52 protein-coding genes and 3 tRNA genes (2 of these 55 only partly in view) are annotated in these 57,671 nt (G+C 39.8%); 29 read left to right on the top strand and 26 right to left on the bottom strand.

Features of this window, described 5'->3' with window-relative positions:
• The 7 genes from CLV81_RS18690 to CLV81_RS18660 all read left to right on the top strand — a co-directional run.
• Positions 1 to 466 carry the 3' end of a BamG family beta-barrel-assembly machinery protein gene (locus CLV81_RS18690; RefSeq protein ID WP_146129944.1) on the top strand. 776 nt of this gene lie to the left of the window's left edge, so only the last 466 of its 1,242 coding nucleotides appear in the window; its start codon lies off the left edge, out of view; it ends in the stop codon at positions 464 to 466.
• Positions 467 to 627: 161 nt separating this feature from the next.
• On the top strand, positions 628 to 1,548 hold the full coding sequence (locus CLV81_RS18685; protein ID WP_146129943.1) for a DUF6268 family outer membrane beta-barrel protein: 921 nt from the start codon (positions 628 to 630) through the stop codon (positions 1,546 to 1,548).
• Positions 1,545 to 1,922, top strand: a complete 378-nt coding sequence (locus CLV81_RS18680; protein ID WP_146129942.1) for a hypothetical protein — start codon at positions 1,545 to 1,547, stop codon at positions 1,920 to 1,922. The genes CLV81_RS18685 and CLV81_RS18680 overlap by 4 nt, the downstream gene beginning before the upstream one ends.
• Positions 1,919 to 3,019: an efflux RND transporter periplasmic adaptor subunit gene (locus CLV81_RS18675; RefSeq protein ID WP_106147219.1), complete on the top strand. Its 1,101-nt coding sequence runs from the start codon at positions 1,919 to 1,921 to the stop codon at positions 3,017 to 3,019. The genes CLV81_RS18680 and CLV81_RS18675 overlap by 4 nt, the downstream gene beginning before the upstream one ends.
• A 9-nt stretch (positions 3,020 to 3,028) precedes the next feature.
• The gene (locus tag CLV81_RS18670; protein WP_106147217.1) at positions 3,029 to 6,175 is read left to right on the top strand and encodes an efflux RND transporter permease subunit; all 3,147 of its coding nucleotides are present in this window, start codon (positions 3,029 to 3,031) and stop codon (positions 6,173 to 6,175) included.
• Positions 6,162 to 7,466, top strand: a complete 1,305-nt coding sequence (locus CLV81_RS18665; RefSeq protein WP_106147215.1) for a TolC family protein — start codon at positions 6,162 to 6,164, stop codon at positions 7,464 to 7,466. The genes CLV81_RS18670 and CLV81_RS18665 overlap by 14 nt, the downstream gene beginning before the upstream one ends.
• 118 nt (positions 7,467 to 7,584) lie before the next feature.
• Positions 7,585 to 8,463, top strand: coding sequence for a hypothetical protein (locus tag CLV81_RS18660; protein ID WP_146129941.1), 879 nt, complete (start codon positions 7,585 to 7,587; stop codon positions 8,461 to 8,463).
• Between the two features lie 223 nt (positions 8,464 to 8,686).
• Here CLV81_RS18660 and CLV81_RS18655 read toward each other — a convergent pair whose 3' ends face one another.
• The 6 genes from CLV81_RS18655 to thrA form a co-directional block, all read right to left on the bottom strand.
• Positions 8,687 to 9,508, bottom strand: a complete 822-nt coding sequence (locus CLV81_RS18655; RefSeq protein ID WP_106147211.1) for a sugar nucleotide-binding protein — start codon at positions 9,506 to 9,508, stop codon at positions 8,687 to 8,689.
• 3 nt (positions 9,509 to 9,511) lie between these two features.
• A complete protein-coding gene (locus CLV81_RS18650) occupies positions 9,512 to 10,426 on the bottom strand; it encodes a glutaminase (RefSeq protein WP_106147209.1) in 915 nt (304 codons plus the stop codon).
• Positions 10,426 to 11,511, bottom strand: a complete 1,086-nt coding sequence (gene gcvT, locus CLV81_RS18645; protein WP_106147207.1) for a glycine cleavage system aminomethyltransferase GcvT — start codon at positions 11,509 to 11,511, stop codon at positions 10,426 to 10,428. Before gcvT ends, CLV81_RS18650 begins: the two co-directional genes overlap by 1 nt.
• Before the next feature lie 105 nt (positions 11,512 to 11,616).
• Complete coding sequence (gene thrC / locus CLV81_RS18640; RefSeq protein WP_106147205.1) at positions 11,617 to 12,912, bottom strand: threonine synthase; 1,296 nt, start codon at positions 12,910 to 12,912, stop codon at positions 11,617 to 11,619.
• Between the two features lie 2 nt (positions 12,913 to 12,914).
• Entirely contained in the window at positions 12,915 to 13,838 is a 924-nt protein-coding gene (locus tag CLV81_RS18635) for a homoserine kinase (protein WP_106147203.1), read from the bottom strand.
• Between the two features lies 1 nt (position 13,839).
• Complete coding sequence (thrA, locus tag CLV81_RS18630) at positions 13,840 to 16,284, bottom strand: bifunctional aspartate kinase/homoserine dehydrogenase I (protein WP_106147201.1); 2,445 nt, start codon at positions 16,282 to 16,284, stop codon at positions 13,840 to 13,842.
• 246 nt (positions 16,285 to 16,530) lie between these two features.
• On the opposite strand from thrA, the gene CLV81_RS18625 reads away from it, so the two are divergent.
• Complete coding sequence (locus tag CLV81_RS18625) at positions 16,531 to 18,072, top strand: NAD(P)H-hydrate dehydratase (RefSeq protein WP_106147199.1); 1,542 nt, start codon at positions 16,531 to 16,533, stop codon at positions 18,070 to 18,072.
• 15 nt (positions 18,073 to 18,087) lie between these two features.
• Here the strand turns inward: CLV81_RS18625 and CLV81_RS20480 are convergent, their stop codons facing one another.
• The 3 genes from CLV81_RS20480 to CLV81_RS18615 form a co-directional block, all read right to left on the bottom strand.
• The gene (locus CLV81_RS20480) at positions 18,088 to 18,285 is read right to left on the bottom strand and encodes a hypothetical protein (RefSeq protein ID WP_146129940.1); all 198 of its coding nucleotides are present in this window, start codon (positions 18,283 to 18,285) and stop codon (positions 18,088 to 18,090) included.
• A gap of 340 nt (positions 18,286 to 18,625) precedes the next feature.
• Positions 18,626 to 19,039: an STAS/SEC14 domain-containing protein gene (locus CLV81_RS18620; protein ID WP_106147197.1), complete on the bottom strand. Its 414-nt coding sequence runs from the start codon at positions 19,037 to 19,039 to the stop codon at positions 18,626 to 18,628.
• A 164-nt stretch (positions 19,040 to 19,203) separates the two neighbouring features.
• Positions 19,204 to 21,756 carry an ATP-dependent Clp protease ATP-binding subunit gene (locus CLV81_RS18615; protein ID WP_106147195.1) on the bottom strand — a complete coding sequence of 851 codons (2,553 nt, stop codon included), beginning with the start codon at positions 21,754 to 21,756 and terminating at the stop codon, positions 19,204 to 19,206.
• Between the two features lie 261 nt (positions 21,757 to 22,017).
• Between CLV81_RS18615 and gyrA the strand changes: the two genes are divergently transcribed.
• Together gyrA and CLV81_RS18605 are read left to right on the top strand one after the other, a co-directional pair.
• A complete protein-coding gene (gene gyrA / locus CLV81_RS18610) occupies positions 22,018 to 24,504 on the top strand; it encodes a DNA gyrase subunit A (protein WP_106147193.1) in 2,487 nt (828 codons plus the stop codon).
• Positions 24,505 to 24,572: 68 nt separating this feature from the next.
• The gene (locus tag CLV81_RS18605) at positions 24,573 to 25,835 is read left to right on the top strand and encodes a tetratricopeptide repeat protein (RefSeq protein ID WP_106147191.1); all 1,263 of its coding nucleotides are present in this window, start codon (positions 24,573 to 24,575) and stop codon (positions 25,833 to 25,835) included.
• A gap of 50 nt (positions 25,836 to 25,885) precedes the next feature.
• On the opposite strand, the gene CLV81_RS18600 is transcribed toward CLV81_RS18605, so the two are convergent.
• Both CLV81_RS18600 and CLV81_RS18595 read right to left on the bottom strand, forming a co-directional pair.
• The gene (locus CLV81_RS18600) at positions 25,886 to 26,641 is read right to left on the bottom strand and encodes a C40 family peptidase (protein WP_106147189.1); all 756 of its coding nucleotides are present in this window, start codon (positions 26,639 to 26,641) and stop codon (positions 25,886 to 25,888) included.
• A 19-nt stretch (positions 26,642 to 26,660) separates the two neighbouring features.
• Positions 26,661 to 27,836, bottom strand: coding sequence for an acetyl-CoA C-acyltransferase (locus CLV81_RS18595; protein ID WP_106147187.1), 1,176 nt, complete (start codon positions 27,834 to 27,836; stop codon positions 26,661 to 26,663).
• Between the two features lie 106 nt (positions 27,837 to 27,942).
• Between CLV81_RS18595 and CLV81_RS18590 the strand changes: the two genes are divergently transcribed.
• From CLV81_RS18590 to CLV81_RS18575, 4 genes are all read left to right on the top strand, one after another.
• On the top strand, positions 27,943 to 29,976 hold the full coding sequence (locus tag CLV81_RS18590) for an HD family phosphohydrolase (RefSeq protein ID WP_106147185.1): 2,034 nt from the start codon (positions 27,943 to 27,945) through the stop codon (positions 29,974 to 29,976).
• A 95-nt stretch (positions 29,977 to 30,071) separates the two neighbouring features.
• Positions 30,072 to 30,155: transfer RNA gene (locus CLV81_RS18585), tRNA-Ser, on the top strand.
• A gap of 17 nt (positions 30,156 to 30,172) precedes the next feature.
• A tRNA-Pro gene (locus tag CLV81_RS18580) sits at positions 30,173 to 30,247 on the top strand.
• A 40-nt stretch (positions 30,248 to 30,287) separates the two neighbouring features.
• Positions 30,288 to 30,364, top strand: a tRNA-Arg gene (locus tag CLV81_RS18575).
• A 249-nt stretch (positions 30,365 to 30,613) separates the two neighbouring features.
• Here the strand turns inward: CLV81_RS18575 and CLV81_RS18570 are convergent.
• From CLV81_RS18570 to mbpA, 3 genes are read right to left on the bottom strand one after another with little or no spacing between them, the layout of a single operon-like run.
• Complete coding sequence (locus tag CLV81_RS18570; protein WP_106147183.1) at positions 30,614 to 30,991, bottom strand: DUF6730 family protein; 378 nt, start codon at positions 30,989 to 30,991, stop codon at positions 30,614 to 30,616.
• 12 nt (positions 30,992 to 31,003) lie between these two features.
• The gene (locus tag CLV81_RS18565) at positions 31,004 to 31,873 is read right to left on the bottom strand and encodes a relaxase/mobilization nuclease domain-containing protein (protein WP_106147181.1); all 870 of its coding nucleotides are present in this window, start codon (positions 31,871 to 31,873) and stop codon (positions 31,004 to 31,006) included.
• Positions 31,870 to 32,166 (bottom strand): mobilization protein MbpA, encoded by a 297-nt coding sequence (gene mbpA, locus CLV81_RS18560; protein ID WP_106147719.1) that lies wholly within the window; start codon positions 32,164 to 32,166, stop codon positions 31,870 to 31,872. Before mbpA ends, CLV81_RS18565 begins: the two co-directional genes overlap by 4 nt.
• Positions 32,167 to 32,894: 728 nt before the next feature.
• On the opposite strand from mbpA, the gene CLV81_RS18555 reads away from it, so the two are divergent.
• The 9 genes from CLV81_RS18555 to CLV81_RS18515 all read left to right on the top strand — a co-directional run bounded on the left by CLV81_RS18555 (position 32,895) and on the right by CLV81_RS18515 (position 40,581).
• Positions 32,895 to 35,309 carry an ABC transporter permease gene (locus tag CLV81_RS18555; RefSeq protein WP_106147179.1) on the top strand — a complete coding sequence of 805 codons (2,415 nt, stop codon included), beginning with the start codon at positions 32,895 to 32,897 and terminating at the stop codon, positions 35,307 to 35,309.
• A gap of 123 nt (positions 35,310 to 35,432) precedes the next feature.
• Positions 35,433 to 36,335, top strand: a complete 903-nt coding sequence (locus CLV81_RS18550; RefSeq protein WP_106147178.1) for a helix-turn-helix domain-containing protein — start codon at positions 35,433 to 35,435, stop codon at positions 36,333 to 36,335.
• A gap of 125 nt (positions 36,336 to 36,460) precedes the next feature.
• Positions 36,461 to 36,970 (top strand): VOC family protein, encoded by a 510-nt coding sequence (locus CLV81_RS18545; protein ID WP_106147176.1) that lies wholly within the window; start codon positions 36,461 to 36,463, stop codon positions 36,968 to 36,970.
• Position 36,971: 1 nt separating this feature from the next.
• Entirely contained in the window at positions 36,972 to 37,310 is a 339-nt protein-coding gene (locus tag CLV81_RS18540; protein ID WP_158259157.1) for a putative quinol monooxygenase, read from the top strand.
• A gap of 15 nt (positions 37,311 to 37,325) precedes the next feature.
• Positions 37,326 to 37,844 carry a VOC family protein gene (locus CLV81_RS18535; protein WP_106147172.1) on the top strand — a complete coding sequence of 173 codons (519 nt, stop codon included), beginning with the start codon at positions 37,326 to 37,328 and terminating at the stop codon, positions 37,842 to 37,844.
• A gap of 3 nt (positions 37,845 to 37,847) precedes the next feature.
• A complete protein-coding gene (locus CLV81_RS18530; RefSeq protein ID WP_106147170.1) occupies positions 37,848 to 38,354 on the top strand; it encodes a YybH family protein in 507 nt (168 codons plus the stop codon).
• A 148-nt stretch (positions 38,355 to 38,502) separates the two neighbouring features.
• The gene (locus CLV81_RS18525; RefSeq protein ID WP_106147168.1) at positions 38,503 to 39,018 is read left to right on the top strand and encodes a VOC family protein; all 516 of its coding nucleotides are present in this window, start codon (positions 38,503 to 38,505) and stop codon (positions 39,016 to 39,018) included.
• Positions 39,018 to 39,443, top strand: a complete 426-nt coding sequence (locus CLV81_RS18520; RefSeq protein ID WP_106147166.1) for a putative antibiotic biosynthesis monooxygenase — start codon at positions 39,018 to 39,020, stop codon at positions 39,441 to 39,443. The genes CLV81_RS18525 and CLV81_RS18520 overlap by 1 nt, the downstream gene beginning before the upstream one ends.
• A 49-nt stretch (positions 39,444 to 39,492) precedes the next feature.
• On the top strand, positions 39,493 to 40,581 hold the full coding sequence (locus CLV81_RS18515) for an alkene reductase (RefSeq protein ID WP_106147164.1): 1,089 nt from the start codon (positions 39,493 to 39,495) through the stop codon (positions 40,579 to 40,581).
• Between the two features lie 178 nt (positions 40,582 to 40,759).
• On the opposite strand, the gene CLV81_RS18510 is transcribed toward CLV81_RS18515, so the two are convergent.
• From CLV81_RS18510 to CLV81_RS18495, 4 genes are all read right to left on the bottom strand, one after another.
• Positions 40,760 to 41,554, bottom strand: coding sequence for a hypothetical protein (locus CLV81_RS18510; RefSeq protein WP_106147162.1), 795 nt, complete (start codon positions 41,552 to 41,554; stop codon positions 40,760 to 40,762).
• Between the two features lie 15 nt (positions 41,555 to 41,569).
• Positions 41,570 to 41,962: a VOC family protein gene (locus tag CLV81_RS18505; RefSeq protein ID WP_106147160.1), complete on the bottom strand. Its 393-nt coding sequence runs from the start codon at positions 41,960 to 41,962 to the stop codon at positions 41,570 to 41,572.
• Between the two features lie 62 nt (positions 41,963 to 42,024).
• The gene (locus tag CLV81_RS18500; RefSeq protein ID WP_106147158.1) at positions 42,025 to 43,191 is read right to left on the bottom strand and encodes an acyltransferase family protein; all 1,167 of its coding nucleotides are present in this window, start codon (positions 43,189 to 43,191) and stop codon (positions 42,025 to 42,027) included.
• Between the two features lie 481 nt (positions 43,192 to 43,672).
• Positions 43,673 to 44,893, bottom strand: a complete 1,221-nt coding sequence (locus CLV81_RS18495) for a site-specific integrase (RefSeq protein ID WP_106147156.1) — start codon at positions 44,891 to 44,893, stop codon at positions 43,673 to 43,675.
• Between the two features lie 364 nt (positions 44,894 to 45,257).
• On the opposite strand from CLV81_RS18495, the gene CLV81_RS18490 reads away from it, so the two are divergent.
• Positions 45,258 to 46,364, top strand: a complete 1,107-nt coding sequence (locus CLV81_RS18490) for a hypothetical protein (protein WP_106147154.1) — start codon at positions 45,258 to 45,260, stop codon at positions 46,362 to 46,364.
• A 103-nt stretch (positions 46,365 to 46,467) separates the two neighbouring features.
• The gene (locus CLV81_RS18485; protein ID WP_106147152.1) at positions 46,468 to 48,087 is read left to right on the top strand and encodes an alanine/glycine:cation symporter family protein; all 1,620 of its coding nucleotides are present in this window, start codon (positions 46,468 to 46,470) and stop codon (positions 48,085 to 48,087) included.
• Positions 48,088 to 48,174: 87 nt separating this feature from the next.
• On the opposite strand, the gene CLV81_RS18480 is transcribed toward CLV81_RS18485, so the two are convergent.
• The 3 genes from CLV81_RS18480 to CLV81_RS18475 all read right to left on the bottom strand — a co-directional run bounded on the left by CLV81_RS18480 (position 48,175) and on the right by CLV81_RS18475 (position 49,401).
• Positions 48,175 to 48,732, bottom strand: a complete 558-nt coding sequence (locus CLV81_RS18480) for a hypothetical protein (RefSeq protein WP_106147150.1) — start codon at positions 48,730 to 48,732, stop codon at positions 48,175 to 48,177.
• A gap of 11 nt (positions 48,733 to 48,743) precedes the next feature.
• Positions 48,744 to 48,842, bottom strand: coding sequence for a hypothetical protein (locus CLV81_RS20830; RefSeq protein ID WP_245912086.1), 99 nt, complete (start codon positions 48,840 to 48,842; stop codon positions 48,744 to 48,746).
• Positions 48,843 to 48,945: 103 nt separating this feature from the next.
• Positions 48,946 to 49,401, bottom strand: coding sequence for a GNAT family N-acetyltransferase (locus CLV81_RS18475; protein WP_106147148.1), 456 nt, complete (start codon positions 49,399 to 49,401; stop codon positions 48,946 to 48,948).
• Positions 49,402 to 49,496: 95 nt separating this feature from the next.
• Here CLV81_RS18475 and CLV81_RS18470 point away from each other — a divergent pair, with 95 nt between their 5' ends.
• The gene (locus CLV81_RS18470) at positions 49,497 to 50,375 is read left to right on the top strand and encodes a dienelactone hydrolase family protein (protein ID WP_106147146.1); all 879 of its coding nucleotides are present in this window, start codon (positions 49,497 to 49,499) and stop codon (positions 50,373 to 50,375) included.
• Positions 50,376 to 50,405: 30 nt separating this feature from the next.
• On the opposite strand, the gene CLV81_RS18465 is transcribed toward CLV81_RS18470, so the two are convergent.
• From CLV81_RS18465 to CLV81_RS18445, 5 genes are all read right to left on the bottom strand, one after another.
• Positions 50,406 to 50,984 (bottom strand): YdeI/OmpD-associated family protein, encoded by a 579-nt coding sequence (locus tag CLV81_RS18465; protein WP_106147144.1) that lies wholly within the window; start codon positions 50,982 to 50,984, stop codon positions 50,406 to 50,408.
• Between the two features lie 64 nt (positions 50,985 to 51,048).
• The gene (locus tag CLV81_RS18460; RefSeq protein WP_106147142.1) at positions 51,049 to 51,705 is read right to left on the bottom strand and encodes a porin family protein; all 657 of its coding nucleotides are present in this window, start codon (positions 51,703 to 51,705) and stop codon (positions 51,049 to 51,051) included.
• 29 nt (positions 51,706 to 51,734) lie between these two features.
• Complete coding sequence (locus CLV81_RS18455) at positions 51,735 to 52,550, bottom strand: tetratricopeptide repeat protein (RefSeq protein WP_106147140.1); 816 nt, start codon at positions 52,548 to 52,550, stop codon at positions 51,735 to 51,737.
• Positions 52,547 to 53,077, bottom strand: coding sequence for an energy transducer TonB (locus tag CLV81_RS18450; protein WP_106147138.1), 531 nt, complete (start codon positions 53,075 to 53,077; stop codon positions 52,547 to 52,549). Before CLV81_RS18450 ends, CLV81_RS18455 begins: the two co-directional genes overlap by 4 nt.
• Before the next feature lie 143 nt (positions 53,078 to 53,220).
• Positions 53,221 to 53,907, bottom strand: coding sequence for an arylesterase (locus CLV81_RS18445; protein ID WP_106147136.1), 687 nt, complete (start codon positions 53,905 to 53,907; stop codon positions 53,221 to 53,223).
• Between the two features lie 70 nt (positions 53,908 to 53,977).
• Here CLV81_RS18445 and CLV81_RS18440 point away from each other — a divergent pair, with 70 nt between their 5' ends.
• The 3 genes from CLV81_RS18440 to CLV81_RS18430 form a co-directional block, all read left to right on the top strand.
• The gene (locus CLV81_RS18440; protein WP_106147134.1) at positions 53,978 to 54,667 is read left to right on the top strand and encodes an ABC transporter ATP-binding protein; all 690 of its coding nucleotides are present in this window, start codon (positions 53,978 to 53,980) and stop codon (positions 54,665 to 54,667) included.
• 50 nt (positions 54,668 to 54,717) lie between these two features.
• A complete protein-coding gene (locus CLV81_RS18435) occupies positions 54,718 to 57,219 on the top strand; it encodes an ABC transporter permease (protein WP_106147718.1) in 2,502 nt (833 codons plus the stop codon).
• A gap of 328 nt (positions 57,220 to 57,547) precedes the next feature.
• Positions 57,548 to 57,671, top strand: partial view of a solute:sodium symporter family transporter gene (locus CLV81_RS18430; RefSeq protein WP_106147132.1) — the 5' end (the start) only. The gene runs 1,529 nt beyond the window's last position; the window shows 124 of its 1,653 coding nt (coding positions 1–124); its start codon is at positions 57,548 to 57,550; the stop codon falls past the right edge of the window.

Below are 57,671 nucleotides of genomic sequence, written 5' to 3'. Positions count from 1 at the left end.
TATCTCTCTTGATAGGTTTGAGTTACCCTTGGAGTTCAACAATGGTATCCTAATTAGTCCTTTGAAACACCTTCATCTTAACTTTGATCATAGTTTTAAGGCTTGGTCCGTTACTGGACAACAAGATAACATTGGTGATTTTGTAGACCAAAACATCTTCTCCGGAGGAGCGGAGTACAGTATAAATCCTGCTGGCTTTAAATATATCCAAAGGATACAGTTCAGAACGGGGTATTATTACGACTCAGGTTATCTGTCCGTTCGCGGAGAAAACATTTCAAGTAGTGGCTTTTCCTTGGGACTGGGTTTCCCCTTTGGCAGGAGAAGCGGTTCCATGATTAACATTTCTTATACCAATACAAACCGCGGTAGCACCAACACCATATTGGTTCAGGAGAACATTCACTCGGTAAACATCAATATTAACTTGAAAGATATCTGGTTTCTCAAAAGAAAAATCAACTAGAAGGTTGTTTTTTTCTATGAACTCCCTAAAATCCCATACAAATTCCTTCACTGGTTTTATCGACACATTATTGGTATTGGTCTTTTCATTATCTGCATAAGTATATTTTATTCTTCTTTGGAAAATCCACTGTATAGCTTCGCTCTCAACAATTATCAACTATGAAAAAGTGGATGTTACTTGTTGGAATGATGACCATTGGCTCTCTTAAGGCACAATTGCCCATATTTATTGGTAATTCCAATGAACCCGAACCGATAAGCATTAATTATGGACTTTTACCCGATTTAGGAGGGACTGAAATTCAGAACTACGGTTTGAACCTGAGCTTTGCGAAACCCATTAAAAAAGGAGTTTTGGGTGCACGTTTGGGATACCAGCTTTTTTCTTTTGATTTCAATTCGTCCACTAATCTTGTAAACCTGTCTACGTTTGAGGATATTCATTCCATAAACACGGGTGTTTTTTACTTAAGGCCCCTGAAGAACAATTGGAGGATGGTTGTTTCGGTAGGAACTACGTTAACATCCAATTTTGGAGACGGTATCAGCGAAGAAGATTTTGTTTTCAACGCTATACTGGGATTTACCAAAAGATGGGGTGAAGATAACAGATTCTCGAATTTACTTGTTGGAGCATTTTATGGAACCCAATTTGGTGAACCTATTGTTTTTCCGGCCGTATCCTTCAGTCAACAACTGAATGAACATTGGAGCTATTCTTTGGGAATTCCAGTTACAGGTCTGACTTACCGAGTAAACGCCAAACATAGCGTTGCGATTTTGGCATCTCCTCAAGGTATCTTCGGAAACAATTCCAACGAGATAGCGGTTGAGGGAAATGCAACTTTAAAGAATACAAAACTTCAGTTCAACGGAATAAATACAAGACTTTCCTATAGATACTTATTTACAAAAAACTTAGCGTTTGTGGGCGAAGTCGGTTTTGTACCCAACCCCACCTTGCAGATTTTGGATGATGAAAATGAAGAAATCTTTGATTTTGACCCGGAAAGTGGGGCATACTTCAACTTGGGACTACGATTCGTGCTCCAAAGACCAAAGCAAAATAATTCAAAATGATGATACAAATGATATCTAAAACACTACTACCAGCAATAGCTTTATTGATATCCATATCCGCTTTTGGGCAAAAAAAGATGGATGCGACAAAAATGGCCGAATATCAAACCAACTTGATGAAATCCGAATTGAATCTTGATGAGGAACAACTCACAAAAGTTGAAGAGGTGAATGTCCGTTATTCCAAAAAGACGGCCGATTTGATGAATAAGGAAGGTTCGATGTTTGGAAAAATGGGGGATATGAAAAAAATAAAGAAGGCAAAAAACCAAGAGCTAGAGAGGATTTTATCCGAAGAGCAAATGGAAAAGTTTGAAGATGAGTTAGAGCCTCAAATGCGAAAAACCATGCGCAAAAAAATGTCTGAAGAATGAAAATATGGATAAAGGCCTTAATTGGGTTGGGCATTATAGTTTTGGGGGTACTCCTGGTTGGTTTGATGAAGAATAGCAACCAGGAAACCGTCGATGAAGTTAAAAAGGAACAACAAATGGTATCCACACAATTGGTAGTTCCCACTTCACATCCCTTTGTAATTGAAGCAACAGGTTCGTTAACTGCCAAAAAAAGGATAGAACTGTACAGTGAAGTACAAGGAATTCTTGTGGCCACCCAAACTGATTTCAAAGAAGGAAACAGGTTTTATAAAAACCAAACCTTGTTACAAATAAATAGCTCCGAATACCAAGCCCAACTTCTATCAACTCGTAGCGCATTTTTAAACAGAATTACGAGCATGCTACCCGATATGGAAGTGGATTTCCCGGAAGCTTCAGTAAAATGGCAATCCTATTTGGAAGATTTCAAAGTAAATCGAGCACTACAGACTCTACCGGAACCAACATCCGAAGCTGAGCGTTTGTTTTTGACGGGAAAAGGCATTTATGAGAACTTCTATACAGTTAAAAATCAAGAAGAAAGACTATCAAAATATACACTTAAAGCTCCTTTTGGAGGAGTAGTTACGGAGTCTTTGGTTACCACAGGAACTCTTGTTCGTAACGGGCAAAAGCTCGGAGAATTTATAGACCCATCTTTATTTGAGATTAAGCTAGAGGTACCATCTCGCTATACTAATTATATAGCCTTGGGCAAAGAAGTACTTCTTGAAAGTTTGGACACTCAACAAAAGTTCCAAGGGAAAATAAGTCGGATAAATGCAAAAATTAGTTCAAACACACAGACCATAACCGTAGTTGTAGAAATAGCGGGTACTGATCTTAAGGAAGGACAGTTTTTACAGGGTACCATTTTTGGGAAAATGTTGGAAAACGTGGTGAAAATTGATAATAATTTGCTCATTGAGAACAATCAGGTCTATGTTGTGAAGGATGGTGTGCTTCAACTTCAGGAAGTGGAACCTATGAATTATGTTGGAGATAGTGTCTTGATAGGTGGTTTAAAAGCTAACACCATTTTGGTTGATGAAGTGTTGGCCAATGTTTATCCCGGTATGAATGTGCTGTTCTAATTCTTTCAGATGAAAAAGATAATAGCCTACTTCATTAAATACCCTGTAGCGGTCAATATTTTTATCGTTGGATTTCTCATCTTCGGATATTTCGGATTTCAACAGCTTAATTCATCCATATTTCCTTTATCAGACCCAACAATCATCAATGTTCAGGTGTCCTTTCCCGGTGCTTCGCCAAAAGAGGTTGAAGAGGGTGTGGTGGAAAAAATAGAAAGAAATCTAAAAGGGCTTGAAGGTATCGATCGTGTAACCTCAATCTCAAGGGAAAATACCGGTACGGTAAGTATTGAGGTTCTAACTGATTTTGATATCAACCTCGTATTGGATGAAGTCAAAAATGCTGTGGATGGTATACCCTCCTTTCCTTTAGGGTCCGAACCGCCGGTTGTAGAAACGATAAAACCCACACGACCAGGAATTTCATTTGTACTCGTTGGCGAGAATGTGCCCTTAAGCATACTGAAAAAAACGGCCCAAGACATTGAAGATGATTTTTTACGCATGGAGGGTATTTCTCAGATAACCTTATCCGGTTTCCCAGAGGAGGAGATAGAAATCTCCGTTACGGAGGAACGTCTTCGTAGTTTGAATGTGACATTTGATGATATTTCAAGTGCAGTATCCAACGCCAACATTCTGGTCACGGGAGGAACTGTTAGGACCAGTAATGAAGAATACACCATACGTGCTGAAAACAAAGCAAAATACGCCAGCAAATTGGAGAATATTGTAGTAAAGCACAACGAAGCTGGTGGCAAAGTACTACTTCGGGACGTTGCCAAAACCATCAATACGTTCAATGAATCTCCTGACATCATTAAGTTCAATGGAAAAACTGCTATTGCCATTGCCTTGACGAATACCAATTCAGAGGACCTTATAGGAAGTGCAGAAAAGGCCAGGGAATATCAAAAAAAGTTCAATGACGAACATGATAATCTATCCATGGAAATCACTTCAGATTTTTCTGTGGTCATTGAGGACCGAATCGCGCTTCTTCTTGAAAATGCCATATTGGGGATGATATTGGTTTTACTCCTATTATCTTTTTTCTTGAGACCGAGAGTGGCGTTCTGGGTTGCCTTTGGACTACCCATTTCATTTTTTGGGATGTTCATTCTTCTCCCGCACTATGGTGTCACTCTAAATATGTTATCGCTTTTTGGGATGATTTTGGTGATTGGAATTCTTGTTGATGACGGAATTGTAATCGCGGAAAATATATACTCACGCCATGAAAAAGGGGAATCCAATATAAAAGCTGCAGTAAATGGTACTATGGATGTCCTTACCCCCATTCTTTCTGCGATTGCAACTACCATTTTGGCTTTTTCAATTTTCTTTTTTTTGGACGGTCAAATCGGAGCTTTTTTTGGAGATATAGCTGCGGTAGTGGCCATTACACTGGCAGTTTCGCTAATAGAGGCTTTAATTATTCTCCCAGCGCATTTAGCCCATTCCAAAGACTTGAAAGGAAAGGGAAAAACTTATAGGTTCAATGTTTGGGGGGATCAGTTTATTCATTTTTTAAGGGACAGGGTATATTCACCTGCCCTGAGATTCACATTAAAGAATAAATTCATTTCATTTAGTGTGATTATGTGCCTTTTCATTATAACTCTAGGAGCATTCGGCGCAGGACTCATTAAACTTACCTTTTTCCCCAGTAACGCAAGTGATCAAATTACCATTACATTGAATACTCCAGAGGGAACGGGCGAACATGTTACTGATTCACTCAGCACCTATGTAGAGGGAAAAATCTGGAAAGTAAACGAAGAATTGGGCAAAAATGAACTCGGAGAACCTTATATCCGATCTTCGCTAAGACAAGTTGGGCCTAGTGGTTCCCAATCGACGATAACGCTCAATTTATCCCCTAGTGAGTCACGCACACTTTCTTCCTCAGATATAGCAAATCGTATCCGTGAAAAAGTTGGGGAAATACCAATGGCTGAAAAACTGAGCTTTGATTCAGGAAGAAATGTTGGAGGGATGCCCATTTCCATATCGATACAATCCAAAAATCTTGAAAGCCTGGAACAGGCCAAAGAGATAGTATATGCAGAGTTGCGAAAAAATCCGGATATAAAGGATATTGTGAATACCAGTCCAAAAGGAGGTAAGGAAATAAGGTTGGAACTAAAGGAAAATGCCCAAATCCTAGGTCTTACACTCAACGGTGTAATGAGCCAAGTTCGAAGTGCATTTTTTGGAAAGGAAGTACAACGCATTCAGCGAGGACAGGATGAAATAAAAATATGGGTGCGCTATAGCGACGAGGACCGTTCCAGTATAAGCAACATTCAAAATATTCAAATTTCTACGCAGAATGGTCGAATTCCATTATCCGAAATAGCAACCTTAAACATTCAACAAGGGGAGGTGGCCATTAACCATCTTGATGGGATAAGAGAGTTGACCATAGAAGCCGATTTAGCCAATCCTAAAGCAAGTCCAACCGAGATAATGCAAGACTTGACCACAAGGGTCCCACTTTTATTAAAGGAGAACTATCCAGATGTAAATGTTGGAGCAGAGGGACAGAATCGTGAAGTGGACCGTATAACAGAATCAGCTTCCCAGGTTCTTCCAGTTATCATCTTTTTGATTTATGTAACGATTGTTTTCGCCTTCCGATCATATAGTCAGCCGTTGATTCTACTTGCCATAGTCCCTTTCTGCCTGATTGGGGTAGCCTGGGGGCATTGGCTTCATGGATTTCCAATGAGTATTCTTTCCTACCTAGGTATTATTGGGCTGATAGGAATTGTGGTGAATGATGGATTGGTATTTACGGGTAGATTTAATTCGTACCTGAAAGAAGGCCTCTCATTTGACGAAGCACTTTATGAAACGGGGCGAGCACGTTTCCGAGCAATTTTCCTAACCTCCATAACCACGATTGCTGGGCTCGCCCCTTTAATGTTGGAACGTAGTCTTCAAGCTCAGTTTCTTATCCCAATGGCCATTTCCATATCCTATGGAATTGCCATAGCTACATTACTCACCCTATTTCTTCTTCCAATTTTTTTATCGGTCTCGAATTACGTGAAAGTGTATGTGAAGTACATCACAACTGGAGTGAAGCCAAAAAGGGAAGAAGTAGAGCGTGCAATTAAAGAATTAAAAGTTGATCATGTTGAATTTTAGATTGTTAGTCTTCTTTTCTTGTTTGTTGATAACCAAGGCAGTTGCACAAGAGTCGCTAAATGTGGACCAAGCTATTGCAATTGCCTTGGAAAACAACTATGACCTGAAGATTGCCAAAAACAATACTAAATTGGCAGATGTGCAGACCGGAATACTTAATAGTGGATATCTGCCCACGGTATCGGCAAGCAGCGGTGTTAACTATTCCGATGAAAACCAAAACGTACTTTTTTTGGACCAGACCTCAACATCAGTGGATGGAGCGGTCACTGAATCCTATAATGCATCCATTACTGCAGAGTATGTGATTTTTGATGGATTGGTTAGAAAATTTACCAACCAAAACAACGAAGAGAACCTTAACCTGGCCAGGTTACAGGAGAGGCAGCAAATTGAAAACAGCATTATTTCGATTTACGATGCTTACTTCAATACGGCATTTCAAAAACAGGTTGTAGAAAATCTTGAGCTCAACGTTTCAAATTCCAAAGACAGGTTGGACCGGGCGAGGAGGAAGCTCAAATATGGCCAGGGAACTAAACTTGACGAATTGAATGCCCAAGTAGACCTAAATAACGACAGTATTTCCTTTATCGAGGCACAAAGGGACCTGAAAAACCTAAAACGTAGTCTAAATTTACTCCTTGGAAGGGATGTTTCTACTGCTTTTGAAGTAGATACTTTGGTCATATTTAAGCCAGAAATGGATAAGGAAAGCCTAATGGAATCTGCTCAGAGGGAAAGCATTCAAGTGCTTTTGGCAAATCAGAATATTTTATTGAGCGACTTGGACATCAAAATCAATAGAGCACAGTTTTTACCAAAAATTTCAGGTTCAGGGTCTTACCGATGGAATGAAAGCCAAAATCCGCCCACTTCATTCGCTTTACAGAATGAGTCATATGGAATTAATCTAGGTCTTAATTTGAGTTGGAATATCTTCAACGGAGGCAATTCCACAAGAGTGAAAACCGCAAAGATTACAAAGAGAAATAGAGAGATTGAGTTGATTAAGGCAAAAGAAGAGCTCGTAACGGATGTATTGAACTCTTACGAAACCTATTCAATAGCTCAATTTTCGTTGGAAGCCGAAGCCGATAACCTCTTGACCAATGAGTTGAACTTTGAAAAGTCAAAAAAACAGTATGGCCTTGGTCAAATTACTTCCGTGGAATACCGACAGGCCCAAATAAACCTTTTCAATTCGAGGAACAACTATGCGCGTTCCAAATATGACCTAAAAGTTGCCGAAATCAATATGTTGCAATTGGCTGGAAGACTTTTGGAGTAGAACACTTCTAAATAAATGAAAGAAACAAGGAAAGAGTGATTTTGGTTTTTGTTAAAACCCGTTTTCAAAGCAATTTAATGCCAGGAAACAAGTTAGAGGTAAACAAATTGTTTATCTAATGAAGTTTCGATTGATTCCTTACGGATATATTTATTTTACGCTTTTAGGAGTAATCCTAATGTTTTCCTGTACCGATGAGGGTGGACAACCCGAGATTAATGCCGTTACAGAGATTTCAAACATTAGATTTTCTGAAACATCTTCGTCGGGTTTTGAGGGTGGGGTTACTACCTATAGCTCTGCCAATAATAATCTTCAAAGCAGGAACCAAAACAGCGAGTTCTTTATTTCTCAGTATCCTCTCGCAGAGTATCGAAGAATTTATGAAGTGGAATATGACTCCGTTGTTACCATTGAAGTTGATTCAGTCACTAGAGATACCTTATCGGTAAATATTGATGTAGTAGAGTTGTCCAGAGAGTTTACAGGTGAAGTTGTAAAAGGAAACCTATGGGCACCTTATGAGCAATATTATGTATCTGAATTATTTGTTGGGATTCCATCACAGGTTTTGGATACGGTTCAGAAAATAGAAATAGCAGCAAATGTAACTGATAGTTTGGCAGATGAACCCGCTACAGGTGGAATTTCAATTTCACTTCACAATCCTGACATAGACCAAAGTTACTTTCTTTTTGATAGTCCTTTTGAAATGGACTCTTCACTTTATGTTAGATCTGATGAGGTACCTTTTTATGATGATAACGGAGAAGTAGAGGGTTATACGTCCGGTATAATTTTACCTTTGTTTAGACTCTATCACCAATCGGACGATGTTTCAAAGCCTTTAACCAGAATGTTCACTATTGAAATAAGACTTGGTGACACTTCATTTTCATCTGATTTCTCTATTTTTTTCGTATCAGCCGAAGAATGGGGCGATAGGAATTGCTGGCTGGCTCAAGTGCCAGAATGTAGGGATTTTTTTGACGAGTAACGGTTTCAATATTTGGGGATAGTGGTAAAATGAAGATTTTCTATTTCATTTTTTTGATTTGCTATTGTCACCTTTTTTATACTCCGTTTTGTTCTAAGCCATTCTTAAAGAATTGAAATAATTCAATTCCAACAACTAATAGAAGTATTTTTTAAGCAATGGTTAAAGACTAAAGGAAAATTTAGCACTACTAGCAGTTCACTTACCTTGGCCAATTGAAAAGCTATTCAACGGTTAGATGATGGTCAATAATTTCCTGATACCCGATTCTTAGGTTTTTAGGCAACAAATGTTCTTTGGGAAGTGCCGCTAAATAGCGATCCTCATTAGTAGTGTAAACTCGTTTCAGTACCGGATGAAAGTTTCCCAAACGTTTAATAACCTCCTTAATAAAATCCTCATGATGAACCAAATCGGTACTTCCCAAATGAAAAATCCCTGTCTTATTCTGATTTATCAAATAATGGATTTGTTGTGTAAGTCGGTCATCATTGGTCACGTTAATGATGAGGTTGGGGAATACCTCTATGGGTTCGTTGGTCTCAAGACTTTTTTTAATATCCCTTATCCGGGGTGACGTATTTCCAAAGACCATGGGCACCCTTAAAATGGCCGCTTTTTCTTTGGGAAGACGCATCATCATATTCTCTATCTTGATTTTTAGACGTCCATATACGCTTTCCGATAGAGTCTTGTCAGTTTCATAGGAAGGAAACTTGCTGTAGGCGTCAAAAACATTGGCCGAAGAAATAAAGTACAACTTAGCATCCGCCGTAGCTAGGTACTCCATTATATGTTGGTGTGCTTGAATCTGTGATACGAACTTTCCCCGAAGTGCCGAAATGATGTATTTGGGTTTTACCTTTTCAAGGATTTGAAAAATATCGTCTTCCTCCATATCATACCTCAAAAACTGCTGGTTGTTTTTATAACTTCTGTTGGTAAAATAGGTGCCGTAGGTATCAAAATAGGAGTGAAGTTCCCTATAAATTGCATTCCCAATAAAACCACTTGCTCCGAGTATAAGGATTTTGTTGTTTTCCAATAGCTAAAAAATTGAAAGACCGCTATCTGTGGTCAGTTTTTCCAAAGCCTGAAGTCCAAGTTTGGAGTTTCCTTTTTCATTTAATCCTGGGGACCAGGTCACCACACAGAAATTATCGGGAAGAAGGGCTACTATACCACCGCCAACCCCACTTTTTCCGGGAAGACCCACTCTAAAGCCAAATTCCCCTGCTTCATCATAAAAACCACAACTCAACATAATTGCATTGATTCGTTTTATCTGACTTAGACTTAAGTGTTGATTGTCCTGAAGACACTTTCCTCGATTCGCGAAAATGTAAAATGTATTCACCAATTGTTCACATGACATACTGAGAGAACACTGGTGAAAATAGAAATCCAAAACGGTTTCCACATCATTTTCCAAGTTTCCAAAGGATTTAATGAGATAGGCAGCTGCATAATTTCTAAACCCTGTCCTTTTTTCAGATTCTGCAACGGACACATCATATCCAATAGAGGAATCGTTGGCAATACCTTGGACGTACTTTAAAAATTCGGCTCTGGGGTTTTTGAGTTTTGAAACCAATATATCCGAAACAACGATGGCCCCAGCATTGATTAAGGGGTTTCTTGGTTTACCATTTTCTTGTTCCAAAAGCGATAAGTGATTAAACGGGTCACCCGAAGGTTCCACACCTACAAGTTCCCATAAATTATCGCCCAAAAGATCAAATGCCATGGAAAGCGTCAATACCTTGGTCATACTTTGCACTGAAAACTGCTCTTTGGTATCTCCGGCACTAAAAAGGGTTCCATTTTTATCCAGTAGTGCAATACCGAATTTGTTTTTGTCAGCACAAGCCAACTCCGGAATATAGGAAGCAATTTTTCCCTTGTCAAGTGTATTGTTCGCTTCAAGCGTTATGGCATCCAGAATGTTTTGGAAGTCGACCATTAACCTTTATAAAACGGAAGCTTAATTATTGTGGCGGGGACGCTTTTCTTTCTAATTTGGATGAATACCTCAGAATCAACCTGTGAAAAGTCTTTGGAAACATACCCTAATCCTATACCCTTTTCCAAAGAAGGGGACATAGTTCCTGAAGTTACATTCCCAATAGTATTTCCATCCGCATCCACAATATCATACCCCTGTCTTGGAATACCCCGTTCAGTAATCTCAAAACCAACCAATTTCTTGGTTACCCCTGCTTCTTTTTGAGCGGCCAGTGCTTTTGAGTTTACAAAATCCTTAGTGAACTTGGTAATCCAACCCAAGCCAGCCTCCAGAGGTGAAGTGGTATCGTCAATATCGTTTCCGTAAAGGCAATACCCCATTTCCAATCGTAAAGTATCCCTAGCGGCCAAGCCAATGGGCTTAATACCGAAATCGGCTCCAGCTTCCAACACTCGACTCCAAACCTGTTCAACCTCCGAATTTTTGCAGTAAATTTCGAATCCACCAGACCCCGTGTATCCGGTAGCAGAAATAATGACATGTTCTATACCAGCAAAATCACCTACAACAAAGTTGTAGAACTTAATGCTTGCCAAATCTATGGATGACAAGGATTGCATGGCCTCTACCGCTTTTGGACCTTGGATGGCCAATAGAGAATACACGTCTGATAGGTTACGCATTTCTGCACCTATACCTTCGTTATATTTTGAAATGTGTGCCCAATCTTTTTCAATATTGGAAGCATTTACAACCAATAAATACGTTTCTTCTTTTACCTTGTAGACGATGAGGTCATCCACAATTCCTCCAGTTTCATTTGGGAAACAACTGTATTGCGCTTTTCCTACGGTAAGTTTGGATGCATCATTGGAAGTGACTTTTTGAATCAGTTCTAGCGCTTTTGGCCCTTCGATTAAAAACTCTCCCATATGGGATACATCAAAAACGCCTACGCCATTTCTAACCGTTTCGTGTTCCACATTTACACCTTCATAAGATACCGGCATATTATAGCCAGCAAAGGGAACCATTTTTGCTCCAAGGGATTCGTGCACCCCTGTTAATGCAGTATTCTTCATAGAATTCCTTTTCTCTGGGTAAATTTATCGATTTCGGAATATATCCTTTGCCCAATTTTAGGTAATCTTGTGAACAAACGGATGTTAATTCAGGGCTAGTCTTTCCTAACTATCCAAAAGAAAGGTTTTCAACTGCTCGTAAGCACAGATTTTAATGGACTGCTTGGTTTTGCCCAAAACTTGTTCGATTTGAGGTGGAATATCGATTTCAATATTCAGGGTTTCCTTTACCACATCCAAAAATTTAACAGGATGTGCGGTTTCCAAGAAAACTCCATGGGTATTAGGATGCTTTTGTTGGTACTTTTTTAGTCCCAAATAACCTACAGCTCCATGAGGGTCCGCGACGTAACCAAAATTTTCGTACACATGTAAGATAGCTTCTTTGGTTTCTTCATCGGTGAAGGAATAACTGGATAGATTTTCTTGAAGATTTTCAAAATCATTTCCATAGAGATGTTGAATTCTCACAAAATTACTGGGGTCACCCACATCCATTGCATTCGAAATAGTAGCAACTGAAGGTTGTGGTATATATTCCCCTTTTTTCATGAATTTCGGTACCACATCGTTTACATTGGTTGAAGCTAAAAAATGATTCACTGGCATTCCCAGTTTTTGAGCCACCATTCCCGCACAGATATTTCCGAAATTTCCCGAAGGGACAGAGAATACAATTTCATTACTTTTTGATTTCAACGTTTTGTAGGCAAACAAGAAATAAAATAGTTGGGGTAACCAACGGGCTACGTTAATGCTATTTGCTGAAGTTAATTTCCGATTTTCTTTAAGCTCAGCATCGAGGAAAGCGGTTTTGACCATCCTTTGGCAATCATCAAAGGTCCCATCTACCTCCATGGCCACAATATTCTGACCCAGTGTGGTTAGTTGTTTTTCCTGAATTTCACTTACTTTTCCGCTCGGGTAAAGGATAACCACTCGAACGCCTTCAACGCCTAAAAAACCATTGGCAACTGCTCCTCCTGTATCTCCAGAGGTAGCAACAAGAACGGTAACTTCAGAACTTCTGTCTTGTGAAAAATGACCTAGGCAATTAGCCATAAACCGTGCACCAACATCTTTAAATGCCATGGTTGGTCCATGAAAAAGCTCTAAAGTGGAAATATTTTCTTCTATCGGAATCACTGGAAACTCAAAATCCAAGACCTTTTCCAAAATTTCTTTTAATGTGGAATCTGGAATATCTTCTTGAACAAATTGATGTATGGCCTGAAAAGCAATTTCGTGTTGGGAAAGTTCATCGATGTTTTGGAAGAAACTATCGGTAAGCTTGCTTATTCTTTCAGGTACATACAAGCCCCTGTCCGGAGCTATTCCCTGAACAACGGCTTCTTTAAATGATGTGGTCTGTTTTGGATTGTTTAAACTATAGTATCGCATATCTAAAACAACGGTTTTACCCCAATTGTATTTATTGGGGATACATGAACATCAAACTCAACATCAATGGCTTCATATACCTGAGTCATAGCTTGCGCTACCCTTTGTGCTATATTTTTTCCTTTGCTTAATGCAAAAATTGAGGGCCCCGAACCTGAAATTCCGCAACCCAATGCGCCCGATTCCAGGGATCTCGTTTTAATATCATCAAAACCCGGAATCAAAATGGAACGAATAGGTTCCACGACATGGTCTTCCAAAGATCTTCCTATTAGGTCATAATCATTTTTGAAGAGTCCAGCGACCAATCCTGCCAAGTTGCCCCACTGCTTGATACCCTTTTGGAGGGTGATATTGGTCTTCAAAATTTTTCTGGAATCTGAGGTTTTTATCTCAATCTGTGGGTGGATTACAGTGGCGTATAATTCTTTGGGGGAGGGCAGGGGGACCACATCCAAAGGATTGTATCCGCGAACGAGTGTAAATCCACCGAATAGGGCAGGAGCAACATTATCCGCATGGGCAACATCACTGGCTAATTTTTCACCCTGCATAGCAAATTCCACCAATTCTGACAAGGAAAAAGGTTTACCTAATAAATAGTTCATGGCCCATACTGTGCCAGCTGAACTAGCCGCGCTACTACCAATACCGCTTCCAGGTTTGATTTTTTTATGGATTTCAATCTCGAAGCCTCCTTTATAATCGCTTTTGTCAAGTAGGGCCAATCCAGCTACACCGGCCACATTCTTCTCTGTAGCGAGAGGTAAATCCTGTCCTGTAATCTTGGTAATTTGGATACCTTTTGTATCGGTTTTTCGGACAATCATTTCATCACCCACGGCATCTAAGGCTACACCCAGTACATCAAATCCGCATGATAGGTTCGCAATGGTTGCTGGGCAAAAAACTCTAATTTCCTCCATCTTAAAAGTTTCCAATTCGAATAATATCGGCAAAGATACCCGAAGCGGTCACATCTGCTCCAGCCCCCGCTCCTTTTATGATGAGGGGTTGGTTTGGATACCTTTCGGTAAAGAACAAAACGATGTTGTCGCTTCCTTCCAAGTTATAGAAATCATGCCCTTTTGGAATTTGTTGTAGGCCTACGCTAGCTTTTCCATCTTCAAACTGAGCCACATATTTTAGCTTACAACCGTTACTTTCAGCTTCTGCGAACAACTCTTGAAAATCATTTTCATACTTCTTCAATGATTCGAAAAAAGCATCATTTGAATCTGTTTCCAAACTTTCCTGCGGCAGAAAACCATTGTTCTCAATTGCATCGATGTCCAATTGACGGCCACTTTCCCTAACAAGAATCAAAATTTTTCGCATTACATCAATTCCACTCAAATCGATGGTTGGGTCTGGTTCGGTGTATCCTTCTTCCTGAGCTTGCTTAACCACATCATGAAAGGTAGTGGAGTTATCAAAGGTGTTGAATACAAAATTTAAGCTTCCTGACAGTACCGCTTGTATTTTGTGTATCTTATCCCCAGAAACGATTAGATGCTTTAAGGTGTCTATTATTGGAAGACCCGCCCCTACATTGGTTTCAAAAAGGAAAGGAGCATTATATTTTTTGGCAAGTTGCTTCAATTGCTGATAATAATTGTATTCCGAGGAACAGGCTATTTTGTTGCAGGTCACTACGGCTATACTGTTTTTGAGGTAGTCTGAATAGGTTTGGGCAATTTCTGAGCTGGCCGTATTATCAACAAACACGCTGTTTCTAAAATTTAGTTGTTTTACTCTTTCAAAAAAGGTATCAAGATTTGCTGTTTCTCCTTTAGAAAGATCATTTGGCCAATCTTCCAAGTCTATTCCGTCTTCATTAAAATACATGGTTCTGGAGTTGCTCATTCCAATTACGCGTACGTTAAGTTTTAATTCTTCCCGTAAATAACTGGATTGTGAACGTATCTGTTCAATAAACTTCGCACCTACATTTCCAACGCCCATTACAAAGAGATTGAGCTGTTTTATATTCTCTTCAAAAAAGGTCTCGTGAAGGGAATTAAGTGCTTTCTTGACGTCTTTTTTACCGATTACTGCGGATATATTCCGTTCAGAAGCCCCTTGTGCAATGGCTCGAATATTTACATTGTTCTTGCCCAAAGTGCTGAACATTTGTCCACTTAAACCTTGATGGCTTTTCATGTTTTCGCCGACAAGCGCCACAATGGCCAAGTCCCGTTCTATCTGCAAGGGTTTTATTCGGTGGTTTTGCATCTCGTATGCAAACGTGTCTTCCAATGCGGTTTGGGCTCTGTCCACATCGTCATTTGAAATGCCCACACAAATGGAATGTTCGGAAGATGCTTGAGTAATCAAAACTACGCTAATACTTTCCAAAGAAAGGGTCTCGAAAAAGCGTTTGGAAATCCCTGGGATTCCTATTAATCCAGGACCTTCCAAAGAAATCAGGCTTATATTTCCTACATGACTGATACCTCTTACCGTTTTTAAACTACCATTTGTATTCTTGGAAACATGTGTGCCAGCATCTTCCGGGGAGAAAGTGTTTTTGATTACTATGGGTATCTCTTTGTCCAATACAGGTTGAATAGTGGGAGGATATAATACCTTGGCTCCAAAATGGGAGAGCTCCATAGCTTCTTCGTAACTTAGATGGGAAATGCATTTAGCTTGCTTTACCATTTTGGGATTTGCGGTATACATTCCACTGACGTCTGTCCAAATCTCTAAGACGTCAGCGTTCAAAGCACTTGCAAAAATGGCGGCGGAATAATCAGAACCTCCGCGGCCGAGCGTAGTAGAGTTTCCATCTTTGCTGGAGGAAATAAAACCTGGCAAAATGGTAATATTTACCTTGTTTTGATTAGCATATGTTTTGCAGTTATCATTGGTTGTTTGAAAATCAACCTTCCCATTTCCAAATGATTCATCAGTCACAATAAGCTCTCTACTGTCTTTAAAACATGCATTTAGTCCCTCTGATATAAAAAACTCAGAAATAATAAAAGCGGACAAAAGCTCACCATATCCCACAATTTTGTCAGACAATTTTGGAGTTACCTCACCTATTAGATAAGAACCTTCCAAAAGGGTTTCCAAAGTGTTAAGGTCACTTTTGACTTTGCTTAGAACCGCACTTTGTTTTTTTACCGGAATCAGGACTTTTATGGTATCAATATGTCTTTTCTCGATTTCATCCAGACTTGTTTTGTATTCCAAATTTTGTTCTGACGCCAGTTTTGTGGTCTCCAAAAGTGTATCGGTAATTCCACCAAATGCCGATACGATTACAGCTTGTGTAGCCTCACCGCTGCTCTGGATGATTGATTTTACTTTATGTATGTTTTCTGGACTGGCTACGGAAGTGCCACCAAATTTTAAAACTTTCATGATAACTTACTTTGAATGAAATAACTAGACTATGGTTGACGGACGGAAATATTGCATACTTTACCCCAAAGGGGTAGTAGTGGAGATTGTAGTGAAGAAAAAAGAAATATGTTTCATTACATATGCAAATCGCCCTATGGTCAAGGCACATTATTTATCAGGGTAAAAGTAGTACTTTTGAATGCTTCGGCAAATACGTTCAATATTTTTGCTAAATCCACATTTTTAAACTCTTTTTTTTGTTGAATGAAGATTTTAACTGCAGCTCAGGTCTATCAAGCTGATAAATTTACAATTGAAAAACAGCAAATTACCAGCGATGCCCTAATGGAACGTGCTGCCATTCAAATTTTTGAATGGATTCACGCAAGACTTCATGGGGCGCCTGTGGTAATCCATATTTTTTGTGGTATTGGCAATAATGGAGGTGATGGTATTGCACTTGCCAGACATTTGGCGGAGCATGGTTATAACATTAAAGTATATGTAGTCAACTACAGTGAAAAGCGTTCAAAAGATTTTTTGTTGAATATGGAGCGGTTGAAAGACCGTAAAATATGGCCAGAATTCATGAATCCAGAAACAGTTCTACCAGAGACTCAACCCAATGATATCATCGTGGATGCCATTTTTGGGATAGGCCTAAACCGAAGCCCGGATGATTGGGTAGCTAAGCTTATAGAACATATCAACAATTCGCAAGCATTTACATTATCGGTTGATATCCCTTCAGGTTTGCCGGTTGACCAACCGTTATGGAAAGATAGTAAAGTGGTTTTTGCTGATTATGTATTGAGTTTTCAAACGCCCAAAATGGTCTTTTTTCTTCCCGAAACGGGAATACACCTAGAAAATTGGGAGGTTCTGGATATTGGTTTGGATAATGAATTTATGATGAACGTGGATTCTTCATTTGAATACTTCCAGAAGCATGACATCCAATCCTTATATATACCAAGAAAAAGGTTTTCGCATAAAGGAACCTATGGTCATTCGGTGATAATTGGAGGTAGTTACGGAAAGATTGGGGCGGTACATTTATCTGGAAAGGCCTGTTTGAAGGTGGGAAGTGGCTTGGTTACCTTGTATGTCCCCGAGTGTGGTTACACCCCTTTGCAGAGCTCTTTGCCGGAGGCCATGGTACTGACCGATGGGGAGGAGGAGTATATAAGTAAAATTTCACTTTCAATAAAACCAAGTGCTGTTGGAATCGGAATGGGATTGGGAACGGAAGAAGAAACCATACAGGCTTTTGGGAATTTCCTTAAATCGGTAAAAGCACCTTTGGTTATAGATGCGGATGGAATAAACATTCTGGCAAAACATCTGGAATTTTTAAAAGACATGCCGAAGGGAACTATTCTGACCCCTCATCCAAAAGAATTGGAACGACTAGTGGGTCCTTGGGCCAATGATTTTGAAAAACTGGAAAAGGCCATGCGCTTTTCAGAAACCTATCAATGTATATTGGTTGTAAAAGGAGCTAATACCATTGTTATATCAGGTGAAAAGGGTTATGTGAACAGTACAGGGAATCCAGGAATGGCAACGGCAGGGAGCGGAGATGTATTAACTGGAATGATCACGGGACTCCTGGCACAAGGGTACAATTCGCTTAACGCTTCAATTTTTGCGGTTTACCTACATGGGCTTGCAGCCGATTTGGAAGTGCCTGCGCATGGATATGAATCCATCACCGCCTCTTCAATGATTGATGCTATAGGGAAAGCTTTTGTTGAATTGTTTAGACAACCCCAACCCCCAAATGACAATCAACCTAAAGGCTAAGTACAATTCGAAGTTTTACCTTTTTTGCGAAATGATTTTCGTGCTGGTACTATCCAATAAATGAAGGCGGTTCTGAGGCTGTTCCTTGGCTGTCAAATTGGTAGTGGTATTGACCCATTTTGTATTTACATTATTTCTTCCCCCATTTTCACTAAGGGATGCAATGCATAACATAATTACAAACAGAACAAATAAAAGTATCGAGCGTCTCATGATCTAATTTGTAATACGTGAAATAATCAATAGAATCAGTATCGTAAATGAGGCAAAAAAAGATATCATCGGAACAATTAGGAAAGTGAATTTCCAAACGCGTTCTTTTCGAATTTGATTTGATACAAAGCTAAATATTGAGTTCATGGTTGTTTTTGTGCAAAGGAATGGTTGGAGTACCCATCCTTAAGACAAAAGTTTCATGAAAGGGAAAAATCTCCCTTGAAAGGGAATCGGATTTACTGTAAAAGTGAACTTTTAAGATGTATGCAGAACACTTTTAGGAGGAATGGCTTTTTTTAGTAAAGTAACCCTATTGGGATGAGGCTATGCTGAAATCCTATTGCTTTTTACTTTTCTTTTTTTTGAGACGTTTTTTTACCCACGCTACAGCGTTTTCATACTCAATGAAGAACTCCATATTTTTTTTGTAAAACAACTTTTCAATTTTGAAGTTGTGCATGTCAATTTCCTTTTTGGAAACTATAGCGAACGCCTTGAGATTCTCAAGTCCTCTTATGTAATTATAAATGGTTGGATCAATGGCGTACGAATTTTTGCGAAGACTTATATAGCCAAAATCTTTTTCCCTAAAATGAATCTCTGAAATACCGATGATTTGATAAGCTCTTTCCAAGGTAAGTGTGGCTCCTTCATCAAAAGTGGATACCATGTAGTCCTCGTATACCTGCACGGTCCCTATATCCAACTGATACTCTCGTACCACGATGGGTTTCCTGTACGCAATTTTCATTCCCAAAAGTTATAGTGTCTCATTACGAATGTAGCGGTAAAGCCCTTAGGCCTAAAAAAATATAGATTAAAAGCGTAAATATCGTATGTAAGGTAAAATGAAGATGATTTTAAAAGTAAAGCCGGCAATTGCCGGCTTTTATAGTGTTAAGAAACAGTAAGTACTTATTCCGCTTCTTGTGATTTTTTAGGCTTTTTGATTTTAATAGTAAGTTCTTCCTTCTTTTCATCCAAATCCATAAAAATACTATCGCCTTCTTCCAATTTGGAATTTACAATTTCTTCTGCGAGAGCATCTTCAATATACTTTTGGATGGCTCTCTTCAAAGGTCTTGCTCCATATTGTTTGTCAAATCCTTTTTCAGCAATATAATCTTTGGCTTTCTCAGAAAGGTTCAAATCATAACCAATATCCTTGATTCTTTTGAACAATTTGTCCAATTCAATATCAATGATTTTATGAATGTCCTCTCTTTCCAGAGGATTGAAAACTATCACATCATCAATTCGATTCAAAAACTCTGGAGCAAAAGCCTTTTTCAAGGCATTTTCTATAACACTCTTCTGATGAGTATCGGCCTGAGCTTTTTTTGCAGCGGTACCAAAACCAACTCCTTGTCCAAAGTCTTTCAGCTGACGTGCACCAATATTGGAAGTCATAATGATAATCGTATTCCTAAAATCGATTTTTCTTCCAAGACTGTCTGTCAGATAACCATCATCAAGAACTTGCAACAACATATTGAAGACATCTGGATGCGCTTTTTCAACCTCATCTAAAAGAATTACAGAATAGGGCTTTCTCCTAACTTTTTCAGTCAATTGTCCGCCTTCTTCATACCCAACATATCCCGGAGGTGCTCCTACCAATCTAGAAATTGCGAATTTTTCCATGTATTCGCTCATATCGATACGAATCAGGGCATCTTCGGAGTCAAAAAGTTCTTTGGCCAATATTTTCGCCAATTGTGTCTTACCTACCCCTGTTTGTCCCAAGAAAATAAAGGAGCCAATAGGCTTGTTGGGGTCTTTTAGTCCAGCTCTGTTTCTTTGGATAGCTTTCGCTACTTTGGCGACGGCTTCATCCTGACCAATTACAAAACCTTTGATTAGTTCTGGTAATTCGGCAAGCTTATTACTTTCAGTCTGGGCAATTCGGTTTACTGGAATACCGCTCATCATAGAGACAACATCTGCCACATTTTCTTCTGACACGGTTTCTCTATGCATTTTGCTCTCGGCTTCCCAACGTTCTTGCGCGGCCATAAGCTCTTTTTCCAAGCGCTTCTCATCATCCCTCAACTTGGCGGCTTCTTCATATTTCTGCTTCTTGACCACACTGTTTTTCAATTCCCTTACGTCCTCAAGTTGGGTTTCCAACTCCAAAATCTGTTTGGGAACATCCATGTTGACAATATGCACACGCGAACCTGCTTCATCCAGGGCATCAATGGCCTTGTCTGGCAGAAATCTGTCGGTCATGTATCTATTGGTAAGTTTTACACAGGCCACAATGGCATTATCCGTGTAATTCACATTATGATGATCTTCGTACTTACCTTTTATGTTCATCAATATTTCAATGGTCTCTTCTACCGTAGTTGGCTCTACCATTACCTTCTGAAAACGACGTTCCAACGCACCGTCCTTTTCAATATACTGACGATACTCATCCAAAGTGGTAGCTCCAATACATTGAATTTCTCCACGTGCCAATGCAGGCTTGAACATATTTGAAGCATCCAAGCTACCTGTGGCACCTCCAGCACCAACAATGGTATGAATCTCATCAATAAAAAGAATGATGTCATCATTCTTTTCCAATTCGTTCATCACCGCTTTCATACGTTCTTCGAACTGTCCACGATATTTGGTTCCTGCCACGAGTGATGCTAAATCCAAAGTAACAACTCTTTTGTTATAAAGAATTCTGGATACTTTTTTATTGATTATACGCAACGCAAGTCCTTCAGCAATGGCACTTTTACCAACTCCTGGTTCACCTATAAGCAAAGGATTGTTCTTTTTTCTACGACTTAGAATCTGGGAGACTCTTTCAATTTCCTTTTCCCGTCCCACTACGGGGTCGAGTTTGTTTTCTTCTGCCAATCGTGTTAAGTCCCTTCCAAAGTTGTCCAGTACGGGTGTCTTGGATTTTTTGCTGCCTTTTTGACTGGAACTGCCACCAAAGCCACTTTCTTTAGATTCTCCTGTTTCTTCAGGATCACTCGGGAAAGACTCCGCTCTAGGTGTATCCAAATAATCATCTTCACTGGTTATCATAGATTTGAACTGCTCCTTTACATTATCATAATCCACCTTCAACTTGTGCAGCAATTTGGTAGTAGGGTCATTTTCATTCCGTAGAATACACAAGAGTAGATGGGCTGTATTTATGGAAGAGCTTTGGAAAAGCTTGGCTTCCAAAAAGGTGGTCTTCAATGCACGTTCCGCCTGTCTTGTTAAATGGAGGTTCTTCTTATCTTTTTGTATGGTGCCTGTATTTGGATTGGCCGGGCTTAGAATTTCAACTTTTCTTCTAAGATGATCTAAATCCACATCCAGGGCATCCAAAATATTAATGGCTTTGCCATTGCCATCCCGCAAAAGACCCAGCATTAAGTGCTCCGTTCCTATAAAATCATGCCCTAATCTCAGGGCCTCTTCCTTACTGTAAGCTATAACGTCTTTTACTCTAGGGGAAAAATTATCATCCATACGCTTTCTTATTCAGCAATTAAAATTAATAAAAGTATGCTTACGCAGGTCAAATACCGTACCCATATTCGATAAACATGGTTTAAAAGTCGAAATAAAGTGCTTTTTCCTAATACTTTAACATAGATTTAGAAGGACCTGAAAAGATGTCCGATTGTGTTGATAATTTTTTTAATAAAGTAAGTGCCAATAGCCGTTTAAGGGTTGAATTTATGTATATTGCCACGATGTTTTAACCAGTAAAACCAATAGGATTTTAGTATGGCGGAAGGAGAAAAGTTGATTCCGATCAATATTGAAGATGAAATGAAATCGGCCTACATTGACTACTCAATGTCGGTCATTGTGTCACGTGCCCTACCTGATGTAAGGGATGGTCTAAAACCAGTACATAGACGGGTACTTTATGGAATGCACGAACTGGGTGTGAGGTCTACAAGTGCACACAAAAAATCTGCCCGTATTGTGGGTGAGGTTTTGGGTAAATATCACCCCCATGGCGATACTTCTGTTTACGATACCATGGTGCGTATGGCACAAGAGTGGAGCTTACGTTACATGTTGATTGATGGGCAAGGTAACTTTGGGTCTGTTGATGGAGATAGTCCAGCAGCCATGCGTTACACGGAGGCACGTATGCGAAAGATTGCAGACGAAATGTTGGCGGATATCGACAAGGATACTGTAGACCATCAGTTGAATTTTGATGATTCTTTGGAAGAACCGACCGTTCTTCCAACGCGTATTCCCAATTTATTGGTGAACGGTGCTTCCGGTATTGCAGTAGGTATGGCCACCAACATGCCACCCCATAATCTATCTGAAGTTGTGGACGGTACTGTGGCTTATATCGACAATTCTGATATCGAAATTGATGAGCTGATGACCCATATCAAGGCTCCTGATTTCCCGACCGGAGGTATAATTTATGGTTATGATGGGGTCAAGGAAGCTTTTCATACCGGTCGAGGTAGGGTTGTTATGCGTGCCAAAGCTACCTTTGAAGAGGTCCAAGGCCGCGAGTGTATCATAGTTACGGAGATTCCTTATCAGGTGAATAAGGCGGATATGATCAAAAAGACGGCTGATCTTATCAATGACAAAAAGATAGAGGGAATTTCCACTATTCGCGACGAGTCCGATAGAAAAGGGATGCGTATTGTTTACATTCTTAAACGAGATGCCATTCCAAATATCGTTTTGAACACGCTTTATAAGTATACTGCACTTCAATCTTCCTTTAGTGTAAATAACATTGCATTGGTTAAAGGAAGACCCAAGTTGCTCAATTTGAAGGAAATAATCCATCATTTTGTAGAGCACAGGCATGAAGTCGTAGTGCGTCGTACCAAATACGAGTTGAAGAAAGCAGAAGACCGAGCACATATATTGGAGGGGCTTATCATCGCTTCCGATAATATAGATGAGGTGATTGCCATAATACGTGGGTCTTCAAATGTTGAAGAAGCAAGAAGTAGCTTGATGGAGCGCTTTAAGCTTACCGAAGTTCAGGCGAAGGCCATTGTAGAAATGCGCCTCAGACAATTGACCGGACTGGAGCAAGATAAACTTCGAGAGGAGTATGAAGAACTGAAGAAAACCATAGAAGACCTTAAGGATATTCTTGACAAAAAAGAGCGCAGAATGCAAATCATCAAGGATGAGCTCATGGAAGTCAAGGAAAAGTATGGCGATGATAGAAGGTCTGAAATCAATTTTGCCGGTGGTGATTTGAGTATTGAGGATATGATTCCTGATGAGCAAGTGGTTATTACCATTTCCCATGCTGGATATATTAAAAGAACACCACTTACAGAATACAAGACCCAAAATAGGGGAGGTGTAGGGCAAAAAGCATCCTCAACCCGAAATGAAGATTTCTTAGAGCATTTATTTGTAGGGACCAACCACCAATATATGTTGTTCTTTACCCAAAAAGGGAAATGTTTTTGGATGCGCGTCTTTGAAATACCAGAGGGAAGTAGAACCTCCAAGGGACGAGCTATTCAGAATCTAATCAACATTGAACAAGAAGATAAGGTCAAGGCGTTTATCTGTACCAGGGATTTAAAGGATGAGGACTACGTTAATAGCCATTATGTTATAATGGCTACCAAAAAAGGAACGGTCAAAAAAACCTCTTTGGAACAATATTCTCGTCCGAGACAAAATGGAATTAATGCTATTACCATTCGTGAGGGAGATGAGTTGTTAGAAGCTAAATTGACAACCGGTACTAGCCAAATTCTGCTTGGGTTGAAATCTGGTAAGGCAATACGTTTTGAAGAAAGCAAAACACGACCTATGGGGAGAAACGCTTCCGGGGTTCGGGGAATTACCTTAGCAAGCGATGCCGATGAGGTGGTTGGGATGGTTTCCGTTCACAATTTTGAAGATGATATCCTGGTGGTTTCTGAGAATGGATACGGCAAACGTTCCACTATTGACGACTATAGAATTACCAATAGAGGAGGGAAAGGTGTTAAAACCATTTCAATTACGGATAAAACTGGCGAACTTGTGGCCATCAAGAATGTTTCGGATTTAGACGATTTGATGATCATCAATAAATCTGGCATCGCCATCAGAATGAGTGTTGAAGATTTACGAGTGATGGGAAGGGCAACTCAAGGCGTAAAATTGATAAATCTGAAAGATACGGATTCAATCGCTGCCGTTGCCAAGGTCATGAAAGAAGATGATGCTGTAGATGATTCGGATATCAGAGAAATTGAGGTGAACGAATAATTGGTACGGATTTTGAAAGTATCCGTGCGAAACAATAATGAATAAACACTAATTTATATTTTACAAAAATGAAGACTAAAGTTTTATTGCTAATTGCTATAGGTTTTTCTGCTTTTGGTTTTTCTCAAAAGAATGAAATCAAGGCGGCTGAAAAGGCGTTGAAAGGTGGAGACGCTGCAGCTGCTAAAACGGCCTTGGAGGGAGCATCCTCTTTAATAGAATCTGCCGATCCTAGACTGCAGGCACAGTATTATGCCGTTAAGGGTAATGTGTATTATGACATGGCCAAGAAGGGCGATGCATCTGCGTTTCAAACTGCAATCGACTCCTACAGAAAAGTTATTTCTGTTGAAGAAGCAAGCGGTAAGAAAAAGTATACTACCGTTGCTACTCAGCAAATGTCCACAATGACTGCTGATTTGGTCAATGCTGCCGTGGAAGATAATAACAATAAAAAATTCGCCGAAGCAGCGGAAAAGCTGTACTTGGGATACAAGTTGAGCCCTAAAGATACGCTCTACCTATATTATGCTGCCAGTAGTGCGGTTAGCGGCCAGAATTACGAAAAAGCTTTGGAGTACTACAATGAACTAAAAACTGTTGGTTATGATGGCAGTGGAGTAAAGTATACCGCTGTTAACATTGAAACGGGGGAAGTCGAGGAGATGGATGAGAACACCCGTAATCTTTATGTAAAGGCCAATACCCACAAGGACCCAAAAGATGAGAAAACTCCATCCAAAAAGCCTGAAATAGTAAAGAATATCGCTTTGATATACCAACAATTGGGAGACAATGAAAAAGCATTGGCTGCTTATTCTGAAGCTCGAGCCGTTGAACCTGATGATGTCAACTTAGTTTTGGGTGAAGCTAATTTACACTATGCCATGGGCGATAAAGATAAATTTAAGGAGTTGATGGGGCAAGCCTCTGAAATGGCCCCCGACAATGCCGATTTGTTGTATAATATTGGTGTAATCAATATGGAGCAGGGTAATTTAGAAGATGCTAGGGAGGCATATAGGAAAACCTTGGCTATTGATCCAGGTTATATTAATGCACTTTTGAATCTTTCTACGACTTATGTAAACGAAGGAAACGGATTGATTGATGAGATGAACAGTTTAGGTAATTCTAGAGCCGATATTGCAAGATATGATGAGTTAAAGCAAAAGAAAGACGACCTTTTTACGGAAGGGGCAAAAGTTTTGGAGGATGCGCTTAAAACAAATCCGGACAACCAAAGTGTGTTGAGCCAGTTAAAGAATATTTACGGTGCTTTGGGGGACACTGAAAACTTTAAAAGAATCAAAGAACTCTTAGGAGAGTAAGAAATTTTATTTTCTATTGAAAAAAGCCCCAACTTGTTGGGGTTTTTTTATTATATGATTTTCTTTATGACCCTAAGTTGATGGGAATATAGCTTTTTGTCCGTATTGAAAATGCCAGTGTGGTCCAAACGGTCTATTCGCACCTCTCCATAAACGTGAATGATGTAGTTATCTTTAAGAATAATCCCTACATGGTCTATTATCCCTTCACTGTTATCAAAAAATGCAAGGTCACCAGGTTCACTTTCTTCAATAAAGCTTAAAGCATCTCCTTGTTTAGATTGTTGCTCCGCATCCCTAAAAAGCTGATGTCCATTTATACGATACACCATTTGGGTGAATCCAGAGCAGTCTATTCCAAAAGGGGTTTTTCCTCCTTTCAGGTAAGGTGCTTTCAAATAAAGTAGGGCCGTGTCAATTAGGCACGATTTATCTCTAGCTCCTGAAGCCAATTCACCCTCGAAGTCTGATTTGAGAGATTCGGAATTTCCTAAAACAGAACCTAGTACAATGGGCTGGAGTATGCTTTTTCCTTCAGAACAAACATGGGATATAATGTCTGTGGCATAATTTATAGTCCCTTCCTTGTCAATTTTCAGATACTCATGTTCAGGAATTTGAAGGATTTGCAGATTGGTCACCCATCCCTCACAGTTGTCATGAGCTAGACGTATCCTCGACCATTTTTTTCGGGCTTCCAGTATTTTAAAATGTTCACCATAGAGCAATTGAGAAACCATCTCACTACCGTCGTCAGGAGTAAATCTTAAGGCAACAATACTTTGCGGACAAATTCCGTATAGCATGAATATGGCTTGCGAGAAATTAGACGCTTTCTAGGACAATGGCCGAAGCCCCTCCACCTCCGTTGCAAATAGCTGCGGCTCCTAGTTTTCCGTTATTTTGTTTTAGGACATTTAATAACGTGATGGTAATCCTTGCCCCAGAGCAGCCCAGAGGATGCCCCAAAGAAACAGCACCACCATTTACGTTTACATTGGAATCTTCAAGTCCTAAAATCTTCATGTTGGCCAAACCAACCACCGAGAAAGCTTCGTTGAACTCAAAAAAGTCAATTTCTTCCATAGAGACACCAGCTCTATGCAATGCCTTCGGTAATGCTTTTGCAGGAGCAGTGGTGAACCACTTAGGCTCATGGGCTGCATCTGCATATCCTTTGATATAGGCCAAGGGTTTTATACCCAATTCATTTGCCTTTTCTTCACTCATCAATACAACAGCTGCTGCACCATCATTGATGGTGGAAGCATTTGCAGCGGTAACGGTACCATCTTTTGAAAAGGCCGGTCTAAGGTTCGGAATCTTTTCAAGTTTGACATTCTTATACTCCTCATCTTCGGATACCATTATGGGTTCTCCTCTACGTTGAGGTACTTCTACCGGAATAACTTCGTCTTCAAACTTTCCAGAACTCCAAGCATCTGCAGATCGCTTATAGGATTGTATCGCGAAGGCATCTTGATCCTCTCTACTGAATTCATATTCTGTGGCACAAGCATCTGCGCAAACACCCATAGCATTTTGATCGTATACATCAACAAGACCATCTTTCTGCATTCCATCGACCATAGTGGCTGATCCAAACTTCATACCACCTCTCATATACGTGTAATGAGGAATTAAACTCATGTTTTCCATACCGCCGGCAACGACAATGGCGTTTTCGCCAAGAGCGATTGATTGCGCTCCCTGCATGATGGCTTTCATTCCGGAGGCACAGACTTTGTTGACGGTGGTACATGGAACCGTGTTGGGAATTCCTGCGAAAATTGCAGCTTGTCTGGCAGGCGCCTGTCCAGTTCCTGCTTGAACCACATTGCCCATCAAAACCTCTTCAACATTTTTTGGGTCCAAACTTATTTTCTCCAACGCTCCTTTTATTGCAACGGCCCCTAATTTTGGGGCTGGAACAGTGGATAAGCTCCCCATAAAACTTCCTATTGGAGTTCGTACGGCGGACACAATTACAACTTTATTCATACCTCTTTATTTATGGCTGCAAAATACTAAATTTAAATGCAAGGGATAAACCCTGCACCCTCGGCTTTTATTTATATTTTCTATTTTTGAAACTTACCACCTGCGCATGGGAAAGACTTTGGATAACGCTTACAAATATCAATCACTAGCTTACAAGTATGTTCTCTATGCAGTTTCTGTCGCACTAATAGTCTTTTTCTTTCCACGGGAAGGAAAGTTCAAGTATGAATTCCAAAAAGGTAAGCCTTGGCAATATGAAAATCTATATGCTCCCATAGATTTTTCTATAAAAAAAACGGACGAGGAAATTGCTGAGGAACAACGTTTTATTCGTGAGAACAAAACAGATTATTACTCTTATGATGCTGTAGTTCCCAAAGAGGTAAAAGCGAGTGTCGAACAGGAATTGACCACAATTTTTAGACAACAAAGTGAAGGCAACCGTTTTGAACAACGAATCCGGAATTTGGCCGATTCTACCATTGATAGTATTTACAAATACGGGATACTACAAGATATGCCGATGGCCGATGCAGTTTTTATCATCAAAAATAACGAGGCTATAACGGTAAGTGCCTCCAATCTGACAAATCTTTCGGATGCCCGTCAAAAAATACAGCAAATTGTGCGTGGTTCCAATACGCGTAACATACCACTTGCTACACTTATTGGCCGTGTCCTGGAACCCAATGTTTTCTTCAATAAATCGCTCACTGAAAAAGCGTTGGAAGAAGAAATGTCTCAAATCTCATTCACTCGTGGTGAGGTTTCCGAAGGTCGTCTAATTATAGCAAAAGGGGAAGTTGTAGAAGATGAGAACCTAAAGGTCCTTAACTCATTGAAACAAGAATATGAATCCGAACTTTGGAGAGGAGACAACTTCTTGTATATCCTTTTAGGATACGCTATACTGGTTGCCTTGGTATTGATGATGTTGTTTCTGTTTATTAAACAATACCGTAGTGAGGTATTCAAGAACAACAATAAACTCACCTTTATTTTTGTCAATATTCTACTAATGGTTTTGGCAACAACTTTAATGGTCAAGAATCAAGAGAATTACGTTTATGTGGTTCCCTTGTGTATTCTTCCACTTATTCTTAAAAACTTTTTTGATGCTAGATTAGGGCTCTTCGTACATGTCCTAACGGTGTTGATATTGGGTTTTGTTGTTCCCAATAGTTTTGAATACATGTTCCTGCAAATCATAGCTGGCATTGTGACTATTTTAACCGGTTCTGAGCTTTACCGAAGGGCCAACCTCTTTATTTCGGTAGGTCAGATAACGTTGATTTACATTATCGGTTATTTCGCTTTTCATATAATTCATGAAGGTAATCTAGAAGGTATTGAATGGACCTTGTTTGGTATTTTTGTTCTGAATGGTCTCTTAACTCTCTTTGCACAACCTTTGATTTATATTTACGAAAAGATATTTGGGCTTGTCTCTGACGTTTCCTTACTGGAATTGTCAGACACCAATTCAAAGCTTTTGAAGGAACTGTCCAACAAAGCGCCGGGAACATTTCACCATTCGTTACAGGTAGCCAACTTGGCCGAAGCTGCAGCAAATGAAATTAAGGCTAATTCCATGTTGACCCGAGTCGGTGCTTTGTATCATGATATTGGTAAGATGAATAATCCGGCCTATTTTACCGAGAACCAGACAACCAACATAAATCCACATGATGACCTCCCACCAAAGGAAAGTGCCAAAATTATCATTGATCATGTTATAGAAGGAATTGAAATTGCCAGAAAAAACAACCTTCCTGACCGTGTTATTGATTTTTTACGTACACATCATGGTACAACTACTGTCTTTTACTTTCTGCGTAAGCAACAGGAAAACGAGCCAGATACCGACCCTCAAGATTTTAAATATCCAGGCCCGACTCCTTTCTCCAAGGAAACCGCAATCTTGATGATGGCGGATGCCGTTGAGGCTGCATCCAAAAGCTTAAAAAACCCAACGTATCAAGTTATTGATGATTTTGTGGAAAAGATTGTAAAAGGTCAGATGCAGGCTGACCAATTTGTGAATGCAAATATCACTTTGAAGGAGATTGAGGTGGTCAAAAAGGTGTTAAAGCAAAAGCTCACCAATATTTATCATCTTAGGGTAGAGTATCCAGAATAATTGCCAATCAAAAAAAGCAAAAAATAGTTGCGATGTTACGAATGAAAAGGTACATTTGCATCCGCATTTTTAGGATGTATGTTCATGAAATGTGAGGAGAGGTGCCGGAGTGGTAACGGAGCAGATTGCTAATCTGTCGACGGGTAACCGTCGCCTGGGTTCGAGTCCCAGTCTCTCCGCAAAATCTCAAAAACCACGGGGTGTAGCGTAGCCCGGTTATCGCGCCTGCTTTGGGAGCAGGAGGTCGCAGGTTCGAATCCTGCCACCCCGACAAAGCCGAATCGCCTGATTCGGCTTTTTGATTACATATTGGTCGCGTAGCTCAGCTGGATAGAGCATCTGCCTTCTAAGCAGACGGTCATAGGTTCGAATCCTATCGCGATCACCAGTATTCATAGAGTCTCAGAGGTTTATAACTTCTGAGACTTTTTTATTTGCAAACAATTTGCAAACAGCCGATAAAAGTGAAAAATTTAACACTTTTTAAAGCAAATAATACTAAAAGGAAGGAAAACTGAGGGTATTAAGCACTTTACAAAGTCCTAAATCTTACCCCTAAACTTTGCGCGTGGATCCTGTTCTGATTTTATAGCGTTCCGGGAGATAAGCGTTAAGTAAAATCGGAACAGGGCGCAACCTACTGTTGATTCAGAAGTTCCACTTTTTCTTTCATTGAGACAGCTTTTTCCTTTTTGTTCAATTGGACCACTTGGAAACTCAAATATCCAATGGTCATACTCAGTATAATTGACACAGATAAAAAGAGCACCAATAACCATTTAGGGATAAGCTTGGCCCGCTTCAGCTTTTTATCGATATCATTCAATGTTCTTTTATTCTGTGACTGAATCCTTTCCTGGTGCCTAAGGTGTTCTTTAAGATGATATTCAAACTTTGAAGTATCCACTTTTATCTGATTAAACCCTTTGGATAGGGCTTCCAGCTTTTTGATTGAATTCTGGAACCCGTTGATTTCGTCCGTCAATAGTTCCATAATGTCATCCAATTTTTTCATTGTTCCCTGTTTTTAAATTCCGATGCCCAGGTCAATGGCTCTTTTAATGGCTTTCTTCGCAAACCGCTTTGCCAAGGCAGTTGCGATATTGGTACTCAGTTCGATTGTTTTTCCAGCTAGTTTTAAGGTCGGCACTTTTGATTTGTTCATTACCCTGTTCGCACTCTCCGAGATTTGGGCGATTATCCTTCCTCCCGACATCGAACGGTGTACCTCGCTACCTTTAAGGTTCTGTCCCTTGTACTCAAACCGAAAGCCCTGAAGTTTCTCTTGTCTGTTGATGTTAGGAATTACTTTGATGCCATTTTCTTCCATTAACTTGATATAGGCATCAAGGCTTTTCGGTCTTTCCGATCGCATCACTTCTTCATGTACCCGCTTTATCTCGTTTCTTACCTGCTTGACTTTGTCAAGTCTTTGGTGTTGGACATCCCTTGCAGTGGTCAGTCCCATTTCCCTTGCCACCTCATGGGCCCTTTGCTGGCTCCTCTTTCCTATAAAGCTGTCCTTGTATGCTTTTCCATCAAATCCAATCCTATTGGCATATAAATGGATATGGGTATGTTCCTTATCCCTATGCACAAATGCAATGGCCTGCCTTTCTTTTAACCCCATGGCCTTAATGAACTTTTTGGTAAGTTCACTTAGTTCTTGTTTTGACAATCGCTTTCCATCCTCGATACTAGGGCTCAGCACAAAGCTCAGTGTGTTCTTCTTGGTCCTTGGGTTCTGTGATTGGACGATTCTAAATTCTTCCGTAATCTCTTTAGGGTTCTCCCCGGCCAAATGTTGGCTATGGATGATTTTCGCATCCTTCTCCTGGTTCCATCCATAGGAGATGGAAGCCCTGGTATGTGATATGGATTTTCCCTTCCCGATCATCTATTGAAGTTGTAAAGGTGGTTCCTTATCTCATTTGCCAGTTCCCCAACTTCCCTGGCAAGCTTAGGATTTCTTTTCTTGAACATATTGCTTATCCGTTTAAAGTTGTTCTTGTACTTGACCAGCATTGAATAGTATTCCAATTGTTCTGGGGTCAGGCGTTCGATGATGCTATGGCCAAGGGCGGAACCACGGCAATATTCGGAAAGTGAGAGCCCGGCCCTTTTGGCCTTTAGCTTGAGCATCTTCTTCTCATAGATACTGCACCTGAACTGGATTTGTTCCCTTTTCATTTTCTTTTTCCCTTTTGCGACCATCGGGAGAAAAAGCAAGATTGTCATGACAATGACACATCTTGAATTGCCACCGAACTTCAAAGTAGTAGCAAAGACGAATAGGGATAAAAAATGCCCTGTTTTTAACTAAGGAAAAGCAATCCTTTTAAAAGAATCTCAATTGAAACAGCGAAACACTACAGTTTTCAATAAAATAAAGGATTAGTTCAATGGAAAGCCCCATTCCAAAGGAGCATAAGTAAAGGCGCCCTATTTGATTTTTGAATTACGCTTATCTTCCCGAACACTACAAAAATCAAAAAGGTTCCGGCGCAGGTAAGTCTTGGTAAGATTTGGGGTGCTTTAAATTTCAGTTAGCTAACACGTACGTATAATGTCCCAAAAAAGGTGAATTTACGATACTACTAAAAAAGACCAGAAATGGGACTGGGTTAATAATTGTAATCAACCCTTCTGCTGAATCCAATAAAAGGGCCGATTTTTGAAACAGCTTCCTAAAGTGTCATTGGATAGTTTTTTGAACCGACTTGTGTAAATAAGTTGGACATTAGTTGTCAATTATATTTACACTTTTGATTGGCCACAGTGTACCTTTGGGCCTTATTGAATTGAATATCAGTCAATTGAATACATGGCATAAAATTAGTGCACTTTTTGATATTATAGGCGGGTGTAACGAATGAGCCTTGTTGCTCGTCATTAATTCATCATCAAAAAATAGCCAAATGCTCATCAATCATTTTAAAATTGCCTGGAGAAACCTTCTGAAAAATAAAGTATTCTCATTTGTCAACATCTTCGGTCTTTCCATAGGCCTTTCCACATGTTTTCTTCTGGTGCTCTACATTACCGATGAATTGAGCTATGACAAGCACCATGATGGGGCCGACCGATTGTATCGGGTAGCCTTGGATACGGAAAGCGAAAAATGGGCAGGAACCCCCGGTGTAATGGCAAGCGGACTGAAAAACGATTTTCCCGAAATCGAGGAAGTAACCCGCGTCCTGAACTTTCCCAATACAGGCAATCTATTGTTGAGAAACGAAGAACGGGATATTCAAATATATGAGGCCAAAGGCTATTATGCGGATTCCACTTTCTTCGAAATTTTCACCTACGATTTCAAATACGGCACAATTGAAAATGCTCTGAACCGCCCGAATACGGTCATTATCTCCGAGGAAATTTCCAACCGTCTTTTTGGGGATGAAAATCCGATAAACAAGATGGTAAACGTCGAGATTCCCTACGGAAATATTGACTATACCGTAAAAGGCGTTTTCCGTAAAACCGAAAATAAATCACATGTAGATCCCAACCTTATCTTATCCATGCAGAACGGGGATATCGGACAATGGGTCAAGGGTCAGACCAATTGGGCCACCAATAGCATCTTCCATACCTATATCAAATTGGAGCAAGGGACAGACCCATCGGCTTTTGAAGGTAAACTACCCGCTTTTCTGGAGCGAAACGCCGGTAACGATTTCAGGGAAGCGGGATTGGCAAAAAGTCTCTTTCTACAACCTGTAAAGGATATCTACCTGAAGTCCTCCATTGGCCATGAAATCTCAAGTAACGGTAGTATGCGCTACATCTATATATTCAGTTCCATAGCTGCTTTCATACTTCTGATCGCATGTGTCAATTTCATGAACCTATCGACCGCCAAATCCGAGAAGCGGGCCAACGAGATAGGGGTCAGAAAAGCGGCGGGGGCTAGCAAGAATTCCTTGATATTCCAATTTTTGGCGGAGTCGATGTTCATGTGCCTGCTCTCACTCTTGCTTTCGTTCATCATTGTACTGGCCTGCCTTCCAACGTTCAATGCCCTGACGCAGAAGAGTCTTTCATTAATGGATAATCCAGAGTTATTATTTTGGATTCTGGGCCTTGCACTAGTGACGGGGTTACTCTCCGGAAGCTATCCGGCCCTGTACCTTTCTTCGTTCAGGCCAGTCATGGCCCTAAAGGGAAAAGGGAGCGGCACAACAGCGGCGACTGCCGTTAGAAAGGGATTGGTGGTCTTTCAGTTTTGTGTCTCGGCCTGCCTTATCCTCGTTTCCATCCTTTTCTGGCAGCAGATGGACTTTATCAACAATAGGGATTTGGGCTTTAAAAAGGACCGGCAGATCGTAGTTCCTTTTCGAAATACATCGACGGCACAGAACTATTCCGGTCTTAAGAGCGAGGTCATGAGGATTCCAAATGTAGCCACCGTCTCTGTAGGTTCCACCTATCCCGGATTTGAATTGGTACAGTCCAGAATGTTCTTCGGGGAGGGAAAGACTAAGGATGAACAGATAGAAGTACGACTTGCCCAGATCGGTGACGATTATGTGGAAACCTTAGGATACGAACTGTTACATGGAAGAACCCTGTCGGATAGTGAAATTGAACGTGGGGACGCTATTGTCCTCAATGAAACCGCCCTAAGGCAATTGGGATATGATTCGTCCAGTGCCGTTGGGAGTCCCATATATTACGAAGAAGCCGGGCAAAGGAAAGTCTATGAGATTGTGGGAGTGGTAAAGGATTTTCATCATGAGAGCCTCCACAAGACCATTGCACCGTATGGCCTAATCGGATTGGGTCAGGCCCAACCCGCTTATTTCATAGCCAACGTGGGGCATGGAAGTTTGGACGAGGCAATCTCAAAGGTCGAAAATGTTTGGAACGGAGTGAACAAGGGCACCCCATTTGAATATTCATTCTTGGACGAGGATTTCCAAAAGAATTATGAAAGTGAAAAAAAGAGTTCAACGGTTACCCTGAGCTTCACGCTCATTGCTATATTCATTGCCTGTATCGGACTCTACGGACTGGCCTCATATACAACGGAGCAACGAAAAAAAGAGGTCGGGATACGAAGGGTACTGGGAGCATCCGTTTCAAGCATTGCCTTACTTCATCTCGGGAATTTTATGAAACTTGTGCTGATCGCCTTGTTGATAGCTAGTCCTCTGTCTTATTATTTGGGCAACAGTTGGCTTCAAGATTTTACCTACCGTATCAACATTGGTTGGCAATTGTTCCTTTTAGGAGGCCTTTTTGTTATATGCATCGCATTTGTCACAGTTGGGTCACAGGTGTTAAAGGCTGCCACAGTCAATCCCGTAAAGAACTTGAAAGCCGAGTAGTTTCTTAAATCGAACATTTCTTGGGAATCTACTCCTTCTGCCAAAAGAGTCCCAATAACTCGCCGTTTTAAAGTACCAGTGAATACATGTTTCAATCTTAGATTGAATGGTTAACTTTATCCTATGAACAAAGAAGTGGCGATATTCAAGGATATCCCAACCCTATTGAAGGGTTTGAAACTTCCACCCCCAAAAAACCCTTATTTTCAAATCCATCGATTTGAGGACGCACCCGACAGTCAACTCAACGAAACGGCCATCTTCAGGAGCAATACCTATGTCATGGCGTTGATGACCAAAGGTGAGGCGCACTATAAAATCGGATTGCGGGACTACGAAATGAAAAAAGGGTCACTCTATTTTCTTGGCCCCAAACACCTGAGATACTACCGACGGGAACAGAAATGGAAGGGCTATGTCTGTATTTTCACCAATGACTTTACCACCCAAAGCAGGCTGCCCAACAATTATTCCGACTATACGTTCTACCATTTGGACGCTTCGCAGAAACTTCAACTCGACGATGAAAAGATGTTTCACTTTCAGGAGTTGATGGAAACACTGCTCAATTGTTTTGAAACCAACAGAACGAACCTTTGTTGGCATTACCTTCAGGTCATACTTATAGAAGCGGAGGCCCTGCACCGCAAGGAACATGAAAGTCAAGAAGAAAGACCTGAGGCATTGATCGTGATCAAGTTCAACGAACTTCTGGAGAGGCACTTTTATGATATTGTCACAGGTAAGGCCGAGGAAATCTTCTCCGTAAACGATTTTGCGGACAAGCTCTTCGTACATCCGAACTACCTGAGCAATACCCTCAAGAAATTGACGGGTGAGACGGCCGGACAGATCATAAAAAAGAGGGTTGTCCTGGAAGCAAAGTCATTGCTTCTGACCACTGGTATGTCCGTCTCACAAACGGCCTATTCACTTAAATTCAATGACACTTCCTACTTTACGAAATTCTTTAAAGGTGCCGTAGGCCTTACCCCTAAACAATACCAGGCACAAAACCGGGCATAACGGTCCGTCCTAAAAGCCGCTTTTTAAAAACTACCATTCCTTCTGTAAAACCTACCAAAAACCTGGTTGGTCACGACCATACATTTGTCCTATAAATTTTTATCAACATTAAAAAGACAAATATTATGAAAACAACAATCGCAATCAATCACGTAGGATTAACAGTATCCAACATCGAAGAGGCCATCGATTGGTACTCAAGAGTGTTCGGGTTTGAATTGATCATCGGACCCTTGCCCTTGCAGGCGGACGATTCACACTTTGGCCAGTTGGCCCTGGACATTTTGGGGAGCAGGTTGAACAGTGGGCAGTTTGCACATTTGAAGACCGGAAACGGTGTGGGCATAGAGCTTTTCTCCTTCGACGACCCGGAAGCCGGAAGGAAGGACGACAATATGGAGTACTGGAAAAATGGAATATTCCATTTTGCAATCACAGACCCCAACCCAGAAGAGGTATCCAAACGGATCTTGGCCAATGGTGGAAAACAGCGCACCAAGCTCTGGGACATTTTTCCCGGAGGGGACAGACAACTGGTGTATTGTGAAGACCCTTGGGGGAACATTATCGAGATCTATTCCCACTCATATACCGAAACCTGGAATTATTTATTACAAACCGCAAAAGAAAACTAAAATGGAAACAACAAAAAAAGTGGTACTGCATATCGTGGCCACTGTAAAAACGTCAGAATTAGAGGCTTTCAAGCAAGTTGCAAAACAGACCAGTGTCGAGGCCCTTAAGGAACCATATGCCCTGAGCATTAACATGTATCAGAATCCCGATAGCCCTGAAAATTTGATCATTTTCGAGGAATGGGAAAGCAGGGAGTATCTTTTGAGCGATGCACATCAGAAGTCGGAACATATCCAAAACTTTTTCCAAAAAGCGACACCCATGCTCGAAAAGCCCTTTGAATATGCCATCTACGATGTGGTTAGTGAGGCGCAATCCCCAAAAGGGAACAACAATTGATAAGCATGGATCGCCATGGAACATTCAAATAGTCATACTTTAAGAAAAATGGTGGGGGCAATACTCTTGCTCTCCACCATTGCTTTGTATTCCCAATCCAATTCGGGGACGACATTTGAACCCCTACATTTGGTCATTTCCGTCCCCAGCTTAGAGGATACTGCCGAATGGTATATATCCAAACTTGATTTTGAAGCCTATAAGAAGTTCGTTGTTCCCGATAAGGGACTCTCTGCTCAACTCTTGCGGAAGGGAAACTTTGAGTTGATGCTGATAAAGAGCGAGGATTCATCGGAACTGCCCGATTCAAGGAAAAATACCTTTTCTAACCTGGCCGTCCAGGGAGTAAAACGGATCGCCTTCAAAGTAGAGAACTTAAGCCAATTCATAGATGGACTTATTAATAAAGGTGTTGCCATTGACGTTGCCCCCAGGCTTTTTGAGGATAGCAAGAACAATGTTGCCTTCAAATGGGCGATCATTAGTGACAATAACGGAAACTTGATAGAGTTTGTGGAATTATTAAAAAAGTGAAAAATGAGTACAGTTATAAATTACAATAAAAGGGTATTGTTTATCTTACTGATAAATGCAACTATCATGACTTCTTTTGGCCAAAACAAAGAACAAATGGACGATAGGAAGGTCCTGTCCCAACTCGTCGAGGATTACAAGCTTTGGAGCGTACAGGAAAAACCCTATCGCATTGAAAAAATAGAACACCTCTATTCCCATACCGAGGAACTATTGGCGTTTGATCTCATGTCGCCTGAAAGAACGGTGATACGGGGATGGGAATCCTATAAGGCCATCTGGGTACCTGCGATGCGGAACTTCGATACTTGGACCATCACCGGACTCAGCGATGTAGAGATTACCGTGGATAAAAGTATGGCTTTGACCACGTTGCTTTTCACCGGCGAAGGAGAGCTAAAGGACGGGACCCCGGTCAAGGGGGAATTCCATTCCACTTTGGTTTGGAAAAAATCGGGAGAAGGATGGAAAATCGTCCACGAGCACGTTTCAGGACCCGTAAAAAGGTAAGTTGAAACATTATAAAGAAGAAGCCGCATTCGCGGCTTTTTTTATGTCCTGAAATGTACCATTTATCCTTCGAAAACTACCAAAAAAAGGGTATGCTCCAAAGCTACATTTGTAGTGTAATAAAGTTATACCCTTAACAATAAAAGTCATGAAAAATTCAAACATTTTAGCAGTAACGGTTTTAGGAATGTTGACCGTGGGATTTACGGTATCGGCACAGGACCTGAAGCAAGAAACCGAAGATTATAAAGTAGAACGCTATGACCATTTGGTGTTGACCACAGATGATTTCAGGGAAACCATCATTTGGTACAAAGAAGTGCTCGGCTTTAGCGAAACCGGCAAACAGGCAGACCCAAAGGAAGGCATACAATTGCAAACTCTTGTATTGGGGAATTTTAGATTGGACGTTCTGGGCGGTAAGGACCGTAGAGAGGTCTTAAACGACTATGACATGAGATTTGAATCGTACAAATACCAATTGAGCGGCAGTATGACCATCGAGGTGGTCGATATGCAAAAGACCATCGAAAGACTTCGTGAAAAGGACATTGCTATTGTCATGGGACCGTACAGCAATGGTATTACGAATACAACATCCATTGACATAAAGGACAATAATGGAAACAAGATCAGATTCAATAACTATTTAAGGAGGTACTAATGAAAAAGTTAAGAAACACACTGATAGTCTGGGTAAGCATTTACCCTGCAATCTCAATCTTTTTAATGTTGTTCGGGGAAGTTTTGGACGGACTGCCCGTTCTCCTGCGCACCTTGATCTTGACCCTGGTCCTAGTGCCCTTAATGGTCTATGTACTTATCCCTTTTTGGACCGGGGTATTCGAAAAATTCAAGAACCGAAGGGCAAGGACCTTAAAATATAGGTTCATGAACAAGATAATCATAGTGACCGTGCTATATATGGTGGTATCGGTGGTCATTATGATTACCACCTATGGACTTATCATATCAAGTTCAAAGAAAGGAGAGCCTCCTGTTCGGGGGATGGTATTGGAAAACAATAGGTCATTTGTTCAAGAAAGTTCAACAAGCCAGCAATTGCAGGAGAATTTAACGTTGCGTTAATTACCCACTGTACATTTTATGATAATTTAAAAATCAAAAACGAATCAAGATGAAAGATAATTCGATGCTTTTAAGTCCTTTTTATGGCCCCTTGAACTTAAAGAATAAAGTGGTCATGGCACCAATGACACGTAGCCGTGCTACCCAAGACCACATTCCAACAGAAATTATGACCACCTATTACGGCGAACGAGCGGTAAGTGCAGGGCTGATTATAACTGAAGGAACGGCACCATCAGCAAATGGTGTAGGCTATCCACGAATTCCAGGTATGTACAACAGAGAACAAGTTTCCGAATGGAAAAAAGTAACAGCTGCCGTACACGCTAACCATAGTAAGATTTTTGTGCAGCTGATGCATACGGGACGGGTTTCCCATCCAGCGAATATACCTGAAGGTTCCGAGATTGTGGCACCATCGGCCATAGCACCAAGTACTACTAAAATGTATGTAGATGGAGAAGGAGAACTAGAAATTCCCATACCGAAGGAAATGACCACAGAGGATATTTCACAAGCTATAAACGAATTTGTTACTGCCTCAAAAAATGCAGTCGAAGCGGGTTTTGATGGTGTGGAAATACATGGGGCAAACGGATATCTATTGGACCAATTTATTAACCCTAACACGAATCAGAGAACTGATGAATATGGAGGTTCTACCGAGAATAGGGCAAGAATTGTGTTAGAAATAGTTGAAAAAACCATTGCGGCCATTGGAGCGGAAAAAGTGGGCATTCGCTTTTCGCCCAACGGAGCATTGAACGATGTTGGTCCCTTTGAAAACCAAAAAGAGACATTCGATTATCTCACAGAAAAATTGAATGGTTTGGGTCTCGCCTATATTCATCTGGTAAACCATGCTTCAATGGGTGCCCCTTCACTACCCGATGACATCAGAATTAGTATCAGGGAAAAGTTTAAGGGAATATTGATTCTATCTGGTGGTTATGATAAAGACAGTGCCGAGAATGATTTGCAAAATGAAAAAGGTGACCTCGTCGCTTTTGGACGACCTTTTATTGCAAATCCAGACCTGATTGAACGTTGGAAACGGGATGCGGGTTTGAACGAGCCCAACATGTCCCTCCTTTACACCCCGGGTGCAAAAGGATATATAAACTATCCGAGTTTATAAACCTGATCAGTAGTTCAATCGAAGTGAGTAAACAGGCAAGCAGAAGTAAGGCGTTTTCGAAGAAATTGACAATGAACACTTTTTAACGCTCAAGTAATGAATGGGGGAATTCGGTCGTTAAATAGTTTTATAAAGTGAACATTTTCTGGCACTACAATCTATCTCCAAGACTCTAACTTTAAATACCTTTCAATACTTCTTTTTCAATTTTGTCAAAATATTCCATGACTTTTCTTTCAGTATTAAGTTGTAATTCTATTTGCGGATCAAAAATGTCCTTTCTCAAATTTTGATAAAGAATGACAGTATTTCGCAAACTTTCTAGAAGAGATTTCTTTTCATACCGTGGAATAGTTGACTTTAGGTCATCAAAATCATTTTTGTCAATATCAAATTCTACCTTTCTTACCGCTCTTGGTAGATTACCATTTTTCATGTGTAACAACGGACCTAATACAACCATTCTTAAAAATGCAAAAAAATCAAATGCTTCGAGATACTCACCCCTACCGATTTTTAGCAGAGAATAGTGAATCCAAGTCCAGAACCGGTCTTCAATCCATTGATAATTTGGTGAAGGCCAGTTCCCATCAGATTTTTCAAGTTCTTTCTTGACTTGATTTTCACGGTCAAACAAAATATGCGGTGTCTCAACCCTAGGATTTAATTCCTTTAATGTCACAAATTTGATGTCGACATGAAGGAGTGGATTGTCATAAAGACAAATTAAAACTCTTGGCTCACCGACATGTTCACCTGTAAACCCAGAAAGAAAGTTTCCCAATCTTTTTGCAACCTCAATCATTTTGTCCTTGTCGTCGGAAATTTTTGTCTTTGTAATTAGAGTAAAATCTAAATCTGAGTAAGCGTCAATTTCATTGGTTAACCAAGAACCGCCAATTGCCAGTCCAATAACATTATCGTCACTTCTTAAAACTTCCGTTGCATTTTCAGCAAATCTTTTTTGTATCACAAACTACTTTTTGAATTATTCTTTTGGCTCTATTAAATCCCATAAATTTCCATATAAATCTTTAAACACGGCAACCTTTCCATAAGGCTCCGTTTTTGATTCTCGAACAAACTCCACTCCATTTTGCCTTAATTGTGAATAGTCTCTTTCAAAGTCGTCCGTGCTTAAGAATAGAAAAACCCTACCCCCAGATTGGTTTCCTACAAATGATTTTTGAATTTCATTCGAGGCCTTAGCCAATAACAAGCAAAAATCTTGATTGTCTTTTGGACCAACTCGCACCCACCTTTTGTTTTCAGAAATTTTTGTGTCTTCTATTAACTGGAAATCAAGTTTTTCGGTATAAAATTTAATCGCCTCATCATAGTCATTTACTATCAAAGACATTGAGCTTAAAGTTCTTTTCATTTGATTTTTCTAGTTGTCACCAATGAAGCCTTAAATTAAGTGCCTTAATGTTGTAAAAATAATTATGGAATAGGTTGAAACTTATTATTTTCTTTTTTCCATTTCATCCCAAACAGAATTATACTAATAATGGTCTTTCTAATAATAAAATGATATAATATCCATATAGTGGTTATACATATTATAATTAATATCGATAGCTTCAAAGGTATATTTATCTTCAATTGAAGAACATAATATCCTGACACAACAATTACTGCTTGATGAAGAATGTAAAAGGGGTAAATAGCGGTGTTCAGATATCGTAAATGGCCACTAGAGTAATTCAAGTACCTCATTGCAAAGCCAATTGAAGCTAATATAATTGTCCAAATATGAATTCCATTTAATAATCCATATAAATATAAACTGGAATTCTGGAGTCTAGGTTTATTTATTTCCCAACTCCAGTAATATTTAAAAAACAAGACAAATGCAAGAATCAGTACTATTGATAAAAACAATTTCCTGTACTTCAGACAAGAGTCCCAAAACGAATCAATTGAACTGAAAATGAATCCATATAAATAAAAGGTCATTGATGAAATAAAAACAAACCAATCATCAATTAAGCTGCCTTGTTCCGGCCAATCTATATATAGCAAATAGAAATACAGGATGAATGGAATTGCCAAGGAAAGGTGGGCAATTGGAGAACAAAAAATCTTATTAGAAAATGATTTTAAATTGTTAAACCAATTAAATTTTGCTAATGAAAAAATGGGAAGTAGGAGAATTGTAAAAACAAATAAATAGGCTACAAACCACATATGACTCCATGTAAAAGCTCCTTCAGGATAAGGTACAACATTGTAAACTTGAGGGTAAAATTCTGAAAAACTCGAGGTAATTGTTCCGTTTTGCAGCCATTCAAAATAAACCTGGAATGGTGTTATAAAGAAAATTGCAAACGTTAATGGAATCAATAAACGTAATGTACGCTCACCAAAAAACTTTATAACAGACCTCCTTTTTAATGAAAATCGAACTCCAACACCAGAAACAAAAAACAACAAAGGCAGTCTCCACTGATGTGTCCACCAGATTATTCTTGTAATCCAAGGGGAAGTTTCTTTATTGTTAATTTCCCAAGTATAATGCTCAACAAAAGGAACAGCACAATGGAACAGAATAAGTGTCATAAAAGCAAGTACCCTGAGCCAATCGATGTAATGAAGACGTTTACTCATAGTGAGTATAAGATTGGTTACAATTATAGAAGACGTAAAAAGAATTAATTTGGTTGCCCCTTCTCTAACTTTTTACAACAGCCCATACAATCCTTGCTTCATTCATACTTCAAAGAAAATTTTGTGTTCACTCCTCAAATGGAAATTATACTGAGTTTCCGCAACGGAATCATGCTCGAAACAGATAATCTCCTGAAATTGATGTTTTGATTATGCCTGGGGGTTCAGGTACGCGACAGCTTGTAAATTTTCCCATTTTAATCTGGACTAAACGGCAATTTGATGACCTTGACAAGATTCCATTACAAACCATAAACTGCACCTTTAGCAAACACATTTTGGTATCTTAAAACGAACGATTTAGAAGACTTGTCAGTCTGTCCGTAATACGTTACTATTCAATTTAAAGATAAAGACTCAAGCAAAAATTGACTAATCATAATGTGTATAGGTATACATTGTACTTAATGTACATGAGTTTTTAGATTGCAGCAATTAATTGTTCATTGTAATTGTCTAATATATTTGTTGGTAAGGACTTCAAATAAATCTGAGTAGTATTTAATTTACTGTGTCCGAGCATTGCAGATATAGCCTGTAGAGGAATGTCATTTAACATGGCTTGGGTTGCAAAACTATGTCGAGAAACATAGGTTGTTAGTTTCTGCTCAATACCACACATTTCACCAATGATTTTTAAACCTCTATTGTAGCGTTGACGTTCCCAAGAGATTTCCCGTTCTTGTAATGCAGGACTTTCTCTTTTGATAACAGGAAAAATATAATCTTCATTTGATTTTCCTTCAAGATAGATTTTGAGTATTTCCGAAAGCTGACCAGTAATTTTGATATCATACAATTTACCTGTTTTCTTTCGCCTGAACTTAATGCGACCATTGATGATGTTAGCGACTTTAAGGTAAGCCATATCCGTAAAGTTCATACCATATAACAGAAAGGAGCAAATAAAGTAATTTCGGTACCGAAAGAGAACCATATCCTTAGGAAGTTTTAAATTCATTATTTTTCTAATGTCCTCAATTGGTAGTGCTCTCTTTTCCGTAGGGACTTGCTTTATGGAATAGTGCATAAAGGGATAAGCTTCCCGTTCTATTAATCCTGCTTTGATCCCTTTATTATAAATGGCTTTGATGGCCCTTAAATAAGTAGAAAGACTATTATACCCGTTGCCTTTGGCCAAATGATAACGCTCAAATTTTTTAATGAAATCATAGTTCAATTCATTGAACTTTAAATCCTTTCCTTTGGTGAAAGTTCTCAAAATAGAGATAATGCCTGTATAATTTCTAGCAGTTCCATAACGATGTGCCGTTTTAAGGTCTTCCGCTAAAGACTCTCCAAATCTGTAGAATGAGACATAAGTACTGTTTTGGGTTATTCTGTTTTTTACTTGCGTAATGGATAGATAGTTGAGCTTTCCGCTATCATAAAGTCTGTTGATAATATCATTTGCCCTTGCCTCCTCCTTGAGGAGCAAAGTATTCAATCTCGCTATGGATTCTACTTTGGTGTAGGTCTTTTTTATGGTGCATTTTTGGGAGTCCCAATATTTTTCTAGTATTGAATACCCAGTTGAAATAGAAGTTGTTTTTCGTAAGTGGGTAAGGCGAAAAATAATGGGAAAAGAGCCATCTTTTTTGGCTCTTCGAGTATCCAATAAAAGCATTAAATACGTCCTCATATTCTTCAAGTTAGTAAAAAAATTTGCAAACAATTTGCAAACAAATGGTTGATATCAAACGATATCAATTGACATGAAGAATTATGTATGTTACTAAAAATCAATAAATTATAATAAATTTCCTGTTTTAAGATTTTTTTCCAAAGACGCTTCTAAGCAGACGGTCGAAGGTTCGAATCCTTCCGCGATCACCACTTCAAAGCCCCAGTATATATGGGGCTTTTTTATTTCCATTTTACTCCAAACATTTTTTAGAAGTGGGCACCAACTGAACTATTTATTGAAACTTCTCTATTTAAAATAAATATCTTTAGTATTTGGAAATTGAGCTAGTTCGCTTGGTTTTGATAAAATACGGTAAGATTTGGATATTGTTTCTTCCACTCAGGTTTCCACTTTCTATGGTTGGTGGCAGTTTTCAGTATGCCTCTTTGCATTTCTTGCACTATTGTCGATATGGTATCATATTGGCAAAAAGCAAGATGATTTTGGCCAAGTATGGTTGGCACTTTCAATTTTATGTTGGTCGGTTTCCGGTCTAATTGAAATTATTTCTTGGGAGGATATCGGACTAGGTCTGCATTTTAAGGAAGGGGTCAAAAGTGTGTTTTCACTATTGAACAGCCTTTTTATACTCCTTGCCCTCCCATGGTTTAGATATCTACCCAAGCCATTTGCACCTCTCATAAAGTCTAGTTTTTGGCGCTATATTATAGGAATTCCTTTTGTGTTTGCCCTTCTTCCCACGCTCCATAAGATGTTTCTCGTCAGTAACGCGGTAATAATTAGCGAATTGGATGTCTATTATGCCTTACTCACTTTGTTTTTTCTAGGTTTTGTGCTTTGGGAATCTTTTGAAAAAAGAAGACTACCACTGTTGGCATGGCTTTCGATAATCACGATTGCCATAACCCTTTTGGCTCAAATCTATAAACTATTGGATGACGCAATTAACCTACTGTTGTTCTCAGCAATATTTAAAACATCTTTAATCATGCTTTTCTTTGCACTCGCCCTAAGTTGGGTAAAGGAGCTTACGGAAACAGTAATTCCCACACCACATCAGTTAAAACTCCGTTTTCTTAAAAAGGATAGAGGTAGTGATAAAGATAGTTTTCAAGTTTCGATACAGGGATTTCCTGGAAATGAAGATAGATTGATACCGCTCACCCCGGCTCTTTATACGCTATTTAAGCTTTTTGCCGAGCGAAGACTTGATAAAACCGATGGGTGGCTTGAAATTAAACCCAAAAACTTTGATGTCTCCAAAACGTATGATATCAATGACCATAATGAACTAAAAAGACTTATGGTAGCTTTGTTGGATGGGCTCTTTGGCAAACAGACCTGGACAAAAGACAAGCACTTTGTTCCTCTGAAAACTACTCTGTTTGAAATGTCGGAACACAGAGAAAGAAAAATAAGACTGCTGTTACCCAAAGAAAATATCACCATCGAAAATAATGGGTAAATTCTGCATTTGTCAGTTTTTAGGTTACTGACATTTTAATATTCCTTCCGACATAAATCGAATAATCCAATTCTGTAACTGAAATTCCAGAAATTTTTGGGTTATGAGCACTTTGTTCTTTTTCGTTTTGCGGTTACCATCTGCATTTCAATTAGTCGCTTCCTCTACCGAAAAAGGCCTGGATGATAAAATCAATGATGGTTTTATGCCTTTTGCCATATGGTGGGAAAAACTGATTTTGTCGGAAGTGACCTTATTTGGTACCGGAATTCCTTTGGTACTAATAATTCTAATTCTGGGAGCCTTGTTTTTTACGCTCTATTTTGGTTTCGTCAATTTTCGTCATTTCCCAACGGCCATTCAGGTGGTTAGGGGAAAATATGATGAATTGGAGCATCAAGGACCAAAGTTAAAACCAGTTGTCCATGAAGTGGATGGAGACTTAAAAGGAACTATCAAGGATGAGAGTCACTTAGGGGAGGTCAATCACTTTCAAGCTTTGGCAACAGCAGTATCGGGCACGGTTGGACTTGGCAACATTGCTTTGGTGGCAGTTGCTATTTCCATCGGTGGACCGGGGGCTACCTTTTGGATGGTTTTGGCTGGATTGCTGGGAATGTCCACAAAGTTCGCGGAATGTACGCTCGGAGTGAAATACCGTGATATTGACGGTGACGGGACGGTTTTTGGTGGCCCCATGTATTATCTTTCAAGAGGACTCAAAGAGAAAGGATTTGGGCATCTGGGTAAGTTCTTGGCCATTGTTTTTGCTGTACTTTGCGTAGGTGCATCCTTTGGAGGGGGCAATGCTTTTCAAAGCAATCAGGCAGCTGCTCAAATTATTGGTTTATTTGAACTTTCTGGTTCCTCCACAGGAAGTATGATTGGGTTGGTCTTTGCCATTTTGGCCGGAATTGTAATCATAGGAGGTATTAAGCGTATTGCCAAAGTGACGGAAAAAGTGGTCCCCCTGATGGCTGTGTTATATGTGGGCGCTGCGCTTTTTATCATTTTTTCAAAAATTGAATTGGTCGATGATGTCTTTACCCTAATTCTATCTGAAGCTTTTGAACCTGTGGCGACCATTTCTGGAGGATTCGTTGGAGTCATGATTCAAGGTTTTAGGCGTGCAGCATTTTCAAATGAGGCAGGAGCAGGTTCAGCTGCCATAGCACACTCTGCAGTGAATACCGCTTATCCAGCTTCGGAAGGATTGGTAGGTCTTCTAGAACCTTTTATTGATACCGTATTGGTATGTTCCATGACGGCAATAGTCATCATTCTTTTCAACATGGATGGTACATTTGTGTACGGAAATGTGGTGAATGGGCAGGCGCTTTTGCAGGATGGAAGCCGTTTGGGAGGTGTCAACATTACTTCGATGGCTTTTGAAAGTTCAATCAAAGGGTCCTCATATGTTTTGATGATAGCGGTTTGCATGTTCGCTTTTTCCACTATTCTGTCTTGGTCCTATTATGGTCTTCAAGCTTGGAAATATCTTTTTGGTCGTGGAAAACTAACCGATTTGACGTACAAGATATTGTTTCTGATTTTCACCGTATTGGGTGCTGCTATAACCCTTGATGCTGTAATAAAGTTTTCTGATGCCATGATATTGGCTCTGGTATTTCCGAACATGATTGGGCTGTTGATTCTGTTTCCCAATGTCAAAAAAGAATTCACCAACTATCTTACCCTAATTAAAAAGGTCAAATCAGACTAAGAACCCATCCTACATTTGGATTTTCAAAGATTTACTGCCAAATGAAAGTATGTTTTTCACTTTGCCTTTTAGATCGTAAAAGAAAGACTATTCTTTTTTACCCAAGATATCATGAAGATAATCCAGAAAGCTTTCCATTTTTTGATAGTTGGTCATCATCTCTTTGGCATAATAAAGTCTGGATTCGACAAGATTCTCAAATTCCCTATTTCCAAAAAGAGATTCAAAATTATTGGTCTCAAGTTTGGAGTATCCAATTTCCGCTCTGTACTCCCCATTTACTCTTGCTGAAATGTTTCTTGAATTGATTTTCTTATAGAGAAAAGGGATGTTAAAGTTATTGTTATCGTAGTTCGCAATCTCTTCCCTTTGTTCAAGCCTTTCATTATACTTTAAGAGGGAATACAAAGATGTTCTAAGGTCGTTATCCTTTAGAACGGACAGTTCACCATTCTGAAGGGCTTCCTGTAGCGTCGTCATGTCCAGCCCGAAATGGTGATCTTCAATCACAAAGGTTATTAAACTATCTACAACCGTTGATTCAATTTCGTTTTTAGAGTCCCCCATGAGCTGCATTACGGTTTTAATTCCATTTGTCTGGTTTTCCAAATCCTGAATGGATTCCTTAAGTTGAAATTGATTCAAACGTATCTGCTTTACCAATCTTTCTTTGAGATTGTTTCTTTTTTCATTGTTTTTTTTGATTCATTGAAAGCATTAATTTGAACCGCAATCAGAATTCCTATGACAACCAAAACAATTTCCCCAATGGGGCATATAAGAGATAATCTCGAAACTTGTTTTCTGAAAGAAGGTTTAGCCTTATTCTACGGAAAAACTTTATCATGGTTATGGACTTTAGGTTAAGTGCATTTTCATCCCCTCATGTGAAGATTTAAAGCCTAAATCCTCATAGAATTTGATTGCCTTTGGTCTTTTTTTGTCTGTTGTTAACTGCAATAAATGAGCCTTTCTTTCCTTTGCCCTTGCTATTGCCCATTCAAACATAATCTTTCCAAGTCCTTTCCCTCGATATTCTCTCTTTATTCTGACTGCTTCTATTTGGGCTCTGATTCCTCCCCGATAGGTTAAGTATTGAATAAAAGATAATTGCAAGGTGCCTATAATTTCGGATTCTTCATTCTCCACCACAATAAGTTCTTGGTTATTATCAGCGTCAATATTTTCAAAAGCAGTGTGGTATTCGATAGGTAAAGGGCTGACAAATTTTTCTCTTGTTTTACCAAGTTCGTCATCTGCAATCATTTCAACAATCTTAGCAATATCACTTTTTAAAGCTTTTCTAAAGGTCATAATCTATTGTTTGGCTATCCTTTTTGCACTTTTGCCGGTTTGCAACATAAGCAAATAAAGTCAGTCTATGGAATACAAAACAGAAATCTGTCAATATGAAAAGACTTAAACTCTTCTTTTGGGTTGCAACAGCCTTGTTTTCTTGTAGTGTAACTTCACAATCATCTCAGTTAAAAGAGATAGGGTCAAGAGGAAGATATACCACTATTGGACCATTTGCGGAATTTGAAACGAGCCATGAAACTGTTGAAATTTGGGTACCTGACAATGTAGAAAGACCTCCTGTGATTGTATATGCCCACGGAGGTGCAGGATTCAGGGAAGATGACCGGGCCCGTGTCGAACTGTTTAGACGGAACGGATTCGCAACTATTTCCTTTGATGCTTATGAAATGAATGGATTGGACTGGAACTTTGTAACTCGTAGGGTAACCAACACGGGCAAACAGAATCTTATCTGGGGAGTATTTAAAGGCGCGGTTGCATATGCACATAGCAGCGATGAATGGGACAACAAGAATATATTCTTTTATGGTGCTTCCAACGGGGGTCGTATTGTCCTTTATGCGGGAAGTGCACTTGAAAATGATAATGTTCGTGGAATCATTTCCGAGGCTCCGGCTGCCACCGGATATGATTTAGGAGACTACAACATTCCCACAATTATTCCTTTTGGCGAATTGGATACTTGGGCCGGAAAGTCGGAGACGGACTATGTTTGGCGAAGAACATATCCTTCATCACCAATTTCCATTGAAGATTGGATGCAATCCCTTAAAGAAAAAGAACGTCCAATCGATTATATCTTTTATGAAAATGCAGGCCACTTAATGTTCGAGGGACCTCTTGAAAAAGTAACTGTAAAAAGAGGCGATGCAATATCTTTCACTGCATATCAAGGTGCTGATAAAAAAGCATTGGAGAAATATGAAGCGGACGTAGTTTCTTTTGTGAAAAACAACATGGTACAGTAAAGGGTAGAGCATTTAACCTTGAACATCTTTTCAACTTCCTGGTAGTTTTTCTCCCTTTGATGAAAGAGCGACTATTTTATCGATACGATTTTTTCTAGTCTTATCGGTCTTTGCCAGTTTTATCCATCTTAGAACAAAACGTTTACTTGAATCGTTAATGGCATTAAAAAAGCTTTGCGCACTCTTGTCCTTAGAAAGAGCAAGGGCCAAATCATCGGGAACAATTAACTTATCTACGTCATCCATAAAGTTCCAGAGACCATTCGCTTTTGAATTTTCAATCGTCTTGAGTCCAGAGTTGTGCATTCTACCGTCCTCAATCAGCTTCGAAGCCCTATCCTTGTAGCTTTTGGCCCAGTGTTGAACCTTTCTTGGAGAAATTAGTTGCATAGTCTTTTTATCGTCCAATTTTCGACGTATCCCATCAATCCAACCAAAACATATCAATTCATCCAAGACCTCCAATCTCGAAACATATTTGTCTCGTGATTCTTTTTTATAGGTAACCAGCCATACACTTTCTGATTGAGTATGATTGTTTAGAAGCCATTGTCTTAACCCTTCAACTTTGGTAATCTCAATTTTTTCAAAGTTTTCAGTTTTAATCATTTTTGAACCCTTTAATTGAATTTTCTAGGATTTTGAACACCTTGCTTTCTTATCACTAAAATGATTAAAGTGTTTTTTTAAGTCCAATCGAAACCCAAAAGACCTCATTGAAAAGGCTTTCAAAGACCACATTTGTGGGTACAGGATTACGTTGTCTAAGCGTCTTGTTCCACCCCCTGTCTATACCGCCAAGAACTTCAATGCTCCACTCATTTTCCAGAGCGAATTTTACTCCAATTCCTGCAATGGAAGAAATGTCGAGTTTGCTCTTTACATCTTCTTCATCAATTTCATTTCCCAATTCTTGAGCAGAAACTAAATAAGAAAACCCAGGCCCAATGGTTAAGAAAGGTCTAAGCTTATCAGTGTTAAAAGGATAATATCTAAAAAGAAAGGAAAGGCTCAAATACTCAAGTTTACGTTCAAAATTGTCAATTCCGATTCTTAGCACACTTTCTTCATCGAAATCCTTTCCGCCACGGCCTTGGTAGCCAAAACTTCCATCCAAACTAAAATGGTCAGAAAAAGTGTATTCCGAGGTTAGCGATATGCTAAATCTGGTCAAAGCTTCCGTGGAGCCAGTAAAATCCGTCCCAGAATTGTCACCTGTCCTAAGGGTAGATAGATTCAATCCACTTCTAACTCCTATCTCCAGGTTTTGCCCATTCGCAAACTGGGAGAGCAACAATACGATACAGTAAAGAGGCTTGAAGAATTTCATGGTTCGATTATACTTTTAACAAGATACAGCTAGTCATTATTCCGCTCGGCTTCAATATCTGATAGAAATATCCTATCCATCTGATGAGTGTATGGGTCGAACATGTGACGGCCTTTTTCATATAGACTTAGTGACTTTTCTAAGTGCTGACTGTATTTTTCGTAATCGCCCTTTTCCTTCCAAGTTAAGGCCCAATAAAATTCATTCTCTGCTAGAGTGTTCTCCTTTTCTTGAAATTCAAAGGCTTCCATTGCCTTTTCAAATTGATTGGTTTCTAAATATAGTATGCCCAAATGCAGATAATCGTAGAGTCCAATGAAATGGTCTTCTTTGGCCAACTGGCTCTCTATTATTTCGATGGCTTTGGTTTTATTGCCTAATGCCTTATAACAGAGCGCAAGTGCAATCTTGAGATGATAGTCCCCATTCTGTCCAAATCCTATATCACCATTGACGAGACTTTCCAAACGTTCAATATCCTCAATTGCACCCTTGTAGTCCCTAAAAAACTGGTATCGACACCAGCCTCTGTACCCTAAATAAGATGCCGGTTCCAGTTCTACCGCCTTTCCCATTAGCTTTTCCCAAGTCAAAAAATCCCCGCTTTTCAAGTACGCATAACCTTTGGCCTGATAGGCGTAGGCATAGGTTGAATCAATTTCAAGGGCATCGTCCAATATTTCTTGGTATTCCCTCGTGAATTGGTAGTATTTAAAGGATTCCTCCGCTCTCTTGCAGGCCTCATACTTTGACATTTCCCCATACAGTTTATAGGCTTCACAATTTGGGCTGGCGTAGGAACCATGGGTTATAAAGGGGAAAAGAAGGATAAATAGATGTTTCATGGCAGTATTTCGGAGATATTACCCTTTTCAATCTTAAAGATAACATATTGATAGTAGTCCAATGGTTTCCCTTCATGGGATAGGGGCTGCCAACCGTTCAGGCTTTTAACTACTTCTAGAAGTTGATTTACAATCGCACTGTCAAATTCTTTTTCTTGATAATTTAGGTCTGAGGACAATACTCGGAACCTGCCAGTTTCGCCTTTGCAATTCACAATAAACCTAATCCTCAAATATCCACTTTGTCCCTCGGCATTCTCAATTGGTTTATAGAATTTCTTTATTTCCGCAACAAAAGAGCTCTTTTCACCAGTATACCTAAAACCCTCCAATGTATTGAAATATTGGATAACCCTGTCATCGCCATTGCAGGTAAGGAATTCTGGATCATCTAAGGATGTGTCGGGCAATATATCCCCGATCATTCTGAGGTAGCCTTGACTGACTTGAGCCTTTTGTTCTGTCTTACAACTAATTGCACCTAGAACAAGAAAACAGAGGAGGATATATTCAAAGTGTATTTTCATTGATTGTTGAATAAGATAATGAGAAGACAAATTTCTTTTGCAAGCTCCAAATTAAATACAGATTAGGCCGATTTTCGATGTAGTCTTAGTTATTTTCTACTAGATTCTTAAAGCAACCAAATTGCTATTTTCAAAATAATCATCTACTCAATTACGGTCTTCAAAACGGACCAAACATTGTCCCTTACAATTTGATGCCCCTCTGGAGTGGGGTGAATGCCATCCTCTAAATTCAATTCAGGAATGCCAGCAACGCCATCCAACAAAAAGGGAATCAAAGCAATTTGATTTTCTTCTGCCAACTCTGGAAAGATTTTACGAAATTCAGTGGTATATTCTGGTCCCATATTCGGCGGAATCTGCATGCCGGCAAGAATGATTTTGGTATCAACATTTTTCTTTTTGACGACATCTATCATGGCCTGTAGATTTTTAAGTGTCTCCGTTAAAGGAATACCGCGTAGTCCATCATTGGCGCCCAATTCCAATACAAACACATCTACCTTCTGATTCAATACCCAATCCAAACGATTTCTCCCTCCTGAAGTTGTTTCTCCACTTAGTCCTGAGTTGATTACCGTATACTCCAGGCCTAAAGAATCCAAACGATTTTGGATAAGTGCTGGGAAAGCTTCTTCCAGCTCCAAACCGTACCCTGCTGTTAGACTATCTCCAAAGAAGAGAATCACCTTTTCGGAGGTTTCTTCTGTAACAATGCTTTCTGTACTGTCATTCGTATCTAACGTCTCTGAGGATTTTTTAGGGGCATCACGACAAGAAATGATTAGAAAAAACAATAAAAAATAACGAAACTTTAAGAGGTCATACATAAAATAAAGGCCTTAAACTAAAATCATTTACCTATTTTTCCTGTTTAAGAAAAAAGGAAGCGATTACGCTATGTCAAAGATATTAAACGTCGAGCATCTAGGGAAGACCTATAAAAGTGGCTCGAAACAATTAACGGTGTTGGACGACATTAGTTTTAGCATCGAATCAGGGGAGACTTTCGCCATTATTGGACCTTCTGGTAGTGGAAAGACCACACTATTGGGTCTTTGTGCCGGGTTAGACTATGCAGATTCTGGTGCTGTGAATTTGTGCGGTTCGGATTTAGGGAGTTTGAACGAAGATGAGCGCGCTCAATTAAGAAATAAAAAAGTTGGGTTTATTTTCCAAAACTTTCAATTGCTGCCTACGCTCACGGCCTTGGAAAATGTGGTTGTCCCTTTAGAACTTCAAGGGGCAAAAAGTCCTTCAAAAATTGGAAAAGAATTGTTGGGTAAGGTGGGCTTGGGCGACCGTCTCCATCATTACCCATCCCAGCTTTCTGGAGGAGAGCAGCAACGTGTGGCCTTGGCGCGTGCTTTTTCAAACAAACCTTCCATTCTTTTTGCAGATGAACCTACTGGCAATCTTGACCAAGATACAGGAGACCGTGTAATAGAATTGTTATTTGAGCTCAACCAAGAGGCGGATACCACTTTGGTCATTGTCTCGCATGATTTGGAACTGGCTCAAAAATGCAAACGGATTTTGCAATTACGAGGAGGAAAAGTGGTATCGAACGAAGTTTTGATTGAATCGTGAAGCATTCCCAAAAAAAACAATCCGCAGCTGGTTGGAGGTGGCTTTTGAAGATGGCTTGGCGGGATAGCAAAGCCAGCGGAAGCAGACTGCTGTTGTTTATGGCTTCCATTATATTGGGTATTGCTGCGGTAGTATCTATACAATCCTTTAGCGAGAACCTAGAGGAAAACATAGCGATTCAGTCCAAGGCTTTGATGGGTGCTGACTTTGTTATTGATAGCAATCAAACCCCCAACGAAAAGGTATTGGCAATTATTGACTCTCTTGGGGGAGCTGATGGACGTTCCGTAGGATTTCCTTCAATGGCTGTTTTTCCAAAAAGCGGGGATGCAAAATTGGTAGGAGTTCGTGGGATTGAGGGAGATTACCCATTTTATGGGGAATTGGAAACCTCACCTGAAGCGGCAGCTCAAGAATACCAAGGTACCGGAGGTGCTTTAGTAGATGCCACCTTAATGCTACAATATGGATTGAAGGTAGGGGATTCCATTAAATTGGGAAATTCAGTTTTTCCCATTATGGCCACTTTGATTTCCGCTCCGGGAACCTCAGGGATAGGAGCATCAATAGCTCCACCTGTGATAATTCCTTACAATGCCGTTGAAGCTACAGGGTTGATACAAGTGGGCAGTCGGGTAGGGTACGATTATTATTTTGTAGCCGAACCTGAACAAGATTTGGTGGAGTTGGATAAGCAAGTTGACCCCCAACTCGACGTTGAAAATGCAGATTTGGACACCCATATCAGTACTGCAGAGCAATTGGGCAGAAGCTATGATAATTTTGGGAAATTCCTAAACCTCATTGCTTTCATAGCCCTTTTATTGGGCTGCATAGGTGTAGCCAGTTCGGTACATATCTATATTCAAGAAAAACTACGTTCCGTTGCTATTTTAAAATGTATTGGAGCCACCCGAAGACAGACCTTTTTCATTTTTCTGCTTCAAATTGCAGGTATGGGACTTTTTGGAGGCATACTTGGTGTTTTGGGCGGATTGCTTTTACAGCAATCCTTTCCATTGCTGCTACAAGGTTTCTTACCGTTTGAGGTCCAGATTTCCTTTGTGCCCAATGCGCTTCTATCCGGACTGGTATTAGGTATATTGTTATCCGTGTTGTTTGCCTTAATGCCACTTTTGAATACATGGTTTGTATCACCTTTACAAGTCCTACGTGTCCAGGAGGACGGATCTCAAAAATCACGAAGAGCACAGTTATGGGTGGTATTGGGCATTGTTCTTTTCATTTTTTCTTTCTCTTTTTGGTTATTGGGAAGTATTCAGTTTGCCCTGTATTTTGTCATTGGAATCCTAGTTGTTTTTGCACTTTTAGGTGGAGTTGCTACCATTTTTATGCGAGCAATTAAAAAGTATTTTCCAACGTCATGGGGATTTACTTCCAGACAAAGTCTATTGAATTTATACCGACCCAACAATCAGACGACGGTACTGATTTTGGCCATTGGGGTAGGGACTTTTTTGATAAGCACTCTTTATTTTACCAAGGATATTCTTTTGGCACAGGTTTCCCTTGATGCTACTGAGGATACTCCGAACTTGATTATGATGGATGTCCAAAGCGACGAAAAGCTAGCCGCTGCCAACAGTATAGAGGCCTCGGGGCTTGAAGTATTGAACAATATTCCTATCATCACTATGCGAATGCATGAAATCAAGGACCGTCCTGTTCGTGAACTTATTCTGGATTCCACGGCAACCCAAAATCGATGGGTTTTGTTTCACGAGTTTCGGGTAACATACAGAGACTCGCTGGTTCCATCGGAAAGAACTGTAGCTGGTACCTGGCCGCTTGAACGAAAAGAAAATGGTATTATTCCTATTTCCATCTCAGATAATGTCGCCGAAGACGCTCAGGTTAAAGTGGGTGACACCTTGGTTTTTAATGTACAAGGAGTGTTGATGGAAACTCAAGTGGCCCATCTTCGAGAAGTGGATTGGGCACGAATGCAAATCAATTTCTCCATTCTTTTCCCTTCCGGAGTTTTGGAAAAAGCCCCCCAGTTTCACGTATTGACCACAAAGGCTCCTGATGCGGCCAAATCGGCTTCGCTACAACGTGAGCTTGTCCAAAAGTTTCCTACGGTTTCCATTATCGATTTACGACAAATATTCACAGTAATTGAGGATATTTTGAGTAAGATAGCATGGGTCATCAACTTTATGGCATTCTTTAGCATCCTCACAGGAATAATTGTCTTAATTGGGTCGGTAAGAACCAGTAAATATCAGCGGATAAAGGAAAATGTGCTCTTACGCACTTTAGGTGCCAAAAACAAACAAATCCTTCGGATAACCGTACTTGAATATTTTTATTTAGGTCTTTTAGGTGGAGGTATAGGTATCGTATTGTCCTTATTGGGTAGCTTGCTACTTGCACAATTTGTTTTCGAGGTTAGCTTTGTACCGTCTGCGATTCCGTTTTTAGTGGTTTTGCCAAGTATATTGATTCTGGTGCTATTAATTGGAATGTTGAACAGCAAAAGCGTATTACAAAGCCCTCCCTTGGAAGTGCTACGGAAAGAGGGTGGATAACATCGAAAAATCGTATTCCGAAGCGCAATAAAATCCCGACTTTTTCTAGCCAGTTGTCATATGCATTGGTCTACCAGTTACTAATTCGGTTAGCTCAGTATTCTTTGATATTTTTTTACCCTTTTTTTGATTTAGGAAGTCGGCAAATAATCTCATGACTCAATGTATGGCACACCTGATTTAGCAAAAATTTCAAGGTGAGTATTGGCGCTTAAAACGGTAAAAAAAATACCCTGTGACACAATAACCGCTAAAAAAATGTAACTTATCCACCACTTTTTAGGTATGACATCTTTTAATAATCAACCAAATACTAACTAATACTTTTATGAATAGTCTATCGATTATCTCTTTTGTGGGATTCACATTGCTCGTGGCCATAATCTCCTGGTTTGCTACAAAATCTACAAACGAAAAATCTGCAAAAGGGTATTATCTAGGGGGTAGAACTC

Origin of the sequence: Flagellimonas meridianipacifica, assembly GCF_003001695.1 — a bacterium.
Taxonomy (GTDB): Bacteria; Bacteroidota; Bacteroidia; order Flavobacteriales; family Flavobacteriaceae; genus Flagellimonas; species Flagellimonas meridianipacifica.
This window is presented reverse-complemented; position numbering and strand designations above follow the sequence as displayed.

Excerpts from the sequence above, each read along its gene's own strand:
- CLV81_RS18445 (WP_106147136.1), bottom strand. The coding sequence starts at position 53,907 with ATGTATGACCTCTTAAAGTTTCGTTATTTTTTATTGTTTTTTCTAATC.
- CLV81_RS18475 (WP_106147148.1), bottom strand. The coding sequence starts at position 49,401 with ATGACCTTTAGAAAAGCTTTAAAAAGTGATATTGCTAAGATTGTTGAA.
- CLV81_RS18615 (WP_106147195.1), bottom strand. The coding sequence starts at position 21,756 with ATGGATGATAATTTTTCCCCTAGAGTAAAAGACGTTATAGCTTACAGT.
- gcvT (WP_106147207.1), bottom strand. The coding sequence starts at position 11,511 with ATGAAGAATACTGCATTAACAGGGGTGCACGAATCCCTTGGAGCAAAA.
- CLV81_RS18500 (WP_106147158.1), bottom strand. The coding sequence starts at position 43,191 with ATGAGTAAACGTCTTCATTACATCGATTGGCTCAGGGTACTTGCTTTT.
- CLV81_RS18675 (WP_106147219.1), top strand. The coding sequence starts at position 1,919 with ATGAAAATATGGATAAAGGCCTTAATTGGGTTGGGCATTATAGTTTTG.
- CLV81_RS18505 (WP_106147160.1), bottom strand. The coding sequence starts at position 41,962 with ATGAAAAGAACTTTAAGCTCAATGTCTTTGATAGTAAATGACTATGAT.
- thrA (WP_106147201.1), bottom strand. The coding sequence starts at position 16,284 with ATGAAAGTTTTAAAATTTGGTGGCACTTCCGTAGCCAGTCCAGAAAAC.
- CLV81_RS18440 (WP_106147134.1), top strand. The coding sequence starts at position 53,978 with ATGTCAAAGATATTAAACGTCGAGCATCTAGGGAAGACCTATAAAAGT.
- CLV81_RS18520 (WP_106147166.1), top strand. The coding sequence starts at position 39,018 with ATGAAAAAGTTAAGAAACACACTGATAGTCTGGGTAAGCATTTACCCT.
- CLV81_RS18570 (WP_106147183.1), bottom strand. The coding sequence starts at position 30,991 with ATGAAAAAATTGGATGACATTATGGAACTATTGACGGACGAAATCAAC.
- CLV81_RS18565 (WP_106147181.1), bottom strand. The coding sequence starts at position 31,873 with ATGATCGGGAAGGGAAAATCCATATCACATACCAGGGCTTCCATCTCC.
- CLV81_RS18550 (WP_106147178.1), top strand. The coding sequence starts at position 35,433 with ATGAACAAAGAAGTGGCGATATTCAAGGATATCCCAACCCTATTGAAG.
- CLV81_RS18485 (WP_106147152.1), top strand. The coding sequence starts at position 46,468 with ATGAGCACTTTGTTCTTTTTCGTTTTGCGGTTACCATCTGCATTTCAA.
- CLV81_RS18685 (WP_146129943.1), top strand. The coding sequence starts at position 628 with ATGAAAAAGTGGATGTTACTTGTTGGAATGATGACCATTGGCTCTCTT.
- CLV81_RS18465 (WP_106147144.1), bottom strand. The coding sequence starts at position 50,984 with ATGATTAAAACTGAAAACTTTGAAAAAATTGAGATTACCAAAGTTGAA.
- CLV81_RS18680 (WP_146129942.1), top strand. The coding sequence starts at position 1,545 with ATGATGATACAAATGATATCTAAAACACTACTACCAGCAATAGCTTTA.
- CLV81_RS18455 (WP_106147140.1), bottom strand. The coding sequence starts at position 52,550 with ATGAAACATCTATTTATCCTTCTTTTCCCCTTTATAACCCATGGTTCC.
- CLV81_RS18625 (WP_106147199.1), top strand. The coding sequence starts at position 16,531 with ATGAAGATTTTAACTGCAGCTCAGGTCTATCAAGCTGATAAATTTACA.
- gyrA (WP_106147193.1), top strand. The coding sequence starts at position 22,018 with ATGGCGGAAGGAGAAAAGTTGATTCCGATCAATATTGAAGATGAAATG.
- CLV81_RS18650 (WP_106147209.1), bottom strand. The coding sequence starts at position 10,426 with ATGGTCGACTTCCAAAACATTCTGGATGCCATAACGCTTGAAGCGAAC.
- CLV81_RS18670 (WP_106147217.1), top strand. The coding sequence starts at position 3,029 with ATGAAAAAGATAATAGCCTACTTCATTAAATACCCTGTAGCGGTCAAT.
- thrC (WP_106147205.1), bottom strand. The coding sequence starts at position 12,912 with ATGCGATACTATAGTTTAAACAATCCAAAACAGACCACATCATTTAAA.
- CLV81_RS18600 (WP_106147189.1), bottom strand. The coding sequence starts at position 26,641 with ATGCTATACGGAATTTGTCCGCAAAGTATTGTTGCCTTAAGATTTACT.
- CLV81_RS18555 (WP_106147179.1), top strand. The coding sequence starts at position 32,895 with ATGCTCATCAATCATTTTAAAATTGCCTGGAGAAACCTTCTGAAAAAT.
- CLV81_RS18515 (WP_106147164.1), top strand. The coding sequence starts at position 39,493 with ATGAAAGATAATTCGATGCTTTTAAGTCCTTTTTATGGCCCCTTGAAC.
- CLV81_RS18535 (WP_106147172.1), top strand. The coding sequence starts at position 37,326 with ATGGAACATTCAAATAGTCATACTTTAAGAAAAATGGTGGGGGCAATA.
- CLV81_RS18620 (WP_106147197.1), bottom strand. The coding sequence starts at position 19,039 with ATGAAAATTGCGTACAGGAAACCCATCGTGGTACGAGAGTATCAGTTG.
- CLV81_RS18590 (WP_106147185.1), top strand. The coding sequence starts at position 27,943 with ATGGGAAAGACTTTGGATAACGCTTACAAATATCAATCACTAGCTTAC.
- CLV81_RS18605 (WP_106147191.1), top strand. The coding sequence starts at position 24,573 with ATGAAGACTAAAGTTTTATTGCTAATTGCTATAGGTTTTTCTGCTTTT.
- CLV81_RS18545 (WP_106147176.1), top strand. The coding sequence starts at position 36,461 with ATGAAAACAACAATCGCAATCAATCACGTAGGATTAACAGTATCCAAC.
- CLV81_RS18450 (WP_106147138.1), bottom strand. The coding sequence starts at position 53,077 with ATGAAAATACACTTTGAATATATCCTCCTCTGTTTTCTTGTTCTAGGT.
- CLV81_RS18540 (WP_158259157.1), top strand. The coding sequence starts at position 36,972 with ATGGAAACAACAAAAAAAGTGGTACTGCATATCGTGGCCACTGTAAAA.
- CLV81_RS18460 (WP_106147142.1), bottom strand. The coding sequence starts at position 51,705 with ATGAAATTCTTCAAGCCTCTTTACTGTATCGTATTGTTGCTCTCCCAG.
- mbpA (WP_106147719.1), bottom strand. The coding sequence starts at position 32,166 with ATGAAAAGGGAACAAATCCAGTTCAGGTGCAGTATCTATGAGAAGAAG.
- CLV81_RS18525 (WP_106147168.1), top strand. The coding sequence starts at position 38,503 with ATGAAAAATTCAAACATTTTAGCAGTAACGGTTTTAGGAATGTTGACC.
- CLV81_RS18635 (WP_106147203.1), bottom strand. The coding sequence starts at position 13,838 with ATGGAGGAAATTAGAGTTTTTTGCCCAGCAACCATTGCGAACCTATCA.
- CLV81_RS18665 (WP_106147215.1), top strand. The coding sequence starts at position 6,162 with ATGTTGAATTTTAGATTGTTAGTCTTCTTTTCTTGTTTGTTGATAACC.
- CLV81_RS18660 (WP_146129941.1), top strand. The coding sequence starts at position 7,585 with ATGAAGTTTCGATTGATTCCTTACGGATATATTTATTTTACGCTTTTA.
- CLV81_RS18595 (WP_106147187.1), bottom strand. The coding sequence starts at position 27,836 with ATGAATAAAGTTGTAATTGTGTCCGCCGTACGAACTCCAATAGGAAGT.
- CLV81_RS18530 (WP_106147170.1), top strand. The coding sequence starts at position 37,848 with ATGAGTACAGTTATAAATTACAATAAAAGGGTATTGTTTATCTTACTG.
- CLV81_RS18435 (WP_106147718.1), top strand. The coding sequence starts at position 54,718 with ATGGCTTGGCGGGATAGCAAAGCCAGCGGAAGCAGACTGCTGTTGTTT.
- CLV81_RS18495 (WP_106147156.1), bottom strand. The coding sequence starts at position 44,893 with ATGAGGACGTATTTAATGCTTTTATTGGATACTCGAAGAGCCAAAAAA.
- CLV81_RS18470 (WP_106147146.1), top strand. The coding sequence starts at position 49,497 with ATGAAAAGACTTAAACTCTTCTTTTGGGTTGCAACAGCCTTGTTTTCT.
- CLV81_RS20480 (WP_146129940.1), bottom strand. The coding sequence starts at position 18,285 with ATGAGACGCTCGATACTTTTATTTGTTCTGTTTGTAATTATGTTATGC.